The 54,709-nt window shown below is 68.1% G+C and carries 61 protein-coding genes, 1 tRNA gene and 2 pseudogenes (2 of these 64 only partly in view); 27 read left to right on the top strand and 37 right to left on the bottom strand.

The features are described 5' to 3' along the window. From OG817_RS36720 to OG817_RS36710, 3 genes are all read right to left on the bottom strand, one after another. A protein-coding gene (locus OG817_RS36720) for an ABC transporter ATP-binding protein (protein ID WP_406049509.1) crosses the window boundary here: on the bottom strand, positions 1–62 show its 5' portion. The gene continues 661 nt to the left of window position 1, outside the view; the window shows 62 of its 723 coding nt (coding positions 1–62); its start codon is at positions 60–62; its stop codon lies beyond the left edge, outside the window. Beyond that, on the bottom strand, positions 59–652 hold the full coding sequence (locus OG817_RS36715) for a PadR family transcriptional regulator (RefSeq protein ID WP_406049508.1): 594 nt from the start codon (positions 650–652) through the stop codon (positions 59–61). Before OG817_RS36715 ends, OG817_RS36720 begins: the two co-directional genes overlap by 4 nt. A 166-nt stretch (positions 653–818) precedes the next feature. Beyond that, positions 819–1,391 carry a TetR/AcrR family transcriptional regulator gene (locus OG817_RS36710; protein WP_406049507.1) on the bottom strand — a complete coding sequence of 191 codons (573 nt, stop codon included), beginning with the start codon at positions 1,389–1,391 and terminating at the stop codon, positions 819–821. Between the two features lie 73 nt (positions 1,392–1,464). On the opposite strand from OG817_RS36710, the gene OG817_RS36705 reads away from it, so the two are divergent. Beyond that, on the top strand, positions 1,465–1,881 hold the full coding sequence (locus OG817_RS36705) for a VOC family protein (RefSeq protein ID WP_406049506.1): 417 nt from the start codon (positions 1,465–1,467) through the stop codon (positions 1,879–1,881). A 178-nt stretch (positions 1,882–2,059) separates the two neighbouring features. On the opposite strand, the gene OG817_RS36700 is transcribed toward OG817_RS36705, so the two are convergent. The 4 genes from OG817_RS36700 to OG817_RS36685 form a co-directional block, all read right to left on the bottom strand. Continuing rightward, the gene (locus OG817_RS36700) at positions 2,060–3,037 is read right to left on the bottom strand and encodes an NAD(P)H-quinone oxidoreductase (RefSeq protein WP_406049505.1); all 978 of its coding nucleotides are present in this window, start codon (positions 3,035–3,037) and stop codon (positions 2,060–2,062) included. 258 nt (positions 3,038–3,295) lie between these two features. Beyond that, entirely contained in the window at positions 3,296–4,186 is an 891-nt protein-coding gene (locus OG817_RS36695; RefSeq protein ID WP_406049503.1) for a phosphotransferase family protein, read from the bottom strand. 32 nt (positions 4,187–4,218) lie between these two features. Continuing rightward, entirely contained in the window at positions 4,219–4,758 is a 540-nt protein-coding gene (locus OG817_RS36690) for a molybdenum cofactor guanylyltransferase (RefSeq protein ID WP_406049502.1), read from the bottom strand. An 18-nt stretch (positions 4,759–4,776) separates the two neighbouring features. Continuing rightward, positions 4,777–5,364: a MerR family transcriptional regulator gene (locus tag OG817_RS36685; RefSeq protein WP_406049501.1), complete on the bottom strand. Its 588-nt coding sequence runs from the start codon at positions 5,362–5,364 to the stop codon at positions 4,777–4,779. A gap of 67 nt (positions 5,365–5,431) precedes the next feature. Between OG817_RS36685 and OG817_RS36680 the strand changes: the two genes are divergently transcribed. The 5 genes from OG817_RS36680 to OG817_RS36660 all read left to right on the top strand — a co-directional run bounded on the left by OG817_RS36680 (position 5,432) and on the right by OG817_RS36660 (position 10,122). Then, on the top strand, positions 5,432–6,223 hold the full coding sequence (locus OG817_RS36680) for a carbon-nitrogen hydrolase family protein (protein ID WP_406049499.1): 792 nt from the start codon (positions 5,432–5,434) through the stop codon (positions 6,221–6,223). A gap of 56 nt (positions 6,224–6,279) precedes the next feature. Next, positions 6,280–7,299, top strand: a complete 1,020-nt coding sequence (gene cobC, locus OG817_RS36675) for an Rv2231c family pyridoxal phosphate-dependent protein CobC (protein ID WP_406049498.1) — start codon at positions 6,280–6,282, stop codon at positions 7,297–7,299. 197 nt (positions 7,300–7,496) lie between these two features. Continuing rightward, the gene (locus OG817_RS36670; protein ID WP_406049497.1) at positions 7,497–7,622 is read left to right on the top strand and encodes a hypothetical protein; all 126 of its coding nucleotides are present in this window, start codon (positions 7,497–7,499) and stop codon (positions 7,620–7,622) included. Between the two features lie 298 nt (positions 7,623–7,920). After that, positions 7,921–9,165: a cupin domain-containing protein gene (locus OG817_RS36665; RefSeq protein WP_406049496.1), complete on the top strand. Its 1,245-nt coding sequence runs from the start codon at positions 7,921–7,923 to the stop codon at positions 9,163–9,165. Positions 9,166–9,219: 54 nt separating this feature from the next. Continuing rightward, positions 9,220–10,122 carry a sucrase ferredoxin gene (locus OG817_RS36660; RefSeq protein WP_406049495.1) on the top strand — a complete coding sequence of 301 codons (903 nt, stop codon included), beginning with the start codon at positions 9,220–9,222 and terminating at the stop codon, positions 10,120–10,122. On the opposite strand, the gene OG817_RS36655 is transcribed toward OG817_RS36660, so the two are convergent. Beyond that, positions 10,109–11,020 carry a LysR family transcriptional regulator gene (locus OG817_RS36655; RefSeq protein WP_406049493.1) on the bottom strand — a complete coding sequence of 304 codons (912 nt, stop codon included), beginning with the start codon at positions 11,018–11,020 and terminating at the stop codon, positions 10,109–10,111. The two genes, OG817_RS36660 and OG817_RS36655, sit on opposite strands and share 14 nt — an antisense overlap. Positions 11,021–11,103: 83 nt before the next feature. Here OG817_RS36655 and OG817_RS36650 point away from each other — a divergent pair, with 83 nt between their 5' ends. Then, positions 11,104–12,102, top strand: a complete 999-nt coding sequence (locus tag OG817_RS36650) for an EamA family transporter (RefSeq protein ID WP_406049492.1) — start codon at positions 11,104–11,106, stop codon at positions 12,100–12,102. On the opposite strand, the gene OG817_RS36645 is transcribed toward OG817_RS36650, so the two are convergent. After that, positions 12,089–12,691 (bottom strand): gamma carbonic anhydrase family protein, encoded by a 603-nt coding sequence (locus OG817_RS36645; RefSeq protein WP_406049491.1) that lies wholly within the window; start codon positions 12,689–12,691, stop codon positions 12,089–12,091. The genes OG817_RS36650 and OG817_RS36645 overlap by 14 nt on opposite strands. A 366-nt stretch (positions 12,692–13,057) precedes the next feature. On the opposite strand from OG817_RS36645, the pseudogene OG817_RS36640 reads away from it, so the two are divergent. Beyond that, a pseudogene (locus tag OG817_RS36640) lies at positions 13,058–14,272 on the top strand (DDE-type integrase/transposase/recombinase); the annotation flags it as partial. Positions 14,273–14,375: 103 nt separating this feature from the next. Here the strand turns inward: OG817_RS36640 and OG817_RS36635 are convergent. Continuing rightward, complete coding sequence (locus tag OG817_RS36635) at positions 14,376–15,311, bottom strand: LysR family transcriptional regulator (protein WP_406049490.1); 936 nt, start codon at positions 15,309–15,311, stop codon at positions 14,376–14,378. A 107-nt stretch (positions 15,312–15,418) separates the two neighbouring features. Here OG817_RS36635 and OG817_RS36630 point away from each other — a divergent pair, with 107 nt between their 5' ends. Both OG817_RS36630 and OG817_RS36625 read left to right on the top strand, forming a co-directional pair. Continuing rightward, on the top strand, positions 15,419–15,973 hold the full coding sequence (locus OG817_RS36630) for a dihydrofolate reductase family protein (RefSeq protein WP_406049488.1): 555 nt from the start codon (positions 15,419–15,421) through the stop codon (positions 15,971–15,973). Positions 15,974–16,160: 187 nt separating this feature from the next. Continuing rightward, positions 16,161–16,733, top strand: coding sequence for a hypothetical protein (locus OG817_RS36625; RefSeq protein ID WP_406049486.1), 573 nt, complete (start codon positions 16,161–16,163; stop codon positions 16,731–16,733). On the opposite strand, the gene OG817_RS36620 is transcribed toward OG817_RS36625, so the two are convergent. The 3 genes from OG817_RS36620 to OG817_RS36610 form a co-directional block, all read right to left on the bottom strand. Then, positions 16,717–17,265, bottom strand: coding sequence for a hypothetical protein (locus OG817_RS36620; protein ID WP_406049485.1), 549 nt, complete (start codon positions 17,263–17,265; stop codon positions 16,717–16,719). The genes OG817_RS36625 and OG817_RS36620 overlap by 17 nt on opposite strands. 67 nt (positions 17,266–17,332) lie before the next feature. Then, positions 17,333–18,550: an MFS transporter gene (locus OG817_RS36615; protein WP_406049484.1), complete on the bottom strand. Its 1,218-nt coding sequence runs from the start codon at positions 18,548–18,550 to the stop codon at positions 17,333–17,335. 151 nt (positions 18,551–18,701) lie between these two features. Beyond that, positions 18,702–19,937 carry an MFS transporter gene (locus OG817_RS36610; protein WP_406049483.1) on the bottom strand — a complete coding sequence of 412 codons (1,236 nt, stop codon included), beginning with the start codon at positions 19,935–19,937 and terminating at the stop codon, positions 18,702–18,704. A gap of 251 nt (positions 19,938–20,188) precedes the next feature. Here OG817_RS36610 and OG817_RS36605 point away from each other — a divergent pair. Continuing rightward, positions 20,189–20,277 (top strand) — tRNA-Ser (locus OG817_RS36605). Positions 20,278–21,240: 963 nt separating this feature from the next. On the opposite strand, the gene OG817_RS36600 is transcribed toward OG817_RS36605, so the two are convergent. From OG817_RS36600 to sigJ, 3 genes are all read right to left on the bottom strand, one after another. Then, positions 21,241–21,807 (bottom strand): GNAT family N-acetyltransferase, encoded by a 567-nt coding sequence (locus OG817_RS36600; protein ID WP_406049482.1) that lies wholly within the window; start codon positions 21,805–21,807, stop codon positions 21,241–21,243. A 124-nt stretch (positions 21,808–21,931) separates the two neighbouring features. Then, complete coding sequence (locus OG817_RS36595; RefSeq protein ID WP_406049480.1) at positions 21,932–22,876, bottom strand: NAD-dependent epimerase/dehydratase family protein; 945 nt, start codon at positions 22,874–22,876, stop codon at positions 21,932–21,934. 87 nt (positions 22,877–22,963) lie between these two features. Continuing rightward, on the bottom strand, positions 22,964–23,905 hold the full coding sequence (gene sigJ / locus OG817_RS36590) for an RNA polymerase sigma factor SigJ (protein WP_406049478.1): 942 nt from the start codon (positions 23,903–23,905) through the stop codon (positions 22,964–22,966). 204 nt (positions 23,906–24,109) lie between these two features. Here sigJ and OG817_RS36585 point away from each other — a divergent pair, with 204 nt between their 5' ends. Together OG817_RS36585 and OG817_RS36580 are read left to right on the top strand one after the other, a co-directional pair. Continuing rightward, positions 24,110–24,541, top strand: a complete 432-nt coding sequence (locus OG817_RS36585) for a Mu transposase domain-containing protein (protein ID WP_406049476.1) — start codon at positions 24,110–24,112, stop codon at positions 24,539–24,541. Positions 24,542–24,581: 40 nt separating this feature from the next. Beyond that, positions 24,582–25,136: pseudogene (locus OG817_RS36580) on the top strand (ATP-binding protein); the annotation flags it as partial. Between the two features lie 108 nt (positions 25,137–25,244). Here OG817_RS36580 and OG817_RS36575 read toward each other — a convergent pair. Next, entirely contained in the window at positions 25,245–26,078 is an 834-nt protein-coding gene (locus OG817_RS36575) for an SDR family oxidoreductase (protein ID WP_406049475.1), read from the bottom strand. Positions 26,079–26,161: 83 nt separating this feature from the next. Here OG817_RS36575 and OG817_RS36570 point away from each other — a divergent pair, with 83 nt between their 5' ends. Next, positions 26,162–27,121, top strand: a complete 960-nt coding sequence (locus OG817_RS36570) for an AraC family transcriptional regulator (RefSeq protein WP_406049474.1) — start codon at positions 26,162–26,164, stop codon at positions 27,119–27,121. A gap of 102 nt (positions 27,122–27,223) precedes the next feature. On the opposite strand, the gene OG817_RS36565 is transcribed toward OG817_RS36570, so the two are convergent. The 6 genes from OG817_RS36565 to OG817_RS36540 all read right to left on the bottom strand — a co-directional run bounded on the left by OG817_RS36565 (position 27,224) and on the right by OG817_RS36540 (position 30,817). Beyond that, positions 27,224–27,463, bottom strand: a complete 240-nt coding sequence (locus tag OG817_RS36565; protein ID WP_406049472.1) for a hypothetical protein — start codon at positions 27,461–27,463, stop codon at positions 27,224–27,226. A gap of 60 nt (positions 27,464–27,523) precedes the next feature. After that, positions 27,524–28,294, bottom strand: a complete 771-nt coding sequence (locus tag OG817_RS36560) for a hypothetical protein (RefSeq protein WP_406049471.1) — start codon at positions 28,292–28,294, stop codon at positions 27,524–27,526. A gap of 579 nt (positions 28,295–28,873) precedes the next feature. Further along, complete coding sequence (locus OG817_RS36555) at positions 28,874–29,188, bottom strand: helix-turn-helix domain-containing protein (protein ID WP_406049470.1); 315 nt, start codon at positions 29,186–29,188, stop codon at positions 28,874–28,876. Then, a complete protein-coding gene (locus OG817_RS36550; protein ID WP_406049469.1) occupies positions 29,185–29,427 on the bottom strand; it encodes a tyrosine-type recombinase/integrase in 243 nt (80 codons plus the stop codon). Before OG817_RS36550 ends, OG817_RS36555 begins: the two co-directional genes overlap by 4 nt. Next, entirely contained in the window at positions 29,427–30,074 is a 648-nt protein-coding gene (locus OG817_RS36545; RefSeq protein WP_406049468.1) for a LysE family translocator, read from the bottom strand. Before OG817_RS36545 ends, OG817_RS36550 begins: the two co-directional genes overlap by 1 nt. After that, positions 30,074–30,817, bottom strand: coding sequence for a metallophosphoesterase (locus OG817_RS36540; protein WP_406049467.1), 744 nt, complete (start codon positions 30,815–30,817; stop codon positions 30,074–30,076). Before OG817_RS36540 ends, OG817_RS36545 begins: the two co-directional genes overlap by 1 nt. A gap of 144 nt (positions 30,818–30,961) precedes the next feature. On the opposite strand from OG817_RS36540, the gene OG817_RS36535 reads away from it, so the two are divergent. Further along, positions 30,962–31,576, top strand: coding sequence for a CGNR zinc finger domain-containing protein (locus OG817_RS36535; protein WP_406049466.1), 615 nt, complete (start codon positions 30,962–30,964; stop codon positions 31,574–31,576). A 184-nt stretch (positions 31,577–31,760) separates the two neighbouring features. Then, positions 31,761–32,324, top strand: coding sequence for a dihydrofolate reductase family protein (locus tag OG817_RS36530; protein WP_406049464.1), 564 nt, complete (start codon positions 31,761–31,763; stop codon positions 32,322–32,324). 182 nt (positions 32,325–32,506) lie between these two features. Here OG817_RS36530 and OG817_RS36525 read toward each other — a convergent pair whose 3' ends face one another. Continuing rightward, on the bottom strand, positions 32,507–33,127 hold the full coding sequence (locus OG817_RS36525; protein WP_406049463.1) for a hypothetical protein: 621 nt from the start codon (positions 33,125–33,127) through the stop codon (positions 32,507–32,509). A gap of 227 nt (positions 33,128–33,354) precedes the next feature. Between OG817_RS36525 and OG817_RS36520 the strand changes: the two genes are divergently transcribed. Further along, a complete protein-coding gene (locus OG817_RS36520; protein WP_406049461.1) occupies positions 33,355–34,365 on the top strand; it encodes a phosphotransferase family protein in 1,011 nt (336 codons plus the stop codon). 67 nt (positions 34,366–34,432) lie between these two features. Here OG817_RS36520 and OG817_RS36515 read toward each other — a convergent pair whose 3' ends face one another. Continuing rightward, positions 34,433–34,666, bottom strand: a complete 234-nt coding sequence (locus tag OG817_RS36515; protein ID WP_406057592.1) for a response regulator transcription factor — start codon at positions 34,664–34,666, stop codon at positions 34,433–34,435. A 483-nt stretch (positions 34,667–35,149) separates the two neighbouring features. Here OG817_RS36515 and helR point away from each other — a divergent pair, with 483 nt between their 5' ends. Both helR and OG817_RS36505 read left to right on the top strand, forming a co-directional pair. Continuing rightward, entirely contained in the window at positions 35,150–37,366 is a 2,217-nt protein-coding gene (helR, locus tag OG817_RS36510) for an RNA polymerase recycling motor ATPase HelR (protein ID WP_406049460.1), read from the top strand. Between the two features lie 38 nt (positions 37,367–37,404). Beyond that, the gene (locus OG817_RS36505) at positions 37,405–37,758 is read left to right on the top strand and encodes a VOC family protein (protein WP_396394245.1); all 354 of its coding nucleotides are present in this window, start codon (positions 37,405–37,407) and stop codon (positions 37,756–37,758) included. 4 nt (positions 37,759–37,762) lie between these two features. Here the strand turns inward: OG817_RS36505 and OG817_RS36500 are convergent, their stop codons facing one another. Next, positions 37,763–38,326: an NADPH-dependent FMN reductase gene (locus OG817_RS36500; protein WP_406049459.1), complete on the bottom strand. Its 564-nt coding sequence runs from the start codon at positions 38,324–38,326 to the stop codon at positions 37,763–37,765. A gap of 115 nt (positions 38,327–38,441) precedes the next feature. Between OG817_RS36500 and OG817_RS36495 the strand changes: the two genes are divergently transcribed. The 4 genes from OG817_RS36495 to OG817_RS36480 all read left to right on the top strand — a co-directional run bounded on the left by OG817_RS36495 (position 38,442) and on the right by OG817_RS36480 (position 42,026). Then, on the top strand, positions 38,442–39,362 hold the full coding sequence (locus OG817_RS36495) for an AraC family transcriptional regulator (RefSeq protein WP_406049458.1): 921 nt from the start codon (positions 38,442–38,444) through the stop codon (positions 39,360–39,362). Between the two features lie 85 nt (positions 39,363–39,447). Further along, complete coding sequence (locus OG817_RS36490; protein WP_406049457.1) at positions 39,448–40,455, top strand: acyltransferase domain-containing protein; 1,008 nt, start codon at positions 39,448–39,450, stop codon at positions 40,453–40,455. After that, complete coding sequence (locus OG817_RS36485; protein ID WP_406049456.1) at positions 40,446–41,249, top strand: DUF3626 domain-containing protein; 804 nt, start codon at positions 40,446–40,448, stop codon at positions 41,247–41,249. The genes OG817_RS36490 and OG817_RS36485 overlap by 10 nt, the downstream gene beginning before the upstream one ends. A 12-nt stretch (positions 41,250–41,261) precedes the next feature. Next, complete coding sequence (locus tag OG817_RS36480; RefSeq protein ID WP_396394239.1) at positions 41,262–42,026, top strand: alpha/beta fold hydrolase; 765 nt, start codon at positions 41,262–41,264, stop codon at positions 42,024–42,026. Here the strand turns inward: OG817_RS36480 and OG817_RS36475 are convergent. From OG817_RS36475 to OG817_RS36455, 5 genes are all read right to left on the bottom strand, one after another. Continuing rightward, positions 42,007–42,534: a GNAT family N-acetyltransferase gene (locus OG817_RS36475; RefSeq protein WP_406049454.1), complete on the bottom strand. Its 528-nt coding sequence runs from the start codon at positions 42,532–42,534 to the stop codon at positions 42,007–42,009. The genes OG817_RS36480 and OG817_RS36475 overlap by 20 nt on opposite strands. A 9-nt stretch (positions 42,535–42,543) precedes the next feature. Then, positions 42,544–43,317, bottom strand: a complete 774-nt coding sequence (locus OG817_RS36470) for a YybH family protein (RefSeq protein ID WP_406049453.1) — start codon at positions 43,315–43,317, stop codon at positions 42,544–42,546. A gap of 59 nt (positions 43,318–43,376) precedes the next feature. Continuing rightward, entirely contained in the window at positions 43,377–44,321 is a 945-nt protein-coding gene (locus tag OG817_RS36465; RefSeq protein ID WP_406049451.1) for a sigma-70 family RNA polymerase sigma factor, read from the bottom strand. Next, on the bottom strand, positions 44,321–45,358 hold the full coding sequence (gene trpD, locus OG817_RS36460) for an anthranilate phosphoribosyltransferase (protein WP_406049449.1): 1,038 nt from the start codon (positions 45,356–45,358) through the stop codon (positions 44,321–44,323). The genes OG817_RS36465 and trpD overlap by 1 nt, the downstream gene beginning before the upstream one ends. A gap of 144 nt (positions 45,359–45,502) precedes the next feature. Next, positions 45,503–46,297, bottom strand: coding sequence for a glycoside hydrolase family 16 protein (locus OG817_RS36455; protein ID WP_406049448.1), 795 nt, complete (start codon positions 46,295–46,297; stop codon positions 45,503–45,505). 86 nt (positions 46,298–46,383) lie between these two features. Between OG817_RS36455 and OG817_RS36450 the strand changes: the two genes are divergently transcribed. Further along, positions 46,384–47,274, top strand: coding sequence for a sigma-70 family RNA polymerase sigma factor (locus OG817_RS36450; protein WP_406049446.1), 891 nt, complete (start codon positions 46,384–46,386; stop codon positions 47,272–47,274). On the opposite strand, the gene OG817_RS36445 is transcribed toward OG817_RS36450, so the two are convergent. After that, on the bottom strand, positions 47,258–48,016 hold the full coding sequence (locus OG817_RS36445) for an aminoglycoside phosphotransferase family protein (RefSeq protein ID WP_406049445.1): 759 nt from the start codon (positions 48,014–48,016) through the stop codon (positions 47,258–47,260). The genes OG817_RS36450 and OG817_RS36445 overlap by 17 nt on opposite strands. Before the next feature lie 85 nt (positions 48,017–48,101). Between OG817_RS36445 and OG817_RS36440 the strand changes: the two genes are divergently transcribed. Then, on the top strand, positions 48,102–49,385 hold the full coding sequence (locus tag OG817_RS36440) for an FAD-binding oxidoreductase (RefSeq protein ID WP_406049443.1): 1,284 nt from the start codon (positions 48,102–48,104) through the stop codon (positions 49,383–49,385). A gap of 57 nt (positions 49,386–49,442) precedes the next feature. On the opposite strand, the gene OG817_RS36435 is transcribed toward OG817_RS36440, so the two are convergent. Together OG817_RS36435 and OG817_RS36430 are read right to left on the bottom strand one after the other, a co-directional pair. Beyond that, positions 49,443–50,393, bottom strand: coding sequence for an SH3 domain-containing protein (locus tag OG817_RS36435; RefSeq protein ID WP_406049441.1), 951 nt, complete (start codon positions 50,391–50,393; stop codon positions 49,443–49,445). Between the two features lie 174 nt (positions 50,394–50,567). Further along, positions 50,568–51,203 carry a TetR/AcrR family transcriptional regulator gene (locus OG817_RS36430; protein WP_406049439.1) on the bottom strand — a complete coding sequence of 212 codons (636 nt, stop codon included), beginning with the start codon at positions 51,201–51,203 and terminating at the stop codon, positions 50,568–50,570. Between the two features lie 56 nt (positions 51,204–51,259). Between OG817_RS36430 and OG817_RS36425 the strand changes: the two genes are divergently transcribed. Further along, entirely contained in the window at positions 51,260–51,775 is a 516-nt protein-coding gene (locus OG817_RS36425; protein ID WP_406049438.1) for an ester cyclase, read from the top strand. A gap of 143 nt (positions 51,776–51,918) precedes the next feature. Further along, a complete protein-coding gene (locus OG817_RS36420) occupies positions 51,919–52,701 on the top strand; it encodes an enoyl-CoA hydratase/isomerase family protein (protein WP_406049437.1) in 783 nt (260 codons plus the stop codon). Here OG817_RS36420 and OG817_RS36415 read toward each other — a convergent pair. The 3 genes from OG817_RS36415 to OG817_RS36405 form a co-directional block, all read right to left on the bottom strand. Next, the gene (locus OG817_RS36415; RefSeq protein ID WP_406049436.1) at positions 52,693–53,034 is read right to left on the bottom strand and encodes a YciI family protein; all 342 of its coding nucleotides are present in this window, start codon (positions 53,032–53,034) and stop codon (positions 52,693–52,695) included. The genes OG817_RS36420 and OG817_RS36415 overlap by 9 nt on opposite strands. 77 nt (positions 53,035–53,111) lie before the next feature. Next, positions 53,112–53,267, bottom strand: coding sequence for a DUF6131 family protein (locus tag OG817_RS36410; RefSeq protein ID WP_396394225.1), 156 nt, complete (start codon positions 53,265–53,267; stop codon positions 53,112–53,114). A 94-nt stretch (positions 53,268–53,361) separates the two neighbouring features. Beyond that, positions 53,362–54,709, bottom strand: partial view of an MFS transporter gene (locus tag OG817_RS36405; RefSeq protein ID WP_396394224.1) — the 3' portion only. 53 nt of this gene lie beyond the right edge of the window; 1,348 of the gene's 1,401 nt are visible here — the last part of the coding sequence; the start codon falls outside the window, past its right edge; the stop codon is at positions 53,362–53,364.

Raw genomic sequence — 54,709 nt, 5'->3', positions numbered from 1 at the left:
ACGGCCTGCTCGCCTTGGCCGTGGGTTCTGGTGAGATTCCGGATGTCGAGAATGACGTTCATTTCTTGGCCCCCGTGTGGTGTTCCTGTTGGTCCGGTACGTCGGTGGTGTTCGGCTTCGCGGCCCGCGTCGTGCCGGCGGCCCGGTGGCGTAACAGCATCGCCTCGCAGTGGTCGAGCCAGCGGATCTCCGCCTCGGCGCCGAAGATCATCGACTCCAGCACCAAAAGCCAGGAGATCTCACCGCCGCCGCGCTTCAGCCGTGTCAGCTCCTGCAGCGACTGCATGGTCGACATACGTTGCCGCTGGACGACGGCACTGACGTCCACGCCCGGCACCGAGAGTGCGAGCGCCAGCTTGATGGCCAGTTCGTCGCGTGGCCGCGACTCCCGTGTGACCGGGGTCTCGAACCACTTGGCCAGCTCGGCCTCGCCGGCGTCGGTGATCTCGTACATCGACCGGCCGTCCGCCTCGGCCTCGCCGGACGCGGCGCGGACGAGCCCGTCGCGCTCCAGCCGGGTGAGGGTCGTGTAGACCTGCCCGATGTTCAGCGGCCAGGTCGCACCGGTCGCCGCTTCGAACTCCCCGCGCAACTGGTACCCGTACTTCGGCCCCTCGCGGAGCAATGCCAGCAAACCGTGCTTGATCGACATGGATACTGAGTATGCATACTCGGTATCCTCCGGTCAACCGACCGGCTCTTGCGAGTTGGCGCCCTCAGCCCGCCGACCGGGTCCTGTGAGTGGGGCGCTCAGTCCGCCGACCGGGTCCTGTGAGTGGGGCGCTCAGTCCGCCGACCGGCTCCTGTGAGTGGCCCACTCAGTCTGCGCGGATCAGGCGGCGGACTAGTCGGGTGGTGACGGCGTCGACGTCGTACGGGCGACCTGTTCCCGGGGTCAGGTGGTCGAGTGCGAGGCCGTCGATGGCGAAGTGGAGTAGGCGGACCTCCTCGGCGCCGCCGGGCAGTCCGGCGTTGACGTGGAACGAGACGTCGGCGTCGAAGCCCTGCCTCAGCGTGCGGGACAGGATCTCGTGCAGTACTGGCCGGCGGGCTGCTTCGAGGCGGAGTTCGAACAGGGCCAATGTGAGTTCGGGTCGGCCGAGGAGGCGCTCGACGATGTACCGCACATAGTCGACGACCAGGTCGATCGTCGGCTCGCGCTTCGCCAGCGGTTCGAGTACTGCTTCGTCCGGCGCGAGTCGCTCGAAGATCCGCTCGCCGAGGGCGCCGAGCAACGCATCACGGGTCCGGAAGTAGTTGGACGCCGTACCGGCGGGGAGTCCGGCCGCGGCGTCGACGGCTCGGTGGGTCAGGCCGCGGGCGCCGGCCTCCGCGAGGACGGCGAGGCCCGCGTCGGCGAGCTGAGTTCGGCGTTCCGGGTTCCGGGGCATAGTTGACAGGTTAGCAGGTATCCACTACAACTGTCGTACATAATAACAACAGCTGTAGTAGTCAGGAGAGCGTATGCAACCCGCGGCATTCGGCGCGACCGTGGTCACCGACCGTCCGGCGGAGGTCGCCGCCTTCTATCAGCAGTACTTCGACCTGCAGATCGCGATCGACCTGGGCTGGTTCATCACCGTGCGCCGGGGCGAGGCGGACTGGGAGCTTGCCATCTGTCAGCGCGGCCACGCGACGGTCCCGGCGGCCGTGTCCGCTCTGACCGAGAGCACGAATGTCTTCGGGTTTGTCGTCGATGACGCCGACAAGGTTGCCGCTGCGCTCACAGAGGCGGGCGTTCCGCTCGAGACGCAGCCGGTCACTGAGGTGTTCGGCCAGCGTCACTTCTTCGTGCGGGACCCCGAAGGCAGCTGGCTCGACGTCATCCAACTGGTCGCCCCCGACCCCGACTGGCTGGCCGCCAACCTCCCGACCACCTAACCCACCACGGCGACCGACCACCTCTGGTGGGTTAGCCAGGCAGATGGTGGGTTAGCCAGCGGCGTGCCGTGGGCCAACCCACAGTCCGATGGGTCAGCCAGGCAGATGGTGGGTTAGCCAGCGGCGTGCCGTGGGCCAACCACAGCCCGATGGGTCAGCCAGGCAGATGGGGAGGGGGTCAGGTGGTGAGGAGAATCTTGCCGAGTTGGGTGGAGTCTTCGAGGTCCTGGTGGGCTTGGGCCACCTGCGCCAGGGGATAGGTGGTGTGGATGATCGGGCGCACCTTCTTCTCGGCGATCAACGGCCAGACGTGGCCGACGACGTCCGCGATGATGCGGCCCTTGCCGGCGACCGAGCGGGGACGGAGGCCGGCTGCCATGACTTGCGCGCGGCGGCTCATCAGGCGGCCCAGGTCGAGCTCGCCCTTCGCACCGCCCTGCATGCCGATCACCACGAGGCGGCCGTCGTACGCGAGGGACTTCACATTCTCGGTCAGGTACTTCGCGCCGATGATGTCGAGGATGACGTCCGCGCCGGCGCCCGCCGTCGCTTCCTTCACCACCGACGCCCACTCGGCTTCCTTGTAATTGATCGCGACGTCCGCGCCGAGCCGGGTGCAGAACTCCATCTTGTCCACGCTGCCGACCGTGGTCAGTACGCGCGCGCCGTGCGCCACCCCGAGCTGGATCGCCATCGTGCCGATGCCGGATGCACCGCCATGGACAAGCAGCGTCTCGCCGTCCTTCAGGTGCGCGGTCATGAACACGTTGGACCACACCGTCGCGACCACCTCGGGCAGTGCGGCCGCGCTGATCAGGTCGAGCCCGTCGGGAATCGGCATCACCTGCGGCGCCGGTACGACGACCTTCTCGGCGTACCCGCCACCCGCGAGCAACGCGCAGCACTCGTCGCCGACGGACCAGCCTTCGACCTCGGACCCGACCTCGGAGATCGTCCCTGACACCTCGAGCCCGATCGTCCCGGGTGCGCCCGGCGGCGGTGGATAGAACCCCTGCCGCTGCAGCAGGTCGGCCCGGTTCACGCCCGCGGCGACGACGTCGATCACGACCTCGTCGACGGCCGGAGTCGGATCCGGAATCTCGCCAACCGTCAGAACCTCGATCCCGCCCGCACCTTCACACACAACAGCTCGCATGCCCCACACCGTACCCGCGCAACCACCCCAACCCCCGCCCCCGGCCGCGCCCAGCCCCAGCCCTCAGTCCCGTCCGCGCCCAGCCCTCAGTCCCGTCCGCGCCCAGCCCCCGCCCCGGCCGCGCCCAGCCCCGCCCCGTCCGCGCTCAGCTTCCAACCAAGTTCGCACTCAGCTACCGACCAAGTCCGCGCTCGGGTGCTGCCCACGTCCACGGTCAAGGAGGTGAGCACGCACTCGGTCAGCTGTCGGGTGGGGCTGTCAGTTGTTGACGAGTTCGGCGAGGTCGGCGGCGATGGTGTTCAGGTGAGTGGTTTCGCCTATTGAGGCGAACCAGTCCCAGAGCTCGAGCGAGTGGTACACGCGATAAAGCAGCACGCGTTCCTGCCAGTCGTCCGGCAGTGGGCCGTACCCGTCGACCAGGCCGGCGAGCTTGTCCGCGTTGTCGTGGATCGAGTACGACACGGTCTTCGCGAGATCGATCAACGGATCGGCCGCGATCGCGTTCTCCACGTCGATGAACCCCGTCACCCGCCAGGTCACCGGATCCACAAGCACGTTGCCCTCGTGGAAATCGTTGTGGCACAACGTCGCCGCCTGGTTCGCCGCGAACAGATCGGACCGCTCGTCGACGTACTCGCGGATCTCCTCCCGCAACGCCGCATCCCCGCCAAGCTGCTCGAACTCCCCGAGCTTCTTGGCGAACTGACGCCGCATGTACTGATCGTTGTCCAGCAACGGATCAAGGATCCGGTCGGTCAAATACCCGTACTCCGGCTGCGGAATCCGATGCACCCGCGCCACCAACTGTCCGAGCTGCTCGTACGTCGCCCGCCAGTCCGGCGGCTTCAGCTCCGACAGTGGTACGCCGTCCAGCTTGGTCAGCACCGTGAACGCGTCCAACTCCCCGGCCGGCTCGGCGTGCACGACACGCGGGATCGACCCGTCGAGCTCCGCGGCGAGCAGACCGTACACATGTACTTCCTTGGCCTGCTTCCACGCCCACTCGGGTGCGTAGACCTTGACGATCACCGGATCGTCGTCGGTCCGCCGTACCTCGAAGACCGTGCTCAGTTGTCCGCCGGTTCGCTGGACAACCTCGGCAATCTGACTGTCCGGGCAGGCTCTCGCGACCATCGCAGCAACATCCACAGCCTCACAGTAGAAGTGCTGTCGAACGTTTTTCAGTCGTCGAAGTCAGCCCAGGTGTCGACGTCGTCGCCGGCCCGAGTCGGGTCGGACCACACCAGGTCCAGGTCGGCCACCAGCCGCCGTACCGACTTGTCCCGCGGATCGCCGATCCGCCGAATCGCCTCGGCCAACGAGGTACGCCGGTACGCCGTCGCGAGCTGCTGCCCACGACCGTCGGTATCCCGGAGCCCGTGGCCGTCATGGTCCCCGAGACCGTCGACGAGACGCGCGACGTCGGCCTCCGTCAGCCACGGCAGGTCACAGCTCAGCACTACGACGACCGCAGCGGAGCCGTGGGCGAGTCCGGCCGCGATCCCTGCCACCGGGCCGCCGGACGGTGGATCCTCGACCGTCCAGCCAACCTCTCGGCAGGTCGTGCGGACCGGGCCGACCACCACGGTCGACACGGCGGCATCAGTTGCCGTCAGCACCCGGTCCAGCAGCGTCACGCCGTCGAGCACCAGCATCGCCTTGTCCACTCCACCGAACCGGGTCGAACCACCCCCAGCGAGCACCAGCGCGTCGAAGTCCACGGAAGCAGTGTCGCCGGGTCAGTCCTTCGGCATCAACTCCTCTCGGTTCCTTCGCAGTACCTCGCGCTCCTCGGGCGTCAGCGCGGCCATCGCCTCCTTCCGCTCCTCGGCCAATGCCTCCAACTCGGCAGCGGTCAGGTCGGCCACGGCTCGGAGCCGGCTCTGCGCCAGCTCCTGGAATTCCTCGCGTGTCAGTGCACGGGACATCGCAGTCATCACCTCGATCAGTTCCAGAAGTGCCTGGGCCGACGGCTCGTCGGCCCGCTCCAATCCACCGAGGACACCGAGCAGCTTGCGTTTCACCTCGGACGCGGCGGCGAGCTGCTCCTCGACGACCTCGAGCTGTTTGCGGATCAGCTCCCGCGGATCCGTCAGTTCCCCGTCGAGGATCTGCCCCACCTCGGCGAGCGTCAGCCCGAACCCGCGCAGCGCGACCACCCGGTGCAGGCGGCGGACGTCGTCGGCGTCGTACCGACGGTGTCCGGACGCGCTCCGATCGCTTGGGCACAGCAGGCCGATCTCGTCGTAGTGATGCAGGGTGCGGACGCTGAGGCCGGTGACTTCCGCCAGTTCGCCGACCCGCCAGGTCCTCTCGTCGGTGTCCATGTCGTCGACCGTAGGTCCTCACGTGGCGTGAGGTTCAAGTCCGGATCTTCTGCGGCACCATGGAGGGGTGAAGATCGCCGTGGTGCAGACCGCCAGCAGCTACGACAAGGCCGCCAACCGCGACCTGGTGACGCGCGTCGTCGCCGATGCGGCGCGGGAGCAGCCGGACGTGGTCGTGCTGCCTGAGGCGATCATGGCCGACTTCGCCGTCGAGGGCGGATCGGTCGGGGAGGCTGCCGAGGCGCTCGACGGCGAGTTCGTGGACACACTGCGCAAGTGCGCGCTGGAGCACCGCGTGGCGATCGTCGCAGGGATGTTCGAGCGCAGCTGCGATCAGCACCGGCCGTACAACACGCTCCTGGCGGTCGGCGCCGACGGCTCATTGCTGGGCGCCTACCGGAAGATCCACCTGTACGACGCCTTCGGCTACAAGGAGTCGGACCAGCTGACTCCCGGCGATGTCGCACCGGTCGTGGTGAAGGTCGCTGGGCGCTCGCTGGGCCTGATGACGTGCTACGACCTGCGCTTCCCCGAGCTGTCCCGCGCACTGGTCGACGCCGGCGCCGAGGTCCTCGTCGTACCGGCCGCGTGGGTTCGCGGACCGCTCAAGGAGCACCACTGGACCACTCTGCTCACGGCCAGGGCTGTGGAAAACACCTGCTACGTGGCAGCCGCCGCCCAGAACGGCAAGAAGTACTGCGGCCTCAGCCAGGTCATCGACCCGCAGGGCATCGCGCTCACCGCAGTAGGCGAGGCAGACGGGTACGCGGTGGCTGAGGTGTCCGCCGACCGCTTGACCGACGTGCGGCGGCGCAACCCGTCGCTGCTGAACCGTCGCTACACCGTCAGCCCGCGCTGACGCCCGGTGCGCGGACTGCCCGGCCGGGATCGCTGCGAGCGGGTTAGCCTCCTGGGGTGGCGGATGGGTTCGATCTGGATCATCACGGGGACCTCGAGGTTGGGGACGGCCTGGTGGACCTCGCAGTCAACGTGCGGACCGGCACTCCGCCCGCCTGGCTGGTCGAGGAGATCACAGCCAGCCTGAGCGACCTGGCGGCGTACCCGAGACAGGACGCAGCGGTGGCAGCGGTCGCCGCGCGCCACGGTGTCTCGCCTGACCGGGTGCTGCTGACCGCAGGGGCGGCAGAGGCGTTCGTGCTGATCGCTCGGGCGTTCCGGCCGCGGCATTCGGTCGTTGTTCATCCGCAGTTCACCGAGCCCGAGGCTGCGCTGCGGTCGGCTGGGCACGTGGTCGACCGGGTCGTCCTACGGCCGGAGGACGGGTTCGTCCTGGACCCGCGCGCGGTCCCTGCCGACGCTGACCTCGTCGTCATCGGCAATCCGACCAACCCGACGTCCGTGCTGCACCGCGCCGACGACCTGCACGAGCTGGCCCGGCCGGACCGGATTCTGGTGGTCGACGAGGCGTTCATGGACGCCGTACCGGGCGAGCCGGAGTCGCTGGCCGGCGCCTCGATCCCCGGTCTGGTCGTGATCCGCAGCCTGACCAAGACGTGGGGACTCGCGGGCCTCCGGGTCGGCTATGTGCTTGCGGCAGCCGGGTTGGTCGAACAACTGGCCGCTGTGCAGCCACACTGGCCGGTGTCCACTCCTGCTCTCGCCGCGGCTATTGCCTGCAGCAACGAGCGTGCGGTCGCCGAAGCGGCTCAGGCCGCGCTGGACATCGACCGGCAACGTGTCCATCTGCTCGACAGTCTCGGTCCGGTTCCGACGTACGGCGTGCCGCGTGGACCGTTCGTCCTGGTGCATGTCGAGGGCGGCGCCGTACTGCGGGAATCCCTGCGAGAGCGCGGATTCGCGGTCCGTCGGGGTGACACCTTCCCGGGCCTCGGACCGGACTGGCTGCGCATCGCCGTCCGGCCGGAGGACGTGACCGACGCCTTCGCGAAGGTGTGGCGCGACCTGACGACCTGACCCCCGTTCGGAGCCGTGCGGCGTTCGCCGTCGAACCGATTGGTCGCCGTAACCCGCGAGGGGTTTAGTCCACCTGCACTTTGCGCACAGGATGGTCGCAGAGTGCCCTGCTCGCCCCTCCGGCACTCGTCTGGTCATTCGCGAAGGGAGCAGCACAATGGGTCTGAACGACGACGACATGACGACTTCGTCCGAAGGTGGCGAAGGTCTGGCGGACGGTGGCGCGACCGTTGGTGGGACGGATGGCGGTGCCGACGGCGGCGCGGATGGTGGTGCCGGAGGCGCTGAAGGACCAGCGGACGGCGGTGCGACGGCTGGCATGAGTGACGGGGGTGCGGATGGTGGCGCGGGCGGTGCCGAAGGACCGGCGGACGGTGGAGCATCGTCTGGCGTGAGTGACGGCGGTGCTGATGGCGGTGCGGACGGCGGTGCGGACGGTGGCGCTGGTGGCGGCGAGGGACCTGCGGACGGCGGAGCCTCACCTGGCATGAGTGATGGTGGAGCGGACGGCGGCGCGGATGGTGGTGCCGGAGGTGGTGAAGGTCCGGCGGACGGCGGTGCCGATTCCAACGCGACCGACGGTGGTGCCGACGGCGGAGCCAGTGGAGGTTCTGGAAGTTGGTGACTACGGTGCCGGGAGCCGGTTCGCAGCCTGACGACTGTCCGGCTCTCCGGCGCTGTGTGGCAGGTGATCTGGACGAGTTCGCGACCTCCTACTGGGGTTCGCGGGCTCTGCTGTCCCGCGGCCCCGACCTGCCCGCGCCGTACGACGACCTGTTCGGCCTGGAGGCTGCGGACGAACTGCTGTCGCGCCGCGGCCTCCGCACGCCGTTCCTGCGGATCGCCAAGAACGGTGCGGTCGTCGGCGACGGACAGTTCACCGGGTCGGGCGGTGTCGGAGCGGAGATCGCCGACCAGGTCCGCGACGACAAGGTCGCTGCCCTGTTCGCGAGCGGCCACACCGTCGTACTGCAGGCCCTGCACCGCACCTGGCCCGCTCTGGTCGACTTCTCCACCCAGCTGTCGGTCGACGCGGGTCACCCAGTGCAGATCAACGCCTACTTCACCCCTGCCGAGTCACAGGGGTTCTCCGCGCACTACGACGTCCATGACGTGTTCGTATTGCAGGTGGCCGGCGAGAAGCACTGGACCGTCCACGAGCCGGTGCATGTGGACCCACTCCGCAACCAGCCGTGGACAGACCACTCCCAAGCGGTCGCAGCCGCGGCTCGTGACAATGCACCGGTCGTTGATGGGGTGCTGAGGCCGGGTGACGCGCTGTACATACCGCGGGGGTTCCTGCACTCGGCCAAGGCTCTGGGCGGGGTCAGTGCTCATCTGACGGTCGGACTGCACACCATGACTCGCTACCTGCTCGTGCAGGAGCTTGCCGCGGCTGCCGCGAACGAGCCCTCGCTGCGCCGTGCTCTGCCGCTCGGATTCGATCCGAGCGACCCGGAGCAACTCAGAGCAGTCCTTCCCGAGGTGGCGGACCTCTTCGCCCAGCAGATCCGGTCGACGACTCCGGAGGACCTGGCTGCCCGGCTCCGACGCCGTACCTGGTCTGCCAACCGTCCTGCGCCACTCGGACCCTTGGCGCACGCCGCCTCCATCGCCTCGTTGGCCGTGGGTACGACGGTCCGCCTCCGGACCGGTCTGCGCTGCCGGGTCGTGGTCGGGGATCCGGTCGTGCTGCAACTGCCAGACCGGATGATCACGCTACCCGCAGTCACCGGCGATGCCGTCGTGCAACTGTGCGCGGGGAGCGACCACAAGGTCGGCGACCTGCCCGGTCTCGACGAGGCCGATCAGCTCGTCCTCGTCCGCCGCCTCCTCACCGAAGCTGTCCTCGTCGCCGACGCGTAAACTACAGCCGGTAGTTGCGGAGGGCAACGGTGACGTGGGGTGAGCATGGCTGGCGTGGTGATTGACGGTCGCTACCGGGCCGACACGGGCTGTGCCGCAATGGCGGACCGCCGTGGCGACTCGCTGGTCGCGACCGCGCCACCCGCGGAGCGCTGGCTGCTGATCGAATCCCGTGTCGCTTGGCCGCGGGACGCTCTGGCCGCCCTCCGGCCCGAGGGATTGGGTGCGGAGGTCGCGCGGCTCTGCCGGCAGCGGGGGTACCGGCCCGCGCTGATCAGACGCTACGGACGGTTGGACCGATCGGCTCCGCGCCGGTACGCGCTGGCCGACTGCCGGCCGGGGCGCGAGTCGGTCCGGTGGGGCGAGCTTCCGTCGGACGAGCATCTGCTGCACGTCCTGCGCGGCGACGCTGAACCAGGACCGGTCAGTCGTGAGCCGGTGTACCTCGTCTGCACGCACGGACGGCACGACGCGTGTTGCGCCGTACGTGGTCGGCCTGTTGCGGCTGCGTTGGCCGGTGCGTATCCGGAGCGGACCTGGGAGTGCAGCCACGTCGGAGGTGACCGGTTCGCCGCGAACGTCGTCGTACTGCCGCAGGGGTTGTTCTACGGACATGTTCCGGTTGCTCGTGCGGTCGAGCTCGCCAAGCATCACGACGAAGGGCGGGTGGTGCCGGATCTGCTGCGTGGATCGGGTGCGTTCGTCCCACCGGTCCAGGCCGCGCAACACTTCGCCCGCGCGGCAGGGCACTCACTACTCGTCGATGAGCTTCGTCCCAGAGCCGTTCGTGGACTGGCCGGCCATCACTGGCAGGTGGATCTCGCGTTGCCCGACGCCGATCTGCTCACCGTCGAGGTGTCGGCGCATCTCGACTCGGTCGACGCCAAGCTGACGTGTGCGGGCACCGCGCCGGCCACGGTCCGCCGCTTCCAGTTGCACAGCATCACGTCCAGCTGACCGCGTCCGGCGCTCGCCGCTGCTGTTCGAGCAGTCCTTGGACCAACGCCAGCGGAGCCCATCCGCCTCGGCCGCGGCGGGTGAGTGTGTACGTACGGAACATCGGCACCGGATCGCGCAACCGGCGTACCGAGATGCCAGGGGCCTTCAGGCTGCCGGTCGGCAGCAATGCGACGCCAAGGCCCGCGACGATCATGTCCCGGACCAGCGGGAGGCTGTCGGCGCGGTGCGTGATGCGTGGCTCGAAGCCTGCCAGCGAGGCGATCGCGCGCACGACCTGTTCGTCCCCGGCGTGGCGGGAGTTCACGATCCAGTCGGTGTCCGCGAACGCAGCGGCCACCTCCGCCGCCGTTCCCGAGGTACGCCGGGAGCGAGAGGGTACGCCGAGTCCCCACGTCGCCTGCCACAGCCGGGTGATCTGGAGGCCAGGGTCGACGTTCGCAGGTGCCAGGTTGTAGTCGTAGCTCACCGCCAGGTCGACCTGATCACGCTCGAGCAGCGTCAGCGCCTCGGGCGGCTCCTGCTCCTGAATCTCCAGCCGTACGTCGGGATGCTCGGAGGCGAGCCGCTGGACGACGGGCAGCACCGTGTCCCGGATCGCGGTATGGAACGCGGCCACGCGAACCGTTCCAGCCGGTTTCGCCGAGGGGTCGAGGTCAGCACGGGCCGCCTCGACCGCGGCGACGATGTCCACCGCGTGCCCGGCCAATCGCTGCCCGGCTGGGGTGAGCCGGACGCGGCGTCCGTCGGGCTCCAGCAGCGGCGTGCCGACCTCGTGGGCGAGCGCGGCGATCTGCTGGGAGACCGTCGAGGTGGTCACACCGAGGGTCTCCGCGACGGCGCGCATGGACCCCAGCCGGGACAACGCCAGCAGAAGCTCGAGACGCCGTACATCCATGGAGCCATTGTTCAGTGATCCCGAATGGTATGTCCATGATTCTCACGTGGACGCGAACGGATTCCCGAGCTTCACTGGAGTGCATGAGCACCCGTGAGAGCCGCACCGGTGTGGCGTTCGCCGTCATGTCGATGAGCTGCGTCCAGCTCGGCCTCTCCGTATCGGTCAGCCTGTTCGACCGCCTCGGCCCCGAGGGCGCGGCGTGGCTGCGGTTGTCCTTCGCGGCCGTGATCGTGCTGGTCCTGTTCCGTCCCCGCCTCCGCTCGTTCGATCGCCGCTCCCTCCTCGCGGCCGTCGGCTTGGGGATCGCAACCGGCGGCGTGACTCTTCTCTTCATGGCAGCGGCCGCCCGGATTCCGCTCGGCGTGGCCAGTGCCTTGGAGTTCCTCGGCCCGCTGAGCGTCGTTGTCGTACGCAACGCGCGGCAACCCGCCGCGGTCCGGATCCCTGGCCTACGCGGCCTCGGGGGAAGGCGGGCCGGGCTGGTGTGGCCTGCACTGGCGTTCGTCGGGGTGATGCTGCTGACCCAGCCGTGGCGGTTCGTCGGCGGCTCGGCGTCGTCGGCGCATGGCTCGGCTGGGGTGGTGCCGGTCGGCGGGTCGCTGGATGTGCTCGGCGTCTTGTTCGCACTGGGCGCAGCGGTCTGCTGGGCGGCGTACATCCTGCTCACCCAGCACGTGGGCGACAACGTCTCCGGCCTTCAGGGGTTGGGCGTGTCCATCCCGGTCGCTGCCGTGGTAGCGACAGTCGTTGCCGGGCCGAGCACGATCCCGCTGATGACCTGGGATCTGGTCGCCATCGGCTTCGGCTTGGCACTCCTGCTCCCGGTCATCCCGTTCACCTTGGAGTACTTGGCCCTGCGCCGCCTCGACGCAGGCGTGTTCGGCACACTCATGAGTCTGGAACCAGCGCTGGCCCTCCTCGTCGGTTGGCTCATCCTTCATCAGATGCCGGGCCTGCTCCCCGTCTTCGGCATCGCGTTCGTCGTCCTGGCCGGCATGGGCGCAGAGCGCACCTCCGCGCCCCACCGCCCGAGCCCACCACAGTCGACCGAACAGCCGGGCGTACTCAGTCCGGGCTAGGTAGCTCCCGGTCCGACTGGTGGCTGCCGTAGAAGGTCGATTGGCGGCTCATGATGTCGCGCATCGGCGTTCCGCGGGGGACGTTGTAGACGGTGCCGGGGAAGTCCAGGTCGCGCTGGATGGGCCAGAATTCTTCGTGCCGATCGGGAGCGAAGAGTTGGGCCGGGTCGCCGACGGCGATCCATCCGATCGGGAGGACCGTGCCGGGTTCCAGGCGCGAGTTCACGTGCAGCACGCTGTTGATCCGGAGTTCCGCGCCCGCGCCGGCGACAGAACCGGGGAACAACGCGGCGCCCGTGGCGATGAAGACCTCGTCCTCGACCGTGGCGCCGTTGACGTGTGCATGGGGACCTACCAGGACCGCGTCGCCGAGCAGGGTGGGATGACTCGCCCGGCCGCGCACCAGGGCGTTCTCCATCACCACGCTGTTCGCACCGACCTGGATCTCACCGTTCTCCGCAGTCAGTACGGCACCGTGCAGGACTCTGCTGCCCTGGCTCAGAACGATGGCGCCACAGAGGACGGCGGATGGTGCGACATAAGCGGATTCGGGCACGACCGGTCGTCGGCCGCGGTGTTCGAGCAGCATCGCGCTGTCCCTCCGTTGAGCATCACCTGTCCTTCGTGAGCCTGTACCCGATCGTGTGCGGATCTCCACAGCCCGGGCCTTCATTACCCGGGCGGCGGTGTCCGGAGAGCCGGTCCACATCGGAGGTGGGAGGTTCGGCCGGCCGGACGTCCGGGGTGAAGAACCGCGAACTGGGAAAACATTAGAACAGATGTTCGATTGCCTGCAACTGCTGTGCGTCAGACTTTTGTCATGTCGCAGGACATCGGTGACAGTTCTGCATCAGGACATCGGTGACATTTCTGGTGGGCTTGGTGGTGACACTTCGGCCGCGAGGCTCGGGCGGTGCCAGCCAATGAACCTATCGATCCCCGTGTCCGCCTTGCGATCTCGCAGTGGCCGGACGATGCTCCGCGCGGTGCGGTCTCGACCTTCTGCGCCGAGCACGGCATTTCGCGCAAGTCCTTCTACGAGTTGCGCAAGCGCGCGACGGCCGACGGTCCGGCGGCCGTGCTCGAGCCCAGGTCCAGGCGCCCGAGGACGAGCCCGGCGAAGTTGACCGAGGAGGTCAAAGAACAAGCGGTGCAGGTGCGGGCTGCGTTGGAGGCCTCCGGGCTCGACCACGGGCCGATCAGCGTGCACGACAAGATGCGCGCGATGGGGCTGGAGGTGGTGCCCTCGGTCGCGTCACTGGCCCGGATCTTCCGGCAGGCCGGTGTGGCGCGGTTCGAACCGCGGAAGAAGCCACGCTCGGCCTGGCGCCGGTTCGTCTATCCAGCTCCGAACGCCTGCTGGCAGCTCGACGGCACCGAGTACGTGCTCACCGGTGGGCGTAGGTGTGTGATCCTCCAGCTCATCGACGACCACTCCCGCTATGCGGTCGCTTCCCACGTCGCGTGGGGCGAGACATCTGCCGCGGCGATCGCCGTGTTCGACAAGGCCGTGGCCGCCCACGGCGTGCCTCAGCGGCTGCTGTCCGACAACGGATCCGCGCTCAATCCGTCGCGCCGTGGGCTCCTGGGTCAATTCGTCGTCCACCTGATGGCCCTGGGGGTCGAGCCGATCACCGGCAAGCCCTACAAGCCGACGACCCAGGGCAAGAACGAACGCTTCCACCAGACCCTGTTCCGTTACCTCGACAAACAAGCGCTCGCCGAGACGCTCGACGAACTGCAGGCCCAGGTCGACGCCTTCGACCACATCTGCAACACCCAGCGCCCCCACCAGGGCCTGCCCGGACGCGTCACGCCCCAGGCCGCCTGGGAAGCCACCGCGAAGGCCGAGCCGCCACGTCCCACACACAACCTTCCCCGTCGCTCCCACCGTCCCGCCAGCCGGCCCCGGCCGCCTCTCGCACCGGCGCCCGCTGACCTGCCCGACGACACCGTCGTCAAGAAGCTGACTCCCGCCGGCATGTTCTACCTGGACAAGGTCCAATACCTGGTCGACGGGCGACGCGGCTTCCAGCAGGTCCTCGTCATCAGCACCGGCAACAAGCCCGGCGACAAGATCACCGTCACCGACCTGGAAGGCGAGATCCTCATCGAGCACACCAGACCCGCACCAGGAGTGACCTACGTCGGCAACGGCCGCCCCCGCGGCCCACGCCAAGACCCCTGAACCGTCACCGATGTCCTGACACACCAACTGTCACCGATGTCCTGATGCAGAACTGTCACCCATGTCCTGAGACATCACATGTGCGTCAGACTTTCTGGCCGGCGTCCCCGGCCAGGTGTGGGTGTGACTTGACGACGTGGTCGATGGTGGCCAGGAAGGCGTCGCGGGCGGGGTCTTCGTACCCCCGCAGCCAGGCCAGCGCCGTTGATGAGGGTGGTAGATCCTGGATCGGGATGATCGCGATGCCGGGGTGCCGGAAATGCTCGGCGAAGGGGGCGACGGTCGGGTGGACGAGCCGTCCCTGGGCGATGAGCAGGAGCAGCTCGGAGCTGTCGTTGATGTGGATGTCGGCGGGCACGATCGGGCGGCCGCTGGGTGTGTGGGTGGGACAGCTGGCGTGCGCCAGCTCTGGCGGGTCGGCCGGTCGCCTCACGGGATAGTCCGCGAAGTCCTCCACCGAGACCTGGCTTCGACTGGCGAGCGGATGGTCAACGGCCACCATCACCACGCGTGGATCGCCTCGAGAGAGCACGGGGCCGATCACGATGTCGGGTTGGTCGAGGGGCAGTCGAGTCACCGACAGATTCACCTCACGCCGACGTAGTGGCCCCAGTCGGTCCGTCAAGGGGGTCGCGACCAGTCGTACGTCGGCGCCGTCGTACGACTGCTCGAAGAGCTTGACCGCCTCGTTCAGGACGAGGCTCCCGGATGCCGCGTTGAGGACCCCGATGCGGATCAGCCCCGGTCCGGCCGCCCGTCCGCGGGCCCGTGCGAGCGCGTTGTCCAAGTCGGTCACGATGGGTGCGAGTTCGTCGTGGAGGGCTTGTCCGGCCGCGGTCAGGGTGACGACGCGGCTCGTGCGGTCGAACAGGCGTCGTCCGCCGAGCTTGCGTTCCAGCGCTCGCAGCGTCTGGCTGGCTCGCGACGTGGTGAGGCCGAGCCGCTCCGCGGTGTGCCCGAAGTGCAGCTCCTCGGCGAGAACCATGAACAGAGTGAGTTCCCGCAACTCGATGTCGGCCATCGTGAACTCACGTTACATGGTGCGTGACCCAAGCCGGCGTTGATACCGGCTCAGCCGGCTGCGAGCGTCAGGACAGGAGTAACGAGAACCAGCAACGAGAGGAAGTCATGCGGAACGTCATCCTGTACATGTCGATGTCGCTGGACGGGTTCGTCGGCAGCGACCGTGAGCACCCAGGGGTCGCGATCCCTGAGGGCGCTGAGCTGAAGAAGTGGAAGCTGGACCGGATCAGTAAGGCCGGTGCACACCTCATGGGCCGTGTCACGTACCAGGAGATGTCGTCGTACTGGCCGCAGTCCGACGACCCCTACGCGTCGCCGATGAACGCCATCCCCAAGGTCGTGTTCTCGAAGACGCTCAGCGACGATGAGGCCACCTGGCCCGAAACCCGGGTCGCGCGGGGCGACCTCGCAGCCGAGATCGCCGACATCAAGGCAGAGACCGGCCCGGACGTGATCGTCTGGGGTGGTTGCAGGTTGGCCGGCGCGCTGGCCGCGGCGGATTTGATCGACGAGTACCACCTGCTGGTCCAACCCCTGATCCTGGGCCGCGGGGAGGCACTGTTCGACCAGCTGCCGGCGGCGCGGCACCTTGAACTGATCGAGGCCATACCGTTCCCCAGTGGCGTCGTTGTGCAGGTCTATCGACCGCAGCGCGGCTGAGGAGGGCAAGCCTGGTGGTGCCTGGAGCTGGACGAATGGCCGGGCAGCGGTGACCCGACGCAGGGCGCTCAGGGTCGGCGTGCTGACGCCGCATGTGGCAGCGGGACCCGAGGTTGAGCTGCCGGAGATGGCGCCAGCGGGTATCGATGTAGTGGTCGCGCGCACCTTGTCGCGTCTCTCTGGAAATGTGCCCGAGGCCCTGCAACCGGCGGTCGCACGGCTCCGCGAGGCGTCCGTCGACGCCATCGCCTACGCGTCGACGACGACCGGATATGTGATCGGGCGCGCCGCCGAAGTTGAGCTGGTCGAACGCTTGCGCCAGCTATCGAATGTGCCGGTTGTGACCAGCGGGATCGCGGCCACGCAGGCGTTGAGGGCCTTCGGCGTACGCCGGGTCGCCGTGGTCCATCCACCATGGTTCGACGACGAGATGAGTGACCTCGGCGCCGCGTACTTCCGCGGTCAAGGATTCGACGTCGCGGTCTCCACCGCGGCGTCGATTCCCAAGGACCCCGAGCAGGTGCGGCCCGAGCACGTGATCGACTGGGGCAGCAGCCATGTGGACGCCTCGACCGAGGCGATCTTCATCGCAGGCAACGGCTTCCGTGCTGCCCAGGCCATCGAGACGCTGGAACACCGCACCGGGCAACTGGTCCTGGAGGCGAACCAGGTCCTGCTCTACTCGATCCTGGCCGCGACCCGGACGACACTCCCGATCGACGGCTACGGGAAACTCCTCCGCGTCAACGCTCCGTGGTAGGTCGGAGCAGGTCCTGATATGGCTCGGGTTCGCCGACCGTTGTCGCTCCGGTCCCGCGCCGTACGAACTCGCGTCCGGCCGGCCAGCGCGTCACGAACTGGTCGCCGGAGGCTTCGACGTACCGGACGAAGGTGACGTCGGAGATATCCACCGCGAACAGGTGGAACTGCCCCGGCTCAGGTCGCCAGCCCAGGCTGGCCGCCACCTCCTCGGCGTACTGGCGCTGCACCGACTCGTCGTCCTCGCCGCGCGCTTGACCACGCACCTTGAACTCGCCCTCGCTGCCGTCGCGACCGGTGATGACGCTGTGCACCAGGACACGTGGATCACGGCCGAGATCCTTCGCCTTGGTCGAGCTCCACATCATCGACAACCAGAGATCCCCGGCCATGATCCACGGCTCCACCGGACTGATGCGTGGTGTGCCGTCGCGCCGGACGGTCCCAACGAGTACGACGCCCGGCCCGAGCAGCCGGTCACGCCCCAGCTCAGCCAACCGCGGCTGATTCGACTCCAGCTCTGTCCACCGCATGACTCTCCTCTCCCTGAGGACACCTACCTATCTGGCCTATCACCGGCCACCGACAGGTACGCGGGAGTCACTGGCGCTGGGTGGTCGAGTGGGGGAAGACCCGATCGAGGATGAGGATGGTGGCAGCCGCGATCAGGGCCAGGGCGGAGATGCCCAGCCACGGCAGCTCGTGCTGGGCCTCGAAGAGCTGAGCGAAGTACGCCGGCGCCAGGATGCTGGCGAAGGTGAAGGAGTACTGCCAGTAGGAGAGGTACTTCCCGTTCCCCACCGCCGGAGCCACCGCTGCCGCGAGCGCGTTGCCGGTCGCCGCGTGCAGTACGTCGCCAAACGCGAACACCGCTGTGGCCAGGATCAACCCCGGCACGACCAGTGCGGTCGGAACGTGCAGCAGTGAGGCCATCAGCAGTCCCCACACCGCCCACGCCACCCCGGCAACGATGATCACGTTGGTACGACGACGCTTCTCGGTATGCCGCACCACCAGGGTCTGCCCGGTCGCCAGTACGACGGACACCGCGGCCAGCAGGACACCGATCAACCACTTGGGTGCCGGCAACGCTTCAGCGACGTACACCGGTAGTCCGACGCCCAGCAGCATCGTGCACAGGGCCAGCAACGTGTTGGCGCCGATCAGCACCAGGAACGCCTTGTCCTTACGCAGCAGTGGCGCCGGCCCGGTGTCCTGAACGGCGCGACGGTGGTGAGCCGGGTTCAGACGCAGCAGCAGGAAGCCGGCCAGGTAGAACGTCACCGCGTTGACCGCCATGGCGATCAGGAACGGCGCATCGCCGCCGATGGCCAGCAGTGCTCCGGCAGCCAGCGCGCCGAGGCCGAACCCGGCGGCCTGCATCATGCCTCCGAGCCCGAACCACCTGTCCCGGTCGCCGTCGTCGGCGACATCGGCCAGCAGGCTGAAGATCGCGGACCAGAACACGCGCTGGCCGCTGGTCGTCAGCAATGCGCACAGGAACACGAGCCACACCGACCGGCCGAAGAAGAAGCCGGTGAACGCGAGTCCCTGTGCGAACTGCGCGCCCACCACCAGGTTCCGCGGGCCGACCTTGTCGATCACCACAGCCACTGCGGCCGGTGCTGCGATCGAGAAGAGCGTCGCGACGGTCAACAGGACTCCCGCCGTCCCGAGTGGGATGTCGACGACCCGCACGAAGAACAGCAGCAGAAGCGGTCCGGCGCAGCCGCCGCCGAACGAGTCGATCGCCAGACCGGCGAGGAGCGGTAGGCGGCCGCGGACGTTCGGGAGGCCGAGGGACGTGGCTGTAGGCATGACAGAGTGCTCCGATCGCATCGACTCGGCCCACTCGCAGCGCTGGCTACGAGACCACTCCACCAGGGGCGTTTCCCTGACTACAGTTGGGGCTCTCGGCCGAAAACAGTAACAAACGTTTGCCGAGTGCCTCCAGCCGTTTTTCCGCCACTCAGTCCGCTGCGACGACCCGACGTACGGACACGTGCCGTAGCGGACGCCACGCGACGGCCGTCATCAGCACCATCGCCACGAAGGCAGTCGCGAACGGCGCAGCCAGTCCGAACCGCTGCGCGAGTACGCCACCCAGGGCGGAGCCGATCGCAGCGCCACCAACCGACGCCAGCAGGTACACGCTGTTGACCCGGCCCATCAGCGGCTCTGGCGTCGCCAGCTGCCTCGCAGTGGTCGACACGATGCCCCACACCACCGCATGTACGCCGAACACAGCCATGGTCGCGCCGGCCACCCACGGACTCCGGGTGAGCGCCAGGATGAGGTGGATCGTCGTTTCGATGACCAGTCCGGCCCGCAGCAGGGTCAGCGAGCCGACCCGCGGCTCGAGCACGTGGTACACCGGCATGCCGAGGACGCCGCCGATCGCTCCGACCGACACCAGCAGGCCGAACTGCGTCTCGGTCAGTCCTAGCCGTTCCCGTGCGTACAGCACCCAGGTCGCGAACGCGGCGCAGAAGGTGATGTTCATGACCAGGATCGAGCACGCCAACGTCCGTACACCCGCGTGCTGCCACAGCCAGCGGACTCCCACGCGTACTTCGGCCCAGATCGCCGTACCTGCGGGCTCGGTCGGCAGCGGACGTACGGCGACTCGCGCGATCAGAGCGGCCGCGGCGCCGAAGGTGACGGCGTTGAACACGAGCGGCACCCCGGCCCCGACCGCGAACAGCAAAGCACCAAGCGGCGGACCACCGAGCTGCTGCAGCACGGTGCCACTGGCGAACAGGCGCGCATTCGCCTTGCCCAGATGCACTTTCGGTACGGCGTCCACCAGCAGTGCACCGGATGCGTTGTCGGCGAGCGTCTCCGCCGTACCAAGGAGGAAGAGGGCGACGTAGATCGCCCACAGAGGTGCAGTGCCGAGTAGTACGGCGGCACCGAGGGCACCGATGACGATCGCGCGAAAGGTGTCAGCGGCAACGATCATCAGTCGGCGGTCGAGCCGGTCGACGAGAGCACCGCTGAACAGGGCGAACAGCAGCCAGGGCAACTGCTGGATGAAAGCGGCCGCACCGACAGCGGCCGGCTCGGTGGTGATCGATGCGACCAGCAACGGACCGGCGGCGAGCATGGCGCCGTCGCCGAGGTTCGAGATGATCGCGGCCGGCCAGATCTTGCGGAAGTCGGATCCGAGCTCGGACGGCAGCAGCAACGCACGGAGGGAAGGCATACGAGAGCTCCAGAGGGCATGACGGAACAACCGGAACGACCGACGTCACTCCGACGCCGGCAACCGGTCCGGTCAGCGGCAGATCAGCGCGCCGACCGGACGGTGTGTGCCATGTCCTCGAACGACCTGGACATTGCCCTCACCTCCGTCCGTACCCCAGGCGGCCCGTCCGCCTCTGCCGAGACCCTACCGGCCAGCCCCCGCCCCCGCACGCGCATTGCTATCCTCGACGATCGGCGACCACGTCGCCTGGAGGGTTCGCATAGTGGCCGAGTGCGCTGGTCTTGAAAACCGGTATGGCGGGTGACCGTCATCGTGGGTTCGAATCCCACACCCTCCGCTCTGTGATGTCTCAGGACATCGGCGACAGCTGAACCCACGATTCGTGGGTTCGGGTTTTGTCATTTGGGGTTGCGGGTGGGTCCGGGTGGTTTGCCGGTGGGTTGGTAGTCGCGGCTGGGGTCGAGGGTGAGGTCTCGGAGGAGTTCTCCGGTGGCGGCGTCGACGACGCGGACGTCGAGGTCGTGGATGAGGAGTAGGACGTGGGTTCGGGCGTGGGTTCGTCCGATGCCGATGTGGTGGAGCCACCGGGCAAATCCCAGATATTCGGGTACGCACGCTTGTTCGGACTCCGGTGCACGAGTAGAACTCGACCTTCACGAACCAGCGCGCCGACAACGACCTCATGCATTCGCGGATTAGAGCATGGACATCCGACAAGCGAACTAGTCGCCGCATTCCGCGCGGTTCGCGAGGGCGGGTGGTCAAGCTGCGAACGCGACAGGGCGCCGGCGGGCTTGTTCTCGTAACAGGTGCCGCAGGGTCGTGGCGATGCAGGCAAACCTGGAGACAGCCGGTCGCCGAGATGGTCGTGTTCTCGAACGACTTGGCCAGGCGACAGGTCCGTCCCAGGCGGCCGTGGGCGACCTCAACGCGCCAGGCGTGCCGGATGGGCCGGAAGACCGGCTGCCTGTCGTCCCACCCCACTCTGCGGACCTCGAGGTCGTGGGCTGGGCCGAGGGTACGAGCCGCGGCCGTATGGGCCGCCTCCGCCGTGGAAGGCGAATCCGCTGGTCGAGGCGCCGGACGCCAGGTGGGCGTCGATGACGATCATCGAGGGCGTCTCCTCGGTCCACGTCGTCGACACGATGCAGAACGAGACGGCGTGTGCGCCTGCATGTTCCTGACCTGTTGTCCTGTTGCCACCCTGGTGAGGGCTGCGCGATGGGCTTGCGGTTCGGCCATTACCTGCGGCCGTCGCGGGCGATGCCGCCGGATGGTCGGACCCCCCGTTGAGAGAGTGTCAGCCGGTGCCAGTCGTTTCCGACGACCAGTCGCTGCGGATCAGCCCGTAGACCCAGGAATCCGAGACATCACCGTTGACGACGCAGTCCTGGCGCAGCGTTCCCTCGTGCACAAATCCGACCTTTTCCAGAACCCGGGCCGATCCCACATTGCGTGTGTCGGTCTCGGCCTGGACCCGATTCAGGTCGAGCGTCTCGTGTGCCCATTGCAGGACAGCGTGCGCAGCCTCGGTTGCGTAACCGTGGCCCCATGCGTCCTCGATGAAGCAGTAGCCCAACGCGGCGCTTCGGTAGTCCGGGTTCCATCGGGTCAGGCTGATCCATCCGATGAAGGCCCCGCCCTCGACACGGTCCACGGCCAACCGTGCCCCGGTGCCGTCCTCGGCCATCTGCCGACACTTCGCGATGAACTTCACGGCACGGTCGCGTTCAGTCCAGGGTGGCGCGTCCCAGTAGCGCAGCACGTGGGCGCTGCTCTGCATGGCGTACAGAGCGTCTGCGTCTGCGTCGTCGAAAGGACGCAGGCGCAGGCGATCGGTGTGGAGTGTGGGTGTGTGCAGGTCCATGCGCGTCATAATGCCTCGTCGTGTCGAGCGGATATCTAGCCGGCCACCTTCGACGGGCTAGGGGCTTCCTGCACGGCGTCTCCGTCCGTCGCGAAGTCGGCTTCGCGACGGACGAGGACACCGATCACCGCACGGCTCGCTTACCCGAAAGGCCTCGTCGCCAACTGGGATGTGCGGGGTGCCACCCCAGTTCGCGCTTCGCTTTGGCGTTGGATGCGCCGCGCAGTTCTGTCATGAGCACGACGCCGGCTGGTCCAGCGGCCAGTCGTCCGATGAACCGCGGTACGCGCATCGGCTTCTTGGCGCCCAGCATCTCCGCTAGCTCCGGCAACCATTCGGCGACCGGGGCGGGCTCGTCATCGACGATGTTGTAGACACCGCGGCCACCGTTCTTCACGGCTGCGACCGTGGCCTCGGCGGCGTCGGCGATGTGGACGAACGACCACACCCCGCCGCCGTCGCCGACGACCGGGAACTTGCGCTTGCGGATCAGCTCGAACTGCTCGGACCCTGGCGCCATGGAGGTGCCGGGTCCGTAGAAGGCGCCGTAGCGCAGCACGACGCCTTCGGTCCAATCGGCGCCCAGCACGGCCCCCTCCAGGTGCTTGACCGCGGAGATCATCGAGGCCATCGGGCGGATGGGCGCGGGATCGAGGGGGTCCTGTTCGGTCTTGACCGGCCCGCCCGTCCGGGCATAGGTGAACCCGCCGTTGCTCTGGGCGATGAACCGTCGAACCCCTACAGCGCGTGCGGCCGCGAGCAGGTTGTCGGTCCCCTCGATCCGCAACCGGTCGGTGGCGGCGAAGCTGCGTTCCATGTGGCGGGGGTCAACATGCCCGATGGCGGTCAGCTGGTGGACGACCACCTCCGGCGCCGACTGGCGCACGGCGGCATCGACCGCCGCGCGATCGAGTGCATCGGCGATGACCGGCACCGCGCCCAGCTTCGACACCTTGGCCTTGTCCGACTCCTTGCGGATCATGGCGAACACCTCGTGTCCCGCATCGACCAGACGTGGCAAGAGCTGCCTACCCATCGCTCCAGTCGCTCCTGCAACCAGCACTCTCATCGTTAGCTCCTGTTCGGTTCGGTTCCGGATGTGTCACCTGAACCGGACAGCCCGCCGTTTCCTGACAGGAGCCATGTGTAATACACGTCACATCACGAGAAGGGGTTCCCCATGGTCGGCCGCCGCCCATTGTTCGGTCGCGCGTTCGAGCTTGTCGGGGTTTGCCTGCGTACGGCAGGCAGCGATGCCCTCGGCGGTGACCTCCAGGCACATGATGGCGACGACCCGGCCCTCCACGACGGCGACCACGGCGGGCTCGCCATTGGCGGTCCAGGAAAATATCTCGGGCGACCCACCGACGACGGCGCGCTTGGCCCCGTCCGGCCTGAACATGCCCCGAAGGAACCTCGCGACCGCGACGGCTCCCTCGAACGCCTTGGTGCGTGCTGGAACCTCCCCTCCGCCGTCGCCTATGGAAATGGCGTCCTTGGTGAGCAGGCGTACGAGCTCATCGGTCTGGCCGCTAGCGGCGGCCGCGAGGAACTCCTCGACGATTCGCCGGGCGCCCGCCTTGTCGACGTCGCGGCGGGCTTTGCCGTATGCGACATGCTTCTTGGCGCGGTGAAGGATCTGCTGGCTGGCGGCCTCGGTGACGTCCAGGATCTCGGCGATTTCCCGGTGCGGATAGTCGAAGGCCTCCCGCAGCACGTACACGGCCCGCTCGTTGGGGGACAGGCGTTCCAGGAGGGTGAGGACCGCGTACGAGACCGCTTCGCGCTGCTCAGCGGTTTCGGCCGGACCGAGCATCGGGTCCCCGGCTAGCAGCGGCTCGGGGAGCCATCGGCCTACGTAGGTCTCGCGTCGTGCCCGCGCGGACGTGAGCCGGTTGAGGCACAGGTTGGTGAGCACCTTCGTCAGCCACGCCTCCGGGACCTCGACGCGGTCGACGTCGGCGGCGTGCCAGCGCAGAAACGTCTCCTGCACGACGTCCTGTGCCTCGTTCGCGGAGCCGAGGAGATGGTAGGCGATGGCCTCCAGACGTGGCCTCGACAACTCGAACCGGTCGACGTCGTCCCCCGTTAAAGGCACGACCTGATCGTACCTGATCCGCTACCAGGAGCACCCGCGCTTGGGTGCGTTGGAACTCGACGACATGCGGTGGCGAACCATGCACTCTCGTGGTTCAGCGGATCCGAGAACGACCCCCCACACCCACGAGTGCGGTGAGTCTCGTGGCGGCGGCCTGATATCGCTGAACGCCTCAGCTCGAACGAGGGGTCTCTCGAACGATGCGTGTCCCAAACGACAGCACCGTCTTGTCGATTCCGGCTGAAGACTGACCCTCTGGTTCCGGGGCGGCGGGTCGAGATCAGCGCCGGTCTCGAGCAGGTCGTGGTCACCGTGGCCGGCAATAAGGTCGCCCGGCACGAACGGTGCTGGGCGGATCATCAAAGCATCACCGACCCGGTTCACGCGGCCGCGGCCGCCGAGATGCGCCAGGCCCGCCGCCTGGTCGCCGTCGCGCCGGTCGACACCACAGTCGAGCATCGCAGCCTGGTTGACTACGACCGCATGTTCGGACTCGATCACCCCGCCGATCCCGCCGATCCCGCCGATCCCGCCGATCCCGCCGATCCCGCCGATCCCGCCGATCCCGCCGATCCCGCCGACCCCGCCGACCCCGCCGACGGCGCCAACCGCCCGAGCGCTGAGGGGGTCGCGTGATGGCCACGAAACCAGCGCCAGCAACACCAGCGGCCGCAATGTGACGTCTGAGATCGCCTACCTCACCCGTGCTCTGAAGGCGCCGTCACTGCCCGGGGCGGACGAACGGCTGGCCGAACGCGCCCGTGCCGAGGGCTGGTCGCACGAGGAGTTCCTCGCCGCCAGCCTGCAACGCGAGGTCGCCGCCTACGAATCGCACGGCGGCGAAGGCCGTGTCCGCGCGGCCCGGTTCCCGGCCCGCAAGTCGCTGGAGGAGTTCGACTTCGACCACCAGCGCTCCCTCAAACGCGACACGATCACCCATCTGGGAACCCTGGACTTCATTGCAGGCAAGGAGAACGTGGTGTTCCTGGGCCCACCCGGGACCGGCAAGACCCACTTGTCGATCGGGCTCGGGATCCGCGCCTGTCAGGCCGGTCACCGGGTCGCGTTCGCCACCGCCGCCGAATGGGTCGCCCGGCTCGCCGACGCCCACCACGCCGGCAACCTCCAGGCCGAGCTGGTCAAGCTCGGCCGGATCCCGCTGCTCATCGTCGACGAGGTCGGCTACATCCCGTTCGAGGCCGAGGACGCGAACCTGTTCTTCCAGCTGGTCTCGTCCCGCTACGAACGCGCCTCGCTGATCGTCACCAGCAACAAACCCTTCGGCAAAGCGCACATGTTCGAGCGAACGTGTGTCAGGCAGCGCCGAAATTGCACGGGTTCAGTTCCAGTCGCCTGCGGCGGCGGCCTGGGCGACGTATTCCTCGAACGGTCTGGGTGGCCTGCCGAGGGCTCGTTGCACTCCGTCGGCGAGCGCAGCGGCCTGGCCGTTGCGGATTGCTGTGAAGACGCCGGTGAGTATTTGTGCGACGTCGCGTGGGATGCCGTCGGCGACCTGCTGTTCGACGTAGACCTCGGGGTCGACATCGATGTGGCGGATCGTGCGCCCGGTGGCCTTTGCGATGAGGTCGGTGGCCTCACCGAAGCTGATCGCCCGCGGGCCGGTGAGCACGTAGACCTGGCCGTTGTGGCGGTCTTGGGTCAGCGCCGAGGCGGCGACCTCGGCGATGTCGGTGGCGTCGATGAACGGGGTGCGGCCGTCCCCGGTGGGCAGGGTCAGGTTTCCGCTGAGGATGCCGGGCCGCCAGGAGGACTCGCTGAAGTTCTGCGCGAACCAGTCCGGCCGCAGGATGGTCCACTCCACACCAGAGCCGCGCACAGCCTGTTCGGCGGGCTTGAGCGGATGATAGTCGTGGTCGGCGCCGCTGGCCGATAGCAGCACCAGCCGCCGCACGCCTGCGGCGACCGCCTCGGTCACGAGCCGGGGGATGCGCCCCTGGCGATCTGTGCTCGCCGCTTGCAGGTTGGGCTCGATCAGGTAGGCGGCGGTGACGCCGTCGAGAGCGGGCGCCCAGGTATTGGGGTCATCCAGGTCGAAGCCGATGTCGCCGCCGGTGCGTGACGCCGACCGGACCGGCCGGCCGGCGGCCCGCAGGTGCTCGGCGATGCGGCGGCCGGTCTTGCCGGTGCCACCGAGAATCAGGATGTTGTTCATGCCATCCAGGCAACTGCACGGGCCCGGAGATGATCCATGGGAGAACGTCGATGAAGTATTTGTGATCGTCTACCGTGGGTGGCGTGGACGTTCTCAGTGATCTGCTGCACCGGGCCCGCGCGGGCGACGCGCTGGTCCGGCAGTTGATCCAACGGCCGCCGTGGTCGATGACCTTCGCTGACGTCCCTGCGCTCACGGTCGTGGCCACACTCGGCGGCCATGCATCGATCCGGCTCGACGACACCGGCCCCACGCCGGTTCGGCTCACTGCCGGTGACATCGCCCTCATCAGCGAGACCGGCCGGTACACGATCGCCGACAGCCCGTCCACCCCACCCCAGATCGTGATCCACCAGGGAAGGAAGTACGTCGCCGACACCGGCGAGGAGACGACGGTCCACCAGAACCTTGCCCCCCGTACCTACGGCGACGGCCAGCCCGGCGCCACGACCATGCTCCGGGGCGCCTACCGCCTGCGCGGCGGCGTCGGCGACCGCCTGCTCGACATGCTCCCGCCGCTGGCCATCGTCCCCGCCGGGCCCCGGACCCGGGCGGTACTGGACCTGCTCACCACCGAGACCGCCTGCGACGAACCCGGACAGGACGCCGTCCTGGGCCGGCTGCTGGATCTCATGCTCGTGATGGCGTTGCGGGCATGGTGCGCCAGACCGGATGCGACGCCGCCCGCCTGGTATCGGGCGCTGGCCGATCCCGCCATCGGCGACGCGCTGTGCCTCCTGCACACCGACCCCGCCCGCCGCTGGACCGTCGCCGAACTGGCCGCCAAGACCGGCATGTCCCGCGCCGCCTTCGCCGCACGCTTCACCAGCCACGTCGGCCAGCCCCCACTCACCTACCTCACCGCCTGGCGAATGACCCTCGCAGCAGACCTACTCCACGACACCGACGACACCATCGCCACCATCGCCCGCAACGTCGGATACCACGACGCCTTCGCCTTCAGCGTCGCCTTCAAACGCGCGCACAGCATCAGCCCCTCGGCCTGGCGCCACAGACACGCTGAGCCCGTCCCCGGTGCGTGAATGGTCACGACCAGCCAATACCTTGACGCGATCAAAGCCGCGGCCCGCTGCCAGGGCGAGAACGCGCGCGGCCTGAAGGCGGGTAGAAGCGTCGGACGTTGTTCATTCAGCCCAGCCGGCGGGAAGGCGGCCTGGATCGACACGGTCGGCGAGGTAGATCATGACGCGTTCGGCGGTCATGCCGAACGCCGCGGCCACGAGTTTGGGGTCCATGGTGTTGACCAGGTCCACCAGGCGGGTGCTGCGGAGCATCCGGGGCGGGACGCCGCCGGGGTCGAGGACATGGCTGACATAGGCGACCGAGGCGGGTGTCGTTCTGGCTCTGGTTCCTCGGGTGACCATGACGTGGGGATTGTCGGTGTCCTGGGCGTCTCGGTGAACGAGGCAGCGGTGCAGGACGTCTCAGCTGGCGGGGTCGAGCGGCACCGGATGAGGGCGTTTGCCCAGGTGGATGGAGCGTGTGCCGTGATCGATGTCGTCCAAGGTCAGGTGGCGGACCTCGAGGCTGGAGACTCCGTGGACGAGGCCGAGGATGCCGAGCAGGCATTCGTGGGGGTGAGCGTCCGGGCTGGTGGTCCACCGGCGGAACAAGGCACGCTGCTGCTCTAGCAGGACGGTCTGGCCGATGAACCCTGCGGGCTGCTTGGCCGACAGGCCGCTGGTCGGGTCGACGAGCACGACTTTGCGGGTCCGGGCGAACCGGAAGAACTGGCGGAGCACCGTCAGCCGGCGTTTGCGCGCCTTGGGCAAGGTGGCCAGGAATGCTTCGACATCCTGCACGTCGACCAGTGCCCAGTCGCGTTTGCCCAGGTCGATGTCTATGAAGCGGCCGAGGTCGCGGACGGTCGCCAACGCGGCGTCGATCGTCTGGTCTGTTCGGGGTTTGGTGCCAGCGCGCAGGGCGCGTTCCCGGGATCGGAGCATGAACGTGCTGAACGCTTCGGCGGTCGGCCGCAGCGGTTCGGGGACGGCGTCGATACGGCGTTGACGTCGTCCAGCTGCGAGGCGTTCGGCCTGGTCGGTCGGCAACGCCAGCCCTCTGGTGGTGAAGAATCCCTCCAGCGCCCGGGCGAGGGAACCCATGGACCGTCCGGGGCGGCGGGCGCGTTCCAGTACGGCCTGCGGATGGTTGGGGTGCTCGTCTTCCAGCAGCCGCCCCAAGACTGTGATCATGGTGCAGGCGCGGGCGGGGCCGCGACGGGCCGCGAGATGGGCGATGAAGTCGCCCAGCCAGTCCGGTGGCTGGGCCAGGCTGGCAGCGAGGTTCGCACCCCGGACGAACGGCCTGTCCGGGTGGCGTTGCAGACAGGCCGAGCACAATCCCAGAGCGGCATGTCGGCGTAGTTGCCCGCACTCGGTGCAGACGCGGGGCGGCCACTTGCCCTGCCGGGTCCGCGAGCAGTGGCCGCACCATCCTGTGTCCTCGCGCAACAGGCCGGGCCGGCCGCATTTCGGGCAGTCCCGTAGCGCGGCTTGCTGGCGGGCTTTGCGCCGGCAGTCCCGGCACAAGATCGTGTCCTTTGACCGGACCGGGTGCCCGCAGGTGGCGCATGCTCGTGAGCAGGTGATGCACCTGCCGCCGTCGACCTGCAGGATCCTCTGCTTCCCGCAGGCGGGGTAGGTCTCTTTCGCGGCTTCCTCGGTCATCCGCCGCACGCATCGGCAGCAGTGCTGCCGGTCGATGAAACCGACCGGGGCACCGCAGCCCGCACAGTCCCGCTGCCGCTTACCCACCGATACCGTCCGCTCTGGTCACAGGGGCGGCATGGACCGGCCCCCGGTGGAGGCGGCCTTCGGCTGCTCGGCCACCGGCCGCGGCGGCCGGGCGGGCTGCTCGATCGGGGTGGTGTCCACGTCGAACAGGTCGTTGGGGGTGCACTCCAGCGCGGTGCACAACGCCACCAGGGTCGACAACTTGACCTGCGAGGGCTCCTTGGTGAACAACGCCGACACCGACGCGGCCGACATCTCCAACCCGGCCTTCTCGGCGAGCAGGCGCCGCAGCTGGGCACCGGTCCAGACCTCGCGCTGAGCCGCGGCCATCCGCAGCTTCCACCGGATTCTCATACCGCTCCGTCCTGCCCGGTCAGTTCGCTCAACGTGGTGGTGACCGCCCGCCGATAGGCGTCCTCGATGAACGTTGCCGAGGGTCGGACATACCGCATAGTCGAGCTCACCGTCCAGTGACCAAGCAACTCCTGGATCGCGACCAGGTCCACACCACGCTCGTAATTGTGGGTCGCGCACGCCCGCCGGAGCGCATGCGGGCTGAACCGGTCGGCGGCGGGTCGTCCTTCCAGCTCCATCAGATAGCGGAGCCGGTTACGAATCGTAGGAGTACCAGGGACATGGTCCTGGCGACTGCCTGTTTGAAGCGGGGTTTCTGGAGGGTGCGTGAGGCGCGCCGGATCAGGAAGGTCCAGGTCATCAGCCAGATCATGATCAGCAGCGCGTGGGCAGTGGCCAGGGTGAGGATCTGGCCACCGAAGGATTGCCGGGGTGCTATGAACTGGGGCACCAGCGTCAAGTAGATCGAGGCCGCCTTCGGGTTGAGGACGTTGGCGAGCAACGCTTGGGCGTAGATCGAGTCCACCCGCTTCGGCAGTCGCCGACGCGAGGGTGTGGGTACGGAGTGCAGCCTGGCGGAACGCCAAGTCCACAGGGCCAAGCCGATGAGGTAGGCGGCACCGACGAGCTTGACGGCCGCGAACGCCTGGCTCGAGCGCATGACCAGGGCTGACAGGCCGGCGATCGCCAGAGTGGCGTGGATGTAAAGACCGGTGGCGGTGCCGAGGATGACAGGCAGGGCCTGGCGGCGTCCTTTGTCGGTGACATGGTGGATCAGCAGCGCCAGGCTGGCTCCGGGAGTCGCGATCAAGGGGAAGACGGCCGCCAGAAATCCGGCGACCGCGTAGGGATGGACCACGATGGCTCCAGCGCGTTCGAGCAGCATCAGAGGACGACGCGGTAGTGGGTGGTCAGGCGAGCGTTGTCGTCGAGGATGTGGAAAGCGAGCCCGGGTGGCTGCTGGAGGTCTGCGGGTTGGTCGCCCTCCCACGGCAGGCGCAAGGTCCAGGTGATCGCGGGCCCGACGATCAGGGGCCGGGCGGCGAAGACCGACGCCGCTGCGGTGTGCGCGTGGCCGGTGATGACGGCGGCAATCTGCGGATGTGCTTCGAGCAGGCCGGCCAGTTGTCCGGGATGTTCGAGCATGCCTGAGTCCGGCAGGGGATGGTGCAGCACGACCGGCGGCTGATGGAAAGCCAGCAGCGCCGGAGCGTTTCGCGGGAGGGCACCGAGGGTGGTCTCGATCCAGCCAATTGTCTGGTCGTCCAGCCGGCCCTCATCGCGACCCGGGATGGTGACGTCGCACATCAGGATGGTCGTGCCCGAGATGTGGTGAACCTGATTGATCGGGCCGTCGCTCGGTGCCTCACCGAGCAATGACTTGCGGTACGCCGGCCTCGCGTCGTGGTTCCCGGGACAGGTGAGCACCGGGAAGTCGGTGGTCAGGATCTGAGCCGCCTCTTCGTACTCGGCCTCCTCACCGTGATCGGCGATGTCGCCGGTGACCAGCAGAGCGTCAACCTGTCGGGGCAGAGCCCTCAGGTAATCCATGACGCGGACGGCCCGTCGGGTCGCCCGATCGCTGCCGTCCAGGTGGAGGTCGCTGATCTGTGCAAAGAGCGCCGTCATGTCGCTGTCTCCTCGTGATCGCCGGGACAACTCCGAAGCCCGGACTCTAATGGAAGTTTTCAGATTGCCGTTAGAGACCGTAGGCTGTTGCGAGCGAGCTGATCAAGTGATTTGACGACGATGCGCCGACGGAAGGGATGGCGAATGGAGCGCTGGCTGGCACTGGAACTGGCGAGCACGATCCGCCACGACGGGCAGGGCGGCGTCGTCGACGATCTCGCCACGATCGAAGGAACAAGTCGCTGGATCCACGCGCAGGCGGAGCTGCTGGCCGGGGACATCTCGCCTGACGATCTGACAGCGGATGAACCTCTCAGACTCGGGATCATCGAGCTCCGGCGCGCCGTACGGGCGTTGTTCGCGCGGACAGTCAGCCCCGCTCCCCCGAGCCCAGCAGATGCGCATCGCCTCATGCCCGCCGACCAGGCGATAGCCCATCTCAACGCGGCCGCAGCCCGCGAGCTGGTTGCGCCGCAGTTGAACTGGCCCACCGACGGAACCCCCACCGCCCGCCTGCTGTCGGTGGAGAACAATGCACAGGTTCGGCTCGTCGCAGCCCTGGCCCGTGCCGCCATCGACTTCCTCAGTGGCCCACAGCGCACGCACCTGCGATCCTGCACCGCGCCACGCTGCGTACGCTATTTCGTCAAGAGCCACGGCCGACAGGAATGGTGCAAACCCTCCTGCGGCAACCGAGCCCGAGCAGCCCGCCACTACAAGCGTCACCACCACGAATCCGCCAGCGACTCCCTCTCCTGAACAACCACGATCGCGGGTCTGACCGGAATGGTGACCAGCAAGTGCCACTGCCGTAGAGGCGCCGACGGAGAAGCCGCGTGAGAATTGCTGCCAATGACCTGTCGGATCCGGAGTGAGGCGTTCGTAGTAGGGGTGACGGCCGGCCGGAGAAAGGCCGCCGGACTGACAGAAAGGCAATGGCGCCATGCGGAAACTGATCTACGGCATGAACCTGACCCTGGACGGCTACGTCGCCGCGCCCGGCGACGACATCGGCTGGGGCACGCCGAGCGACGAGCTGTTTCAGTGGTGGCTCGACCAGGAGTTGGCGATCGGGCTGTTGATGTACGGGCGCAAGCTGTGGGAGGCGATGAGTTCCCATTGGCCGACCGGCGACCAGCAGCCCGACGCCACCCCGGCGCAGATCGAGTTCGCGCGGAACTGGCGGGACACGCCGAAGGTGGTGTTCTCCTCGACGATCGACAAGGTCGACTGGAACACCCGCCTGTTCACTGGCGACGCCGTAGCGGAGATCACCCGACTCAAGGCCGACGACGGCGAGCCGATGAGGGTCGGTGGCGCCGCGCTCGCTGGGGCGGCCATGCGGGCCGGGTTGGTCGACGAGTACGAGATCGTCACCCATCCGGTGCTGGTGGGCGGCGGCACACCGTTCTTCACCGCGCTGGACAGTTGGGTGAACCTGAACCTGGTGGAGACGCGGACGTTTCCCGGCGGCGTGGTCCAGACCAGGTACGAGACGAGGCGTTGAGCGCGGAGCCGGTCGCTGCTTTGTGGGCCAAACTCGGTGCCCTGTGCCCGCATAGTGCCCGCGCGCCTCTGCTCACGTGCGCCGCGCTGGAGTCACCCCAGGTCAGGGGCCACACGTGGCCTGGGGTCTAGGCGAATTCGTGTGGCGCGGGGATGAAGTTTGTCGGGACTGGCCTGACGTCTTCAGCCGAGGGAGAGCAGCCGTTCCTCCAGGAGTGGCCCGGCTTGGTCGATGGTTTCGCCCAGATCGAGCCGGGACTGCTCACGCGCCGACGGCTCGTCCATCCCGGCCACGGCCAGACTGAACACTCCCGTCAGCACGTCCCGCCGCCCATCCGGGCGCACCACCGACAGCCCGAACTCCACGGCAAGACCGGTCCGCACCACCTGCGCCTTGCCCGGATCATCCGCCAGCGGCTTGCCACCTGTGAGGAACTTCGGCTCCTTGGTGATCTTCAACCACTCGACCTTGGCCCCTTCGACCTGCTGCGCCAGCATCTCCTCGATCCCGTCGCGCACCGCTCGCCCGGGCTGATCTCCCAGCCAGTCGAGCCAATGATCTGCCTTGGTGAGCAACTCGAAATCGTCCCGCGGGCGCCCGTGTCCCTTGTTGGGCACGAACTCACCGGTGAGCTGCCCCGCCTCGTCGACCCGCCAACCCCCACGAATCGCCTCCGGCGGCACATAACCGTTCGGATCGTCGACCCAGTCCCCATCGATCTCGTAAACCCACCCACCCGGAGTCCGAGCCGCCTCAGCCACCAGCCCGTCAGGCGGTCTACGCCGCCGCTTGAACACGCTCACCCAACCCAGTCTGCCCCAGGGCGGCCGGCTCACTCTCCAGCTAACCTGTCTGCGGAACCATCCCATCCGGAGCCGGAAGTGAGCGCGATCACCGAGGCCGGACCTACTTGATCGGGCTCGGCATGGAGCCGACACCGATGCGTTCGACCGGAGCGCGGCGCAGGCAGTCGACAGGAGACGGCAGTTGCACGAACTCCCGCGAGAAACGCGTCCGTCGGTGGCCCGACATGGATGACGAAACTGCCGTCGCCGCTGTCCTCGTCGCGACGCAACTCAAGCGATTCAGGGAGGTCTGCGAGGTAGCGGGGCCGATCGAGCCGCGGTTCGACGGAGCCACGAAGCATGTGCTCCTCACCGACGATCGCGCCTTTCTGTTCCCACGCAACCACACGATCGTCGCGCAGCTCGAGCGCGAATGCGACGTCTACGCAACTGTCGACCACCCGCTCGTCTCGAAGCTGCTCGGCCGCTGGGACGAGCCGGCGATCTCGCCGTACCCGTTCTTTGCCGTGACCCGGCTCCGGGGCTGCTCCGTGCCCGGCGACATGTCGCCCGAACACCTGCGAATGCTGGCGGGACAGCTCGGTACGGCGCTTGCAGCGTGCCATGACATCAGTCTCGAGCACGTCCCACGACGCCTCTGGGCCAACGCCTGGTCGGAACCGCCGCCGACGCCACCGACGGCGACCGAGTGCTACTCGCCTCTCCGCGAACTGGGCGGCGCATGGACGCCGACTGGAATGGCGAGCTGGTCGATCAGCTCGAGTCGGGAACGCCTTGCCGAATCGGTCGCACCGTTCGTCAGCCCGGCAGCGCGAACGACGTTGCTCGAAGCCCTCGAAGCTGTCGACGCAATGGACCCGGTCCTTGCCCACGGCGACCTCTACGAGCGCCACCTCCTGCTCGACGCATCGGGGACCTTGACCGGGATTCTCGACTGGGGGTTCGGAGGTGTGCTGTCTCCCCTTGTCGACTTCACGTGCAGCCAGTGGGACAGCGCAAGTTGGGCCGCCGAACGCTCGTACGGTGACCTCCGTCGGCACCTCTGGACGGCGTACGCCGAACATCGTTCGGTGCCGCTGCCGAGTTGGGAGCAGGTCCACCTCGCTCTGACCACGTTCGACATCGTTGCGCTGGCACCCGAGACAAAGACCCACTACTACTGGCAGAAGAGCGCCGAGTGGCAAGCCGCTCGACGCGCTGCGGCGCGAGACTCCTTGCAGGCGCAGCTCAAGTAGGCAGGGACTGACGTCGGAGGCGACGCTCAACGGGGGAGAGTTTGATTGAGCCTCAAGGCGAGTGCTGCTACTTGGCGCCGGGAGCTGGTTCCGGTTTCCGGAGCACGTGTGAGACATGGGTGCTGACTGTCTTCTCGCTGATGAACAGGGCCGCTGCGATCTCGGGGTAGGTGCGACCCGCGACCAGGTATGACAGCACCTCCTGCTCCCGCTTGGTCAATGAGTCGAATGGCGTCGGCGAGCGGCTCTGCGGCGATGTTGCCCGTCTCCCAGGCTTGGTCGCTCCACTCGATGAGCACACGGCTTGCGCGCAGCGGGTCGGCAGCCGGGTCGACCAGTTGACTGGCACGAGACCACGCCTCGTAACTCGCTTCGGTCAGGCCGACCTGACTCGTCGTCCGCGTGGGGGAGTCCATGATGCGGGCAGGTGGTCCGCCAGCGGGACTCATGTCCCACGTCGTCGATGAAGTCCTACGACCGCTGTTGATCGAACTCGGACTGAACGCCACGGAGAGCACGGTCCTACCCGTCTGGTCCTTCGCGCGTCCCTGAACGCCACCGCCCCTACGGCGTTGTTCGGGTTCTACTTGGGGTGGGCGAGGAGCTGGGTGCCCAGGTCGTCGGAGCACCGTCCCGGGCTGCCCGACTGCCGGTGCCGGCTGCGTCGTCAGCCTGTCTGAGGGCAGAAAAAAGGAAGGTGAGCAGGTGCTCCCTTCCATTATTAATCTATAACGCAGACCGGGGCTTGCCGCAAGCCCCGGTTCATGCTTCACAATCGTCGGCCGTGGCCATAAATCCTTCGGACCTTCGAGGTGAAGAAACCCTGTCCACCACTGCGTTCGACCTTCCCGAGAACCTCACTGCCAAAGCAGAACCGGCGCTGATCGCCGGTGACGACAAGCACTTCGCGGCCATCGCGGAGTCGCTGGAGCGGTCGATCGCCGAATTGTCGGCCCGTCTCGACGAGACCCGGAAGGAGGCCGGCGGCATCGGTCAGGGCGCGATGGACCGCGACCTCGAGGTGCACCGGCTGACCAGTCGGCTGCGCACCCTGCGGCGATTCGGGCTGGACTTGTGCCTCGGTCACATCGTCAGCGCGGACGACCCCGAGCAGCCGGTGTACATCGGCCGGCTCGGCCTGACCGACAGCGACGGGCGCCGGCTGCTGATCGACTGGCGTTCCCCAGCGGCTGAGCCATTCTTCGGAGCGACGCACGGCAACCCGATGGGCCTGCTCAGCCGTCGCCGGTACCGCTGGACCCGCGGCCGGATCACCGACTACTGGGACGAGGTGTTCACCGCCGACGAGTTCGCCCGGCACGCCGCCGCCCTCGACGACCAGTCCGCGTTCGTCGCCAGTCTGGGCAGCAGCCGGTCGCCCCGGATGCGCGACGTTCTGGGCACGATCCAGGCCGACCAGGACGCGATCATCCGGGCCGGCTCCCGGGGTGCGCTGATTGTCGACGGCGGTCCGGGCACCGGGAAGACGGTCGTCGCGCTGCACCGCTCGGCGTACCTGCTCTACTCGGATCCGCGGCTGGACCAGCGGCGCGGCGGCGTACTCTTCGTCGGTCCGCACCAGCCGTACCTGGCGTACGTCGGCGATGTGCTGCCGAGTCTGGGCGAGGACGGGGTCCAGACCTGCACGCTGCGGGACCTGGTTCCCGAGGGTGCTTCGGTGCCTGCCGAGGCCGATCCGGAGGTGGCCAGGCTGAAGTCGTCCGCCGGCATGGTGAAGGCGATCGAGCCGGCCGTCGGCCTGTACGAGGAGGCGCCGACCAAGCCGATGACGGTCGTGACGCACTGGTCCGAGATCCATCTGAGTACGGCGAACTGGGCCGAGGCGTTCGGAGCCGCGGATCCCGGTACGCCGCACAACCTGGCGCGTGACGAGGTCTGGGACGAACTGCTCACGATCCTGATCGACAAGCACGAGGAGGAGTACGAGGACGACGACGTCTCCGAGGAGCTTCTGCGCCGATCGCTGGAGCAGAACGAGGACCTGCGGACGACGTTCGACAAGGCGTGGCCGTTGATCGATCCGTACGACCTGGTCGGAGATCTGTGGTCGGTGCCGGCGTACCTGCGTAGGTGTGCGCCGTGGCTCTCGCCCGAGGAGGTCAGGCTGCTGCAGCGGTCCGACGTACAGGCCTGGACGGCATCCGACCTGCCGCTGCTGGATGCCGCGCGGCAGCGGCTCGGTGATCCGGAGGCATCCCGGCGTCGGCGTCGGCGGCAGGCTGCGGCGGCTGCCGAGCGGGAGCGGATGTCTGGTGTGGTCGACAACCTGATCGAGGCCGGCGACGAAGCGTACGGCGGCGGATTGGTGTCGATGCTCCGTGGCGAGGACTTCGTGGAAGCGCTCGTCGACGAGGCCGGGCTGGCGACCGCCGATCCGGACCTGCTGGCCGGGCCGTTCGCGCATGTCGTCGTGGACGAGGCGCAGGAGCTGACCGATGCGGAGTGGCAGATGTTGTTGCTGCGCTGCCCGTCACGCAGCTTCACGATCGTCGGGGATCGGGCGCAGGCCCGGCACGGGTTCACCGAGTCCTGGCAGGAGCGGCTCGAGCGGGTCGGGCTCGATCAGCTCAAGCTGGCGACGTTGACCGTCAACTACCGGACTCCGGATCAGGTCATGGCCGAAGCCGAGCCGGTGATCCGGGCGGCGCTGCCGGACGCGAACGTGCCGACGTCCATCCGCCACGGCGATCACCCGGTCGTCCATGGTCCGATCGCCGACCTCGGCGGGATCCTGGAGAGCTGGCTCGCCGGCCAGCCCGATGGTGTCGCGTGCGTGATCACCGCGGACGGTACGACGCCTGCCGGGGTGCCGGTCGATGCACGCATCCGTTCGCTGACACCGGTTCTGGCGAAGGGCCTCGAATTCGACCTGGTCATTCTCGTCGACCCGGAAACCTACGGCGAGGGAATCGAGGGTGCCGTCGACCGGTACGTCGCAATGACTCGAGCAACCCAACGACTCACAATCCTCACCAGCTGAATCTCTCTGAATCGAGGAAGCAGTTGCACAGCACGATCTTGAACGTCACCTTTGACTGCGGTGACTCTGCCGCTCAAGCCCAGTTCTGGAGCGGCGTCACTCGCTGGCCCGCGACGTACGTCGACATGCCGGGCAACCCGTTCTGGGTGGTTGCCTCGGACAACGAGGCCGTGATTCGCCTCGTCTTTGTCCAGGTCCCCGAGCCCAAGACGGTCAAGAACCGGGTCCATCTCGACCTCCTGCCCGAGGGAGGCCCGCAGGACGAGGAGCTCGCCAGACTGCAGTCCATCGGCGCCACCATCGTCGACGACCGCCGGACCGCATCCCCCGGCGGCTGGGTCATGATGGCGGACCCCGAAGGGAACGAGTTCTGCCTGGAACACGGCGAATGACTGCTCAGGCTGCGGTGCGTACTTCGCGGAGGGCTTCGGACCAGGTGATGACCTCGTCGAGGACGCCCTTCAGGTTTGCTTCCTGGTGGCCCTGCGGCTTGAACTCGCTGTAGGCAACGAAGTCCGTGGCCAGGTTCAGAGTCACTTGGGGACCGACGTCCGCGATCCGCAGCTGTGCCATCACCTGACGGAGCTGTTCGACCGCCCTCGCGCCTCCGTCAGCTCCGTAGCTCACGAAGCCGGCCGCCTTGTGGTTCCACTCGGCGTACAGGAAGTCCAGGGCGTTCTTGAGGGCGGCCGGGATTCCGTGGTTGTACTCCGCGGTGACGAACACGAAACCGTCGAAGCGTTCGACGATCTCGGCCCAGCGCACGGTAGGTGGTTGCTGTCCGCGCCCCATCATGGGCACCCCGGGCTCGTCGAGCAGGGGCAGCTCGACCTCCTTGAGATCGACCAAATCGAACTCGGCCCCGCCATGCTGCCGCGCCTGCTCGTACACCCAGCCGGCGACGCCTTCGCCGAGGCGGCCGGGGCGGGTGCTGCCGAGGATGACCGCAATCTTCGTCACTTGTCTGCCTTTCACCGGATTGCCAACGCGATCGACGCTAGTCGCCGGGCTGAACACTCTCCATGCGTGAGCAGCTCCGGAAAATACGCGAGCGTCTGCGCATACGCTGTCGAACATGGACGTGTTGAGCCAGCTCGTCTCGGCGACACGGATGGGCCGACCGAGATCCTTCGTCGTCGAGTGCCATCCGCCATGGGCCCGGCGGTACTCAGCTGTCCCGGGCGCCGGCCTCCACCTGATCCTCGAAGGATCTGTGTACCTCGTCAGCCCGGGAGGCGCGATCACCTCCCTTGCGGTGGGCGACGTACTCCTGCTCCCGGCCGGCTCCGACCACGTCCTCGCCGACGATCCGGCGCGGGAGGTCAGGCAGTTGGTCGACGATTCATCGGGGCAGTACGACGACGGCGTTGTGGCCATCGGACCGGACGGGCCGCGGTCGCCGGGCCCCCGGTCGGTCATGCTGTGCGGCGTCTACTTCTTCGACCAGGGGCGACGTCATCCCTTGCTCGGCCGGCTTCCCGACGTACTGCATCTGCCGGCACGTCTCGGACGCCAGGGTGATCTCGGTGCCACCGTTTCTCTCCTCGCCGATGAGTTGTCGGCTCGTCGACCGGGGAGTGACGCGGCCGTCTCGTCCCTGCTCGACCTCCTGTTCATCCAGATACTGCGCAGCTGGCATGAGCAACATCCGGATGCTGCCTGGAGCACGGCTCTCGAGGACGTCTTCGTGGGCAAGGCCCTCAGCACGATGCACGACCAACCCGACAGGTCGTGGACGGTCGCCGATCTCGCGGATCTCGTCGGACTGTCGCGTGCGGCGTTCGCCAAACGCTTCACGCACCTGGTCGGCCAGTCACCCGTCACCTACCTCACCTGGTGGCGCATGACCGTCGCCGGCCAGTTGCTACGCAGTACCGACCTCTTGCTCGCCCAGATCGCGGCTCGGGTCGGGTACGCCACCGAGTACGCCTTCGCCGCCGCCTTCAAACGCGAGTACGGCGTCACGCCCGGCTCGTACCGCAAGAACTCCTTGTGAGGTGACTCACACGAGTCGTGCATTTCAGCCGCGGCCCGTGCTGGGGTCGAGGTGAGTGATCGGGCCTCGGTGAAGGGATGCGGACGTGGATGTGGACAGTGCGGCACAGCGGCTCGGGTTCGGGGCGGCGGCTCGTGCGTGGCTGCGGGGATTGCCGGTCGGCGAGGACCTGCAGCTACCGGATGAGGCCGAGTCGCTGATGGAGTACTGCGGGGTGGCCGCGGCTGATCGTCGCGCGATGCTCGCAGCGCGGCCGGACCCAGTGCGGGATCCGGACTGGTGGGCAGTCATGTCAGCCATGGCTGGTGAGCTCGACCAGAAGATGGGTCAGGCAGTCCCGTCGACCGGCTTCACAGCGTGGCCGACGGTGCCCGCTTCGGCATCGCCGGTGGGGTTGTTCGCCGCTGCGTGGGCGTTGCTGGCCCAGCTGCCTCGGCTGCTCGAGCTGCATGCGCAGCGGGGTGTTCCGGAGTCGGTGAGCGTCGCAACGGTCTCCGCACTGGGAGGTGTGATGGCGACTCATCGTCAGATCACCGGTCGCGCAGGCGTGGGGCTGATGTATCTCTGGGGACCGCCTCTGAGGTTCCGCGGTGCGGACTACGAGATCGGCCGGCATGATTTCACCCGAGCGCAGCTCGGACTCGGAGACGGAGTCTCCGGACACGTGCTGATGATGCACATCCCGCCGATCGGTCCGCTGGACTCGCAGGCTTCCGAACAATCCGTTGCCGCAGCTGCAGAGTCGTTCGCCCAGTGGTATCCGGAGGAACCGTTGACCGCGTTCGTCTGTACGTCGTGGCTGCTCGACCCACAGCTGTCCGAGTACCTGCGACCGGACTCCAACATCATCCGCTTCCAGCAGCGCTTCAATCTCCTCCCCCTGGTGCCGCCCGACGACCCCAGCGAGGGCGACCGCGAACTCATGCGCCTGGGCCTGCACCTGCCAGTGCCCGAAGGCCCGTTGAACGACGGAGCCCTGGCCCGAGTGCCGCAAGACACCACCCTCCAACGCGCCTACGTCACCCACCTACGCTCCGGCCGCCACTGGCACAACCGCACCGGCATCCTCAACTCGGACCTGCCGTGGACCTGACGCGGCGCGCGGTGGAGTTCGTCGGCGGATTGTCGGTCGGCGCCGGAGTCGACCCGGGGCTGCGGGTGACGCTGAACTTTCAGTCGGGGGTTCGGGTGGTGGAAGGGCTGGCGGGAGATGGGGTTTATGCGTCGCAGTTCGTTACCGGGACCAGTAATGGTGGGTTGACTGCGCACCGGGGTGGGGATCGGTGGCGGTGGGAGAGCCGGATGTTTGGTGGGGTGTACGACGACGCTGCGGCGTGCGAGCGGCCGGTGTACGGCGCGTTGAACTTTCGGCGGAAGGCGGTTGGGGGTGCGCCGCGGTTCGGGTCGGCGCATTTGCGGCTGACTGCGGATGCGGTTGCTCGGTCGACGTTCTGCTATCCCGACAGCTGGTTCGAGCCGGAGCACTTCGGGGTGGCGGAGCGGATGGGGCTGATCGCACTGGCTGACGCCGCGGACGACTGCGACGTACTGGACGACTACATCGAGGCGCAGGTGCATGGACCGGTACGGCTGGACCGGGATGTCGAGGCGCTGGTGCTGGATCCGAGCTACCGCGGTACTCCGGTCGAGTCGGCGGCCGACTGGCTCGCATGCCCGGTGGAGTGGCACTCCGGCTTCCGGTTGACCGTCGACGAGCTCAGACGACATCCGGAGTACCGCGGACCGCAGTACGTCGAGCTCGGCGCGCGGATCGCGGTGGGCGGCGTACTGACACCACGGGTGATCGATGACGCGGCGGGACAGTACGACGCGCAGGATCTGAAGCGGGTGTGGCACTGCCTGGCGCGGTTCGGACTCGGCGGCTGACATGGTGGGGGTATGGAGCTGAGGATTCCGGTCGAGGGCGGCGAGGTTTGGGCGGAGCATTTGGCGGGGGATGGGGTGGCGGTGGTGTTGCTGCATCCTGGGATCGGTGACTCGCGGGTGTGGGATCCGGTGATGCCGGAGCTGACCGCGCGGCATCGGGTGGTGCGGTACGACGTGCGTGGGTACGGGCGATCGGACGCACCGACCAGTGAGTACTCGCGGCTCGAGGATCTGGTGGTGGTGCTGGATCAGCTGCAGCTCGAGCGGGTCGTGCTGGTCGGGTGCTCCATGGGTGGCGGTACGGCGCTGGGCCTTGCTCTAGCGGATCCCGGGCGAGTGCAGGGGCTGGTGCTGCTCTGTCCGGGGGTGCCCGGGTTCCCGATGCCGGACGAGCCCGAGCTGGACGCGGAGTACGAGGCGCTCGTCGCAGCCGACGATAGTGAAGGCCTCGTGCGGTTCGGGCTGAGGCTCGGCGCCGCGGCCGGCCATGACGACGCGGCGGTTGCTCAGCTGCGAGCGGCCGTCCCGGGCTGGCTGTCGCAAGACAAGTACCTTCGGCCCGATCCGCCTGTCTATGACAGGTTGCAGGAGGTGCTGGCCCCGACCGTGGTGATGGTGGGTGACAAGGACCAACCGATCCTGGCCGCGGTTGCGGGTGCGACCGCGGCGCGGATCCAGGACGCCGAGTTCATCTGGATGCCCGGCGTCGACCACCTTCCGAGCCTCCGGAACCCTGCCCTGGTGGCTGAAACGATCCTCAGAGTGGCCGGCCGTTAGCGAGTTCCCACGAGGTTCTGGTGATGGCGAACCGGCGGTAGAAGGACGGGGCGCCGAGGAAGGGCTCTTCGTGGCCGCGACCGGTCTCGGTCATGCCGAGAGCGGTCAGGATGCGGATCGAGGGCCGGTTCGCGTCCACGGCCTCGGCCCAGATCTCCCGGAGGTCCAGGGCGTCGAAGCCGTGCGCGAGGCCGAGGCGGGCGATGGTGGTGCCGAGGCCCTGGCCCCAGCGGGCGGACGGGCCGACGACGTACCCCAGCTCACGCCGATGCGGCTCATCGCCGTGCAGGTCGACGTACCCGACCACCTCCTCGCCGGCGACTGCCGCGAGACGCAGGAGGTCGGAAGGTGGCCGGGTGACCAGCTTGTGCCAGTGGGCCTCGTGGTCGGGCAGTCGGAGCTCGACGGTCCAGCCGGCGTGCTCGCAGAACCGCCGGTCCTGTCCCCAGAGTGCGTACGTCGCCACATCGGACAGGACCAGCGGACGGAGAGACACGGCAGGCTCCATGCCACGAGCCTAGGCGCGAGCTGGATACGACAGGTGTTGGTGGACCATCCGCCAGCCGTCGGCGGTCTTCCGGAAGACTCGGGTCGCGCGGTACGTCGTCTCGACGCCGTCGGCTGTGACGTGATCGTTCGACCAGGCGACAGCCAGGTTGCCGCCCACCGCCAAGCCGAAGTCAGGCACCACAAAGCTGATCGGGTTCGGGCTGGAGTCGAGGCCCGCCGCGCACACTGAGCGGACGGCCGCCTTCCCGGCGTAGTTGCCGTCTATCTCGTAGGACACGACGTCCTCGGCGACCGGCTCCATCAACGCCTCCAAGTCACCGGCGGCGGTGCCAACAGACCAGCCGTCCAGCACACCGCGGATCTCGTCGGACGCGACCGCGGGCGGTACGTCGTCGTGCGGGAACGAGTGGTGCTCGTGCGTCACGACCCAACGGCCGTCCAGCCTGCGCAGACCGATCGTCAGCCGAAGCCGGAGAGCCGGGTTGGCCTCGAACTCCTCGGCAGTCCCGCACCGCAGCAACGCAAAGGCGAACGCGACATCCGACCCCGCCACCACGTCCAGCGACTCCAGCGCGAACGACGCCCCGGCTCGTTGCCACTCGAAGAACCCGGGCCAGGTCTCGCGATACGCGTCCTTCCCACGCACCCCGTCGTACGGCGGCGGTACGTCGTACATCACGATGTCGTCGGCGTGGTCGGCCAGGACCATGTCCAGGTCGCCGGCGTGGACCGCGGTGACCCAGTTCTCGATCAACGTGCGGATCTCCTGCTCGTCAGTCATCTCTCGTCCGTCCTTCCGAAGGAACTGTCACCGCCTACAACCCGGCGAACGACGGAAACTCATCGCGACAGCGACGGCGGCAGCCCGAACGACGGGAAATCGGCTTCCAGGAACGAGACGACCTCGACGATCTCCGGCCCCTGCAGCACCAGGACGTCGAGTCCGCCCGGCACGAAGCGCGACCCGTCCCACAGGTACGTCCCGAACGCGAGCTGCCCGTTCGCCCGTGCCGGCAGGAACCGCCACCCCTCCCGTAGCGGCCCTTCGACCAGGAAGGAGCGGATCGCAGCCCGACCCGAGAACCACTCCGGCAGCGGCGGCATCGAGTACTTCGCGTCCTCCGCAAGCATCGCCACGATCGTGTCGACGTCACCGGCTTCCCACGCGGCCACGTACCGGCGTACCAGCTCACGCTCGGCGGCCTCAGGCAACGCCGACTGCTGGCTGGGCACTGCCCGCACCACCGCCCGAGCCCGTTGCAGCGCACTGTTGACCGCGGCAACCGACGTCTCCAGCAGCTCGGCCACTTCACGAGCGGCGAACGCCAGGACGTCGCGCAACAGCAGCACTGCCCGCTGGAGCGCGGACAGGTGCTGCAGCGATGCCACAAACGCCAGCTCCACCGACTCCAGCGCCAGCACTCGCGCCTCCGGACTCAGCGAGGCAGTCCACTCCAGCCGGCTCTGCGGATAAGGCTCCAACCACAGGACCTCGCTCCGGCCGTCGAGACCGACCGGCAGGTCCCGGCGCCCACGCTGTTCGATCAGCGTGAGACAGCGGTTCGTGGCGATCTTGTAGAGCCACGGCCGGATTGATCCGCGGTCGTCGTACCCGCTCAGACCGTTCCACGCCCGCAGCAGGGTCTCCTGGACGGCATCCTCCGCGTCGGCATCGGATCCGAGCATCCGGTAGCAGTGCGCATGCAGCTCCCCACGCCACGGCCCCACCAACTGTCCGAAGGCGTCCTGATCACCGGCACGTGCCGCATCCAAGAGCTCATGCATCACCTGCACGCTAGCGTCCAGCGCCCCAAGGTGTCAGCGGTCTTCCCACTGTCCACGGCCTCGCGACACCGTTCCAGACAGTCAGCCAGCTGCTCCAGCAGCAGACCGGTCCCCAGCTCCAGGGTGACCAGAGCGGCAGCAGCATTCAGCAGTACGACGTCCCGCACCGGACCGGACTCACCGTCGACGAGACCCCGCAGTACCCGGGCGTTGAAGGCAGCGTCTCCGCCACGCAGCTCAGCCAACGACGACGGTCTCAACCCGAGCGACCGCGGATCGAACACCACTTCCGACGCCGTCCCACCGGACACGACCCAAACGCGGGAGTACCCCGTGGTGGTCAGCTTGTCGAGCCCGTCGTCGCCGCGAGCGACCAGAGCCGTTTTCCCTTGCTGTGCAAGGGCCTGAGCGATCACCGGCAGCATCTGCGGGTTCGCCACTCCGACCAGCGCGTGCTGCGGGTCCGCCGGGTTCAGCAGCGGTGCCAGCACGTTGAACGCCGTCGGTACTGCGAGCTCACGTCGTACCACCGCCACATGCCGCAAGGCCGGATTGAAGCGAGGCGCGAACAGATAGGTCAGTCCGGCCTCTGCCGCCACCCGAGCAGCGTCGATCGCGGACAGGTCGAGCGGAACGCCCAGATGCTCGACCAGATCGGCCGAGCCACCCGCCGACGAGGACGCGGCCCGCCCCCCGTGCTTGACCACGGTCACTCCGGTCGACGCCGCGACCACAGCGGCCATCGTGGAGACGTTGACCACCCCGGTCCGGTCGCCGCCGGTCCCGACAATGTCCACGAACGGTCCGGCGATCCGCACCGGCGTGGCGTGCGAGCGCAGTACCTTCGCCAGCCCGGCGATCTCGGCGGCGGTCTCGCCCTTGGCCCGCAGCGCGATCAGGAAGCCGGAGATCTGCGCGGGAGATGCATCGCCCAGCACCAACTGGTCCATCGCCCAGCCGGTGTCCGCCTCGGTCAGGTCGGAGCCGGCCAGGAGGGCAGAGATGAGTCCGGACCAGGTCCGGAGTGTTGTTGCCATCGGCAATCCTCGGGTGCTGGGCCGCCCACGAGGACATGACAACGGCCGCCTCGCAGGAGACGGCCGGTCGGTTACGCGCGGAAGCAGCCGTCTAGTCGACGGCCCACCACATACCCGCGCGCAGGAACATGCCAGTGACGATAGTCAAGCGACCAGCTCCTGTGCAACGTTCCAGCCGCGGATGTGGTCGATGGTGAAGGTGGGGACCAGGGCGTCGTCGTCGCCGATGCTGCGGTCGGGGAAGTCGAAGACGGCGAGCATGAGCTGCAGCGGGTACGACGGAGCGCCCGCGCAGGTGCGGATCGGGGCGCCGTCCACGGAGAAGTCGGCCTGGCCGGCGGTCCACTCGACGGCGTACGTGTGAAAATCGCGCAGGTCGATCGGGAGCGGGACCGCCTCGAAGTCCTGCGGCACCGACGGGTCGCGGATGGTCTTCAGGCCCATCCCGACCGCGGTGGACTCGCCGGGGACGACCGCATCGCCGAACACCTCCATCACGCAGATCTCGCCGCAGCGATCCGGACTGTCCTCCAGCCCGACCATCCACAGCGACACCATCGAGCGTGCACTGATGTCGGCCCGCGCCCGGAGCTCGACGTACCCGCCGTTGGGTGTCCAGCCCCAGAACGACGGCTGCTCCTCGCGGACGACCAGCCCTTCGCGGTACGGCTGCTGCCCGACGGTGCTCCCCACCGGACCGGAGTAGCTGCCGGACTGGATCCCGGACACGCGCAGATCTGGCTTGTGGTCCCCGGAACACCACAGTCCCTGGTCCGACGGGATGCTGAGGGTCAGGCAGGAGTCACCCAGGGTGTACGACGCTGCTGACGCCGCGCGGGAGCTCCAGTGCGGCAGGTAGTGCGGCGACCACACCGACTCGTCCAGTGCGCCACCGTCGAAGCGGTCCTCGAAGACCAGATCACCACGGGTCGTGGGCATGCCCCCATGATGGGTCCTCGGACCGTCTTGTCACATCATGGTGGCGCGATCCGTCAGATGAGGTGGACCGGGATGAGGGAGGCCCTGTGTACGACACCGACCAGCTGGCGCGGCAGTTCGAGCAGCACCGGGGACAGCTGCGAGCTGTCGCGTACCGGATGCTGGGTTCGCTCACGGAGGCCGACGACGCCGTGCAGGAAGCGTGGCTGCGGCTGAACCGGTCGGACGTGAGTGAAGTGGGCAATCTGGCCGGTTGGCTGACCACAGTGGTGTCGCGGGTCTGCCTGGATATGCTCCGCAGCCGCAAGTCGCGGCGGGAGGACTCGCTGGACACGTTCGTGCCGGACCCGATCTCGATCCGGCAGGACAACGGTCCGAGCCCGGAGGACCAGGCGGTCCAGGCGGACGCGGTCGGTCTGGCGCTGCTCGTCGTCCTGGAGACGCTGGCGCCGGCGGAGCGGTTGGCCTTCGTACTGCACGACATGTTCGGGGTGAGCTTCGACGAGATCGCGCAGATCGTGGACAAGTCGCCGGCTGCCACGCGGCAGCTCGCCAGCCGTGCCCGGCGGCGGGTCCAGGGCGCGCCGGCGGGCGACGGCGATCCGGGCCGTCAGCGGGAGATCGTCGACGCGTTCCTCGCTGCGTCGCGCGGCGGCGACTTCGAAGCCCTGCTCGAGCTGCTCGACCCGGACGTCGTACTGCGGGCCGACGCGGGCGCGGCGTCGGCGGAGTACGCCGGTCCGGCGGTGTCGAAGTTGGTCCGCGGTGCACGCGCGGTGGTCGAGCAGGCGCTGCTGTTCACCCGGATGGCGCCGCACACCGAGCACGCATTGATCAACGGCATGCCGGGGACGGTCACGGTCCTGAACGGCCGCGTGATGGGCGTCATGGACATCACAGTCGTGAACGGCAAGATCACCGAGATCAACATCCTCGCCGACCTCGACCGCACGCAGCAGCTCAAGCTGTCGGCCTGACCAGCGACAACACGCGCTCCGCCTGGGCCTCCGCCGTACCGGGAGGATTCCGGGCGGCGCTCGGCCCGCCGGGTCCGATGAGCGTCAGCCAGAACGCTGCCCACAGCGAGCGGGCGGCACGGAAGCGCTCCGGATCGACGGGGAAGCGTGACACCACCGTGCTCCAGTCGGTGGCACGGCTGGACAGATGCTCGACGAGATTGGCGAGCTCCAACGTGAGGTCGCCGCGCCCGGCGTCCTCGAAGTCGACGATCCGGATCCGGGTCCCGTCCCAGAGGTAGTTCGCCAGGTTCGGATCGCCGTGGCCGACCACCGGATCCTGGACCGTGGTCAGCACCTCCACCACGGCCCCCAGCCAGTCGGCGGCCGCCGAGGCCGCGTCCGCGATCACGCCGCGGCCTTCGCGCAGTACGGCGAGCGAACGCGACGTCCGGTCGATCACTGCTGGGACGCCGATCGGTGGGAGGCCGTCAGGATCGATCGACCACAGCGCCTCGAGTGCCTCGCCAAGCCCCTCGAGGTGCCTAACGGTGAGCGCACCGCTCAGCGGTTCCCCTGGGAGTACCGACATCGAGACCCACGGCCGCGGGTCGGACGCGCGCGCCAGCGGAGCCGGTACGAGGTCTGGGGCCTGGCGCGACAGCAAGGTGAGAGCAGCCCACTCGCGCGCCGGTTCGTCGCGGGACCAGGACGTGTAGTGCTTGGTGAGGACCGAGTCGTCGGCCTCGACTGTGTGTGTCATCGAGACAAGTTTGCCGGGGGTGTCGATAACGGGACCGGTCCTTCGACGTGTCTGTAGAAGCGGATACGGCGAGGGAGTGGTTCGGATGTCGACACAGGCGCTGGTGCCGGTTGCGAGTGACGTGGTGGCAGGGCTGCTGGGGGCCGGGTTCAACGGCGCCATCCGGCTGCCGGGTGAGGCGGAGTACGACGTACAGCGGAAGTCTGTGGTCCCGACGGTGGACTCGCGGCCACTGGTGGTCGCCGAGGCCTACAGCCGGACCGACGTGCAGGCGGCGGTGCGGACGGCGCGCGAGTACGGCGTACCGATCGCGGTGCAGGCCACTGGCCACGGGACGCGCGTACCGGCCGACGGCGGGATCCTCCTGAAGACGACGCAGATGACGACCGTCCTGGTCGACCCGGAACGCCGGGTCGCCAAGGTCGCCCCGGGTGCGCGCTGGGGTGCGGTGCTGGACGCCGCCGGTCAGTTCGGGCTCGCGCCGCTGTCCGGATCGCACCGCGACGTCGGCGTCACCGGCTACACGCTGGGCGGCGGGGTCGGTTGGCTGGCGCGCAAGTACGGCTTCGCGGCCGACAGTGTGATCCGCGCCGAGATCGTCACCGCGGACGGGCGGTTCGTCACCGCGACCGCCGAACACCACCCCGACCTGTTCTGGGCGATCCGCGGCGGAACCGGCAACTTCGGCATCGTCACCTCGCTGGAGTTCCGGCTGTACCCGGTCCGCCAGGTCCACGCCGGCATCGTGTACTACGGCATCGACCGCGCGGCCGCCATCCTGCGCCGGTACCGCGACTGGACCGCCACGATCCCCAACGAACTGAGCACCGCTGTCGTCCTCACTCGCGTACCCGGCACCGAGCAGCGCGCCGTCGCGATCAAGGTCCTGTACGCCGGTGAGGCCGAACTGGCCGACCACCTGCTGAAGCCGCTGTTCGAGGTCGCCGGACCGCGACTGGCCGGCGAGCTACGCACCGTGGAGTACGGCGAGGCCGCGATGGGCGGTACGCCGGCCCGGCACCTCGACTTCCTGGACACCCTGACCGACGACGTGATCGACGCGGTCACCGGCTTCGAGGACGAGGAAGCACCGACTGTCGAGATCCGGCACTGGGGTGGCGCGATGGCTCACCCGGGTCCCGGCGCCGGACCGGTCGGACACCGCGGAGCGTCGTACTCGCTGATCATCGACCGCGAGGTCCCGGCGGAGCTGGTGCCGAACTCGGGGCGCACCTTCGTGAACTTCCTCGGCGACCCCGGCCGCGCGGACACGGCGTACGCACCGGACGACCTGCGCCGGCTGCGCGAGGTCAAGCGGGCCTACGACCCGGCGAACTTCTTCCACCTGAACGCGAACATCCGCCCCTGAACACAGCGAACCGGTCCCCGGGAGGGCTGGGGACCGGTTCGCTCGAGACCGCTCGGCTCAGACTGTGCCCGAGTTGCCGTACACGCTCACGTGCACGTGGTCGTAGTGATTCGCGGTGGTGCTACCGCGGTCCTCCATTGCGCGCCAGCCTTCGCTGCTGCGCTGGACCGTCCAGATGTGCTGCTGCCAGATCAGCTGGCTGACGCCGAGCTTCTTGTAGTTGGCGTGCAGCCAGTCGGCGACCTCCTGGCCCTCCGACCCGCTGACCATGATGTCCAGCGCGTGGCCGCTCGAGTGCTCCGAACCGCTGTCGCCGGACCGCACACCGCCGTACGACGTGATGTCCGGGAACTTGGCGCAGATCGCGCGGTGGACGCGGATCGCGTCCTGGGTCAGCCCGTCCTCGACCGACGAACCGGACTTGCAGGCGGCCTGGGAGATGGCACCCGCCGTGCTCGCCACCGGCTTCGTGGCGGACAGGTACTGCGCCTTGACCCAGCGGGACTTGCCGTCACTGACGACCTCGGCCCAGATGCCGTCGACCTTGCCGGAGACGGAGACCTTGGTGCCCTTCGGCAGCACGTCCAGCAGGACGCCGGTCAGCGGGAGCGACCAGAGGTTCACGTCGGTGGTGGTGTACTTCGAGCCGATCACCTTCGGCGGCTCGGCGGTGCGGGTCTTCGTCGGCGACGGCTTGGGGATCGGCGCCTGCTTCTTCAGGTGCTTCGCCGTCGGGGCCGCCTTCGGCTTCGGAGCCGGAGTGGACGGCGTGACGTCCAGCGGGGGACGGAGAGCGTCCCGACTGGTGGCCGCGTCGCGCGCCAGCTGCAGGGACGAGCTGGCGATCGAGGTGTTCAGGTGGACTTGCTGACCAGGGAGTGCGGCCGCCGAACCGGTAGCCACCAGGGCCACTGCTGCGCCGGGAATCGCCACCTTCACGATGCCGGGCCGGATCACCTTCGGGCGCGGTTGACGGTGCCGCGCCTGTCTATGCCGTCCTGCAGACACTTCTAGAACCCAATCTGCCGAGACCAAACCGTTATCGACCGGAGGAGTCAAGCACAGATCCCAGCGGGGTTCGAAATCGACCCACAGTTTTAACGCATTACGAACATCCGCCACGGGCGCCGAGCGTGATCTGCCCGCTATCCGGATGTGATCGTGCTGAGATCAAACGCTTGGTCAACACAAAGCGTCGATCATGGCACTTGTGAGTAACCCGGCGTACCGCTCCGGTGACCATCCGCGGACCAGAACCAGGAGCTCGTACAACTCGACCGAGATGTAGGTCCACAGCACATCGGCGACCTCGTCGAGGGTGATCCCGTCGCGCAGATCGCCCGTCTCGAGCAGATGGCGGCCGAGCATCGTCATCCCGGTCAGCCGCTCGTCCATCAGCGTCTGCCAGGTCGCGCGCAGGGTCTCGTCGCTGAGCCGGCCGTCCCGGATCACGATCTGCACCCGGGCCGACCGCTGCTGCCGGACGACCAGGCCGTCGACGTACAGCGCGATCTTCCGGCGTACGTCGGGCTCGGCCTGGATGGCGTGGGACTCGGGGCGCTCGGCCATCGGCACCGGCTCGTCGTCGCCGGCGATGACGAAGTCGAAGACCGCCTTGGCCAGCGCGGCTTTGGTGCCGAACCCCTTGTAGATGCTCTCGGCCGAGACCCCGGCCCGCTTCGCCACCGCACTGATCGTGGTCGCCTGGAAGCCGTCCGTCTCGAAGAGATCGCGCGCCGCGATCACGACGTCACGGCGGCGACGCCGGGCACGCTCGCGCCGTCCGGTCGCGTCGTACGGCCTCTTGACTTCGGTCATTCCCGATCCCATGCTTTTGAGTACAGTCACACTGTATCGAATTATTGGGGGCAGCGATGAGTACCACAGCAGGCGTGTCGGCGGGTGAGCTCGCCGTCCGCGCCATCCGCATCATGGCCGACGGTGACCGGGCCGACTTCGACGCGCTGGTCCATCCGGACGCGGTCAACCGCGAGGACGACGTCGAGCCGCCGGAGTGCCGGGTCGGGGGACCCACCGGGTACTACGCGACCGCACTCTGGTTGCGGACCGCGTTCGAAGGGCTGGCCTACGAGATCCACCATGTAATTGCCGACGGCAACTTGGTGGCGATCAACTCGACCATGAGCGGGCGGCATGTCGCGCCGTTCGCGGTGTACACACCGGCGGGCGGGGTGGACACGGTGTTCCCGCCGACCGGGAAGAGCTTCGCGATCACGCAGTCGCATTGGTTCCGGCTGGAGGACGGCATGGTCGTCGAGCACTGGGCCAACCGCGACGACCTCGGCCAGGCGAAGCAGCTCGGCTGGGTCCCGCCGACCCCGGCCTACCTGTTCCGGATGGCGCGGGCGAAGCGCCGCGCATCGCGCTAGCGGACCACCAGCCCATCACAGTCGCTCCGGTCATGCGGACGCCTCGCTCAGGCAACGGCCGCGCCCACGATTGTGAGGGGCTGGCGGTACACCATGTGATCCAGCGCGCGGCGGCCGGGGCGGGTTTGCGGTTGACTGCGGGGGTGGATGAGCTCGGGCTCCGGGTCGAAGGCGGGGCGGTGGCCCGGCTGGTGATCGACCGCGTCGCGAAGCGGAACGCGTTGACGCGCGCGATGTGGGAGGTCCTGCCCGGTCTGCTCGCAGAGCTGGCCGCCGACGACGAGGTGAAAGTACTGCTCGTCACCGGCGCCGGGCCGAGCTTCTCCGCCGGGGCCGACATCGGAGAGCTGATCTCCGGGACCGATCCGGCCGACCCGATGGCCGAACTGCGGGCGTTCAACCTGCGGGCCCAGGCGGCCTTGCGGGAGTTCCCGAAGCCGACGATCGCCGTGGTGCGAGGTCACTGCATCGGCGGCGGGCTGGAGCTGGCGGTGAACTGCGACTTCCGGTTCGCGGCACGGGACGCGACGTTCGGAGTGACGCCGGCCCGGATCGGGGTCGTCTATCCGCCGGACGCGATCAAGGTGCTGCTCGACCTGGTTGGTCCCGCGACGACGAAGTACCTGCTGTTCAGTGGCGAACTGCTCAGCGCCGACGAGGCCGAGCTGAAGGGTTTGGTGGATCGCGTCGCCGACGATCCGTTGGCGGCGGCCGGGGCGTTCGCCGCCACGATGGTGTCGCGCTCGCAGCTGACCGTCCGCTCGGCCAAGGAGACGGTCAACGCTCTGCTGGCCGGGACTGATGCGGAGGCGCAGGCGCTGCGGCGCTACCGGGAAACGATCGCCAGTGGCGAGCTCGCGGAGGGCATCGCGGCCTTCACCGAGAAGCGCTCACCCGACTTCCCGCGGCGCGGCAGCTCAGGCTGAGATCAGAGTGCCGCGCAGCTCGACCCGGTCGCCGACCGCGGCGGAGACCCGGGCCGCGATCGCCTCGGCCTCGGCGTCGTCGGCGACGTCGACCATGAAGAACCCGGCGAGCTGCTCCTTGGTCTCGCCGAACGGGCCGTCGGTGACCACCTGGACACCGTCGCGGATCTGCACGATCCGGCCCTCTTCCGGCGGCTGCAGACCCTCTGAACTGACCAGCTCGCCGCTGGCCGCGAGCTCGCTCTCGAGCTTGATCAGCCTGCCGAGCCCACGCTGGTCCTCAGCGGTCCAGGTGCGGTCGGTGCTCCGGAAGATCATCACGACGTATTTCATGGGATCACCGTAGCGACGTGGACGGACAGAACCCCGCGAACCGGAGTGGTTCGCGGGGTTCTACGGCTAGCGCCGGATCAGTACCAATGACGTCGTCCGCCAACGGCGTGGCCGGTGGATCCGAGCAGGAACAGCACGGCCCCGACGATGAGCAGGACGATGCCGATCGTCCACAGGATCGGGATACTCAGCAGGAACCCGAGAATCAACAGGATCAAACCGAGGATGAGCATGAAGCCTCCTTCTCAGGACCGCCGGGCGGAGGTGGCGGCCACCCGCATCCGGTGCCCACTCTGAGGGCCCCAAACCTCCAACAAGTGTTTGATGTCAGGAGGTTGCCGGCTCCAGCTGCCCTTGCGTCGACTGCTTGCGGCTGACCAGCAGACCGCAGCCGGCGAGGCCGACGACGATGAAGCTCCAGACGACCAGGAAGGCGATCCGGTAGCCATGGGTCAGAGCGATCGGTGTGGTCCCGGTCGTGGCCGCAGTGGCGACGGCGGACAGTACGGCGACGCCCACCGCACCGCCGATCTGGAAGCTGGCGTTCTGCAGACCTGATGCGACCCCGGAGTCCTCACCGGCCACGTCGCTGAGGGATGCGATAGCGCCGGCAACCGTTCCTGCACCCAGTCCGGCGCCGAAGATCGTCAGACCCCAGAAGGCGAGCTCGAAGTAGCCGGAGTCCACGGTGAGCATGCACATCAGCGTCGTGCCGACACCTGCGATCAGCAGTGAGACGAACCCGACCCGGCGGGTGCCGACGCGAGTGACCAGGTGCTGTCCGACCATCGACGCGACCACAGCGGCAGCCGCGAGTACGGCGGACATCAGGCCGTAGCGGATCGCGGAAACGCCCAGCGCCAGTTGCGCGTACTGCGTGTAGATGTAGTTGAGCCCGAACGCCGCCAGGCCCCAAGCGACTGTGATCAGGTTGCCACCGACCAGACTGCGCGACCGGAAGATCCGCAGCGGCACCAGAGGTGCGGCCGACCGCTTCTCCACCAGCACGAACAGACCGAACAGCAGCGCGGACAACACGATCAGCGCGACGGTCCGCCCGACGGACGACTCCGGCGCCTCGATGACGGCGTACACGAGGACGATGAGCGCGGTGGTCACGCTGGCCGCGCCGGCTACGTCGAACCCACGCCGGCCCGGTCCGCGGCTGTCCATCAGCAGGACGGGAGCCAGTACGAGGACCAGCACGCACACCGGCACGTTGATGAAGAAGATCCACTCCCAGCCGAGCCCATCGGTCACGGGCCCTCCGATGAGGGACCCCGCCGTACCGCCCACGCCGCTGGTCGCGCCCCAGATACCCAGCGCCTTGTTGCGGTCCGCCCCGGACGGGAACGTCGTCATCACGATCGACAACGCACTCGGCGCCAGTACGGCGGCCGCAGCGCCCTGCAGGCCACGCGCGAGGACCAGCGCGTCACCGCTCCAGGCGAACCCACACAGCAGCGAGCACGCACCGAACAGCACCAGGCCGGTCATGAACACCCGCCGCCTGCCCAGCAGGTCGGAGATGCGCCCACCGAGCAGCAGCAGTCCGCCGAACATCAGCGCGTAGCCGCTCGGCACCCACTGCACACCGCCACTCGAGAAGGTCAGCTCACGCTCGATCGACGGCACGGCGACCAGCACGATCGACGCGTCGAGGATGATCATGAAC

Source organism: Kribbella sp. NBC_00889, from assembly GCF_045207705.1.
GTDB lineage: Bacteria > Actinomycetota > Actinomycetes > Propionibacteriales > Kribbellaceae > Kribbella.
This window is presented reverse-complemented; position numbering and strand designations above follow the sequence as displayed.

What these genes read in the sequence shown, in the direction of transcription:
- trpD (WP_406049449.1), bottom strand. Translation starts at nt 45,358, where the DNA reads ATGGCAACAACACTCCGGACCTGGTCCGGACTCATCTCTGCCCTCCTG.
- OG817_RS36655 (WP_406049493.1), bottom strand. Translation starts at nt 11,020, where the DNA reads ATGGATGTACGGCGTCTCGAGCTTCTGCTGGCGTTGTCCCGGCTGGGG.
- OG817_RS36550 (WP_406049469.1), bottom strand. Translation starts at nt 29,427, where the DNA reads ATGGAGCTGGAAGGACGACCCGCCGCCGACCGGTTCAGCCCGCATGCG.
- OG817_RS36410 (WP_396394225.1), bottom strand. Translation starts at nt 53,267, where the DNA reads ATGCTCATCCTCGGTTTGATCCTGTTGATTCTCGGGTTCCTGCTGAGT.
- OG817_RS36530 (WP_406049464.1), top strand. Translation starts at nt 31,761, where the DNA reads ATGCGGAAACTGATCTACGGCATGAACCTGACCCTGGACGGCTACGTC.
- OG817_RS36535 (WP_406049466.1), top strand. Translation starts at nt 30,962, where the DNA reads ATGGAGCGCTGGCTGGCACTGGAACTGGCGAGCACGATCCGCCACGAC.
- OG817_RS36415 (WP_406049436.1), bottom strand. Translation starts at nt 53,034, where the DNA reads ATGAAATACGTCGTGATGATCTTCCGGAGCACCGACCGCACCTGGACC.
- OG817_RS36455 (WP_406049448.1), bottom strand. Translation starts at nt 46,297, where the DNA reads ATGCCCACGACCCGTGGTGATCTGGTCTTCGAGGACCGCTTCGACGGT.
- OG817_RS36705 (WP_406049506.1), top strand. Translation starts at nt 1,465, where the DNA reads ATGCAACCCGCGGCATTCGGCGCGACCGTGGTCACCGACCGTCCGGCG.
- OG817_RS36560 (WP_406049471.1), bottom strand. Translation starts at nt 28,294, where the DNA reads ATGATCACAGTCTTGGGGCGGCTGCTGGAAGACGAGCACCCCAACCAT.
- OG817_RS36685 (WP_406049501.1), bottom strand. Translation starts at nt 5,364, where the DNA reads ATGGACACCGACGAGAGGACCTGGCGGGTCGGCGAACTGGCGGAAGTC.
- OG817_RS36565 (WP_406049472.1), bottom strand. Translation starts at nt 27,463, where the DNA reads ATGGTCACCCGAGGAACCAGAGCCAGAACGACACCCGCCTCGGTCGCC.
- OG817_RS36440 (WP_406049443.1), top strand. Translation starts at nt 48,102, where the DNA reads ATGTCGACACAGGCGCTGGTGCCGGTTGCGAGTGACGTGGTGGCAGGG.
- OG817_RS36610 (WP_406049483.1), bottom strand. Translation starts at nt 19,937, where the DNA reads ATGCCTTCCCTCCGTGCGTTGCTGCTGCCGTCCGAGCTCGGATCCGAC.
- OG817_RS36555 (WP_406049470.1), bottom strand. Translation starts at nt 29,188, where the DNA reads ATGAGAATCCGGTGGAAGCTGCGGATGGCCGCGGCTCAGCGCGAGGTC.
- OG817_RS36430 (WP_406049439.1), bottom strand. Translation starts at nt 51,203, where the DNA reads ATGACCGAAGTCAAGAGGCCGTACGACGCGACCGGACGGCGCGAGCGT.
- OG817_RS36425 (WP_406049438.1), top strand. Translation starts at nt 51,260, where the DNA reads ATGAGTACCACAGCAGGCGTGTCGGCGGGTGAGCTCGCCGTCCGCGCC.
- OG817_RS36700 (WP_406049505.1), bottom strand. Translation starts at nt 3,037, where the DNA reads ATGCGAGCTGTTGTGTGTGAAGGTGCGGGCGGGATCGAGGTTCTGACG.
- OG817_RS36595 (WP_406049480.1), bottom strand. Translation starts at nt 22,876, where the DNA reads ATGAGAGTGCTGGTTGCAGGAGCGACTGGAGCGATGGGTAGGCAGCTC.
- OG817_RS36620 (WP_406049485.1), bottom strand. Translation starts at nt 17,265, where the DNA reads ATGCGGTGGACAGAGCTGGAGTCGAATCAGCCGCGGTTGGCTGAGCTG.
- OG817_RS36445 (WP_406049445.1), bottom strand. Translation starts at nt 48,016, where the DNA reads ATGACACACACAGTCGAGGCCGACGACTCGGTCCTCACCAAGCACTAC.
- OG817_RS36600 (WP_406049482.1), bottom strand. Translation starts at nt 21,807, where the DNA reads ATGGACCTGCACACACCCACACTCCACACCGATCGCCTGCGCCTGCGT.
- OG817_RS36710 (WP_406049507.1), bottom strand. Translation starts at nt 1,391, where the DNA reads ATGCCCCGGAACCCGGAACGCCGAACTCAGCTCGCCGACGCGGGCCTC.
- OG817_RS36545 (WP_406049468.1), bottom strand. Translation starts at nt 30,074, where the DNA reads ATGCTGCTCGAACGCGCTGGAGCCATCGTGGTCCATCCCTACGCGGTC.
- OG817_RS36540 (WP_406049467.1), bottom strand. Translation starts at nt 30,817, where the DNA reads ATGACGGCGCTCTTTGCACAGATCAGCGACCTCCACCTGGACGGCAGC.
- OG817_RS36650 (WP_406049492.1), top strand. Translation starts at nt 11,104, where the DNA reads ATGAGCACCCGTGAGAGCCGCACCGGTGTGGCGTTCGCCGTCATGTCG.
- OG817_RS36470 (WP_406049453.1), bottom strand. Translation starts at nt 43,317, where the DNA reads ATGACTGACGAGCAGGAGATCCGCACGTTGATCGAGAACTGGGTCACC.
- OG817_RS36635 (WP_406049490.1), bottom strand. Translation starts at nt 15,311, where the DNA reads ATGGCCGACATCGAGTTGCGGGAACTCACTCTGTTCATGGTTCTCGCC.
- OG817_RS36630 (WP_406049488.1), top strand. Translation starts at nt 15,419, where the DNA reads ATGCGGAACGTCATCCTGTACATGTCGATGTCGCTGGACGGGTTCGTC.
- OG817_RS36465 (WP_406049451.1), bottom strand. Translation starts at nt 44,321, where the DNA reads ATGCATGAGCTCTTGGATGCGGCACGTGCCGGTGATCAGGACGCCTTC.
- OG817_RS36495 (WP_406049458.1), top strand. Translation starts at nt 38,442, where the DNA reads ATGGACGTGTTGAGCCAGCTCGTCTCGGCGACACGGATGGGCCGACCG.
- OG817_RS36575 (WP_406049475.1), bottom strand. Translation starts at nt 26,078, where the DNA reads ATGAACAACATCCTGATTCTCGGTGGCACCGGCAAGACCGGCCGCCGC.
- OG817_RS36480 (WP_396394239.1), top strand. Translation starts at nt 41,262, where the DNA reads ATGGAGCTGAGGATTCCGGTCGAGGGCGGCGAGGTTTGGGCGGAGCAT.
- OG817_RS36475 (WP_406049454.1), bottom strand. Translation starts at nt 42,534, where the DNA reads ATGGAGCCTGCCGTGTCTCTCCGTCCGCTGGTCCTGTCCGATGTGGCG.
- OG817_RS36645 (WP_406049491.1), bottom strand. Translation starts at nt 12,691, where the DNA reads ATGCTGCTCGAACACCGCGGCCGACGACCGGTCGTGCCCGAATCCGCT.
- OG817_RS36520 (WP_406049461.1), top strand. Translation starts at nt 33,355, where the DNA reads ATGGATGACGAAACTGCCGTCGCCGCTGTCCTCGTCGCGACGCAACTC.
- OG817_RS36715 (WP_406049508.1), bottom strand. Translation starts at nt 652, where the DNA reads ATGTCGATCAAGCACGGTTTGCTGGCATTGCTCCGCGAGGGGCCGAAG.
- OG817_RS36615 (WP_406049484.1), bottom strand. Translation starts at nt 18,550, where the DNA reads ATGCCTACAGCCACGTCCCTCGGCCTCCCGAACGTCCGCGGCCGCCTA.